Raw genomic sequence first — 56760 nt, 5'->3', positions numbered from 1 at the left:
GGGGCGAAGGCGAGCCGAAGGCCGACATCTTTGGCAGCACACGCGATCGCTTGCGCTTCCTCGACCATGCTCAATTTGCCGCTGGGGCGAGTGTAGTGAATCATCATGCCCCCGCAGCCCGCCCTCGCAGAACGGCCCAGAGCGGACACGGCGACTAGATATGGATCGGGTGGCGTCGCCAAGGCTGAACGCAGAATCCAGCTTTCGAGCGGCATGTCGATCGCGCCGAACGACGAGAGCCGCGGACGAGCGTGGTCGTGAGCATTGATCAGAGCGGGAATGATGAGCGAACGCCCGGCGGGAGACGACTCTCCATTGTCGATTCGATTGATCTTACCGTCGCGGATCGCGAGCGATGCATTTTCCAGAACACGCGCGTTCTCTCCGAACAGATAGCTCGCGGGAATCTGTTCCATGGGTTAGCTGCCTATTCTCTAGAAAGCCAATGCCTTCCTGAAGGTCGCTATCATGCGGCGGGGCGCGGCTCTCGATCAAGATCAACGGGAAGGCAATAGCTGCTCCGGCAATACACCAGGGGACTGTGCTTCCGATCCTCCCGGAATCCCAAGACTTCACCCAGCACGATCATGTGATCGGCTGCATCAACCATTTCTTTTTTGCGGCAACTAAAGGTCGCAGCTGAACCGGGGAATATCGCGTTTCCAAATTCGTCCTCGGCGTATTCGATCCCACGCCACTTTTCCTTTCCGGATGACGCGAAGCGGTCGGAGAGATGTTTCTGGGTGGCGCTGAGCACGTTGACGGAGAATGTCTCCGATCTTCTAAAAACCTCGAACGAGGCTCGCGCGCGGCCGATACAAAACAACAGCAGCGGTGGGCTGAGGGACACGGATGTGAAAGAGTTCGCTGTGAGGCCGCAGAGACCATCGCCGTCACGTGCGGTGATCACCGTCACGCCCGTCGCATAGTTGCTAAGAGCGCTTCTGATCCCGGTCGCACTGCTCAAGGATTTGTCTCCTGAATTTTATTCAAGTGACTTGAATATGGCAGACCTCTCGCTGCTGGACAAGTTCACTTTTTAGGCATGCTGGCGGCGGACGGCTACCGCTCTCCTCTCCTGAACGGCACCATCAACGATTGCGGGCCTGAGACCCTGCGAGCGACAGCGATGAGAGCGACGATGCTCAGGAGGTAAGGCAGCATCAGGAAGAATTGGTAGGGCAATCCGCCAGAGCCCTGCTGGAGCCGGATCTGCAGTGCTTCAAGCGATGCAAAGAACAGCGATGCAACGATCGCCCTGGCTGGCTTCCATGAGGAGAAGACGACGAGGGCAATGCAGATCCACCCTCTCCCGTTAACGAGATTCACGAAGAAGGCGTTGAATGCCGATAACGTCAGGAAGGCCCCTCCGATTGCCATGATTGCCGAGCCGACGACGACCGCTGCCATACGGATGCCAACCACACTCACGCCTTGCGCGTCGGCCGCCATCGCATTTTCACCGACCATCCTGACCGCAAGCCCAAGCGGTGTCCTGTACAAGATGTAGGAAACGGCTATGGCCAGCGAGAAAGCGAGGTAGACGAGTGGCGATTGCTCGAAGAGCACCGGTCCGACGAGAGGAATGTCGGCCAGGAGCGGCACCCGAACGGCGCTGAATGGCTTGATGGTCGGCGTTGCGGTTGAAGCAATCAGCAATCTGAAGCTGAAATAGCTCAACGATGCTCCCAGCAGGGATATTCCGATACCGGTCACATGCTGGGAAAGCCCCAGGGGCACGGTGAGGAAGCCGTGCAAGAGGCCGAAGATTGCGCCTACAAGTGCGGCCACGCAGACTCCGGTCCAAAGATCCGCTCCGTAGTAGACGGTCAACCAGCCGCTCAGTGCTCCGGCCGTCATGATGCCCTCGATCCCGAGGTTGAGCACGCCGGCACGCTCGCATATCAACTCGCCGAGGGTCCCAAACAGCAGCGGCGCACAAATCCGCAGCGTCGCAGCCCAGAAGCTCGCCGTGAGGACGACATCGAGCGTGCTACTCATGGCGGATCATGTACCGCGTTAGCATCATAGCGACCAGCATCGTGAGCAGACTGACCGACACGATCACGTCGGCAATGTAGTTCGGAACCGCGACTGCGCGGCTCATGGCATCGGCTCCGACGAAAATCGCCGCGACAAACACCGCGGAGATCACGACGCCTACGGGATGCAACTGGGCCAGCATCGCAACGACGATGCCGCTATAGCCAAAGCCCGGCGACATATCGAGCGTCAGGTAGCCCTTAACCCCTGCGATTTCATTGAAGCCGGCGATTCCGGCGATGCCGCCGGACAATACGGCTACCCGAAGCAGCACAGAGGTTACGGGCATGCCGGCGAAACGCGCGCCGTTTAGGCTGAGTCCGACCGCGCGCATCTCATATCCCCAAACACTGCGCACGTTGAAAAGCCAGAGCAATGCCGCCCCGAGCAACGCGAACAAAAAGCCCGCGTGCAGCCTGGCGGTCCCGCCAAGCAGATGACGCAAGCTGACGGTCGCATCAACCGGCGGCGTCTGCGGCCATCCCATCGACATTGGATCCTTGAAAGGCCCGTCGAGCAGGTAGGACACAAAGAGCAGCATCACGAAATTCGATAGGAGGGTCGTTACTACCTCGTCGACCCCGAGCTTGACTTTCAAGACGACCGGACCGAGCAGAAGCGCCGCACCGAGCGCGAAGGCAGCGCCAGCGGCCACGATGGGGAGCGCCCAATGGGGCACAACCGCTGCAATCCGCCCGCCTTCCTCGGCCACGAGGACCGTTGCAAGGGCGCCTGCGTATAATTGGCCTTCGGCGCCGATATTCCATATCCGCGCACGAAACGCGACGGCGACCGACAGGCCCGTGAAGATCAAGGGTGTTGCGCGGGTTAACGTCTCGGAGACAGAGTTCAGGCTTCCCACCGCGCCCACAAGCATGGTCCAATAAGCCCAGAGCACGGGAGCGCCGGCCGCCTTGATGAGTGAGGAGCAGATCAACAGGCTTGCAAGCACCGCCACCCCGGGGGCCGCGAGCCTGACGGCAAGGGGGCTGAAATCGCGCCTTTCTACTCGCACTATCGCCCTCCCGTAGAGTTTTGGCCGGCCATCCTCAATCCCAGCTCCTGCAGACTGAGCGTCTCAGTGCGCACCGGACTGCTGAGCGAGCCGCGGAACATCACCGCGATTCGATCGGAGAGCGAGAACAGCTCATCGATATCTTCGCTGATCAAGAGAATGCCGGCACCACGATCTCGCGCCTCCAGGAGCTTGCGATGCACATAAGCGACCGCACCGATGTCCAGGCCGCGTGTCGGCTGAGTCGCCACGATCACGCCGGGATCTTGCAGCAGGGTACGTCCAAGGATCAGCTTCTGCATGTTCCCGCCTGAGAGCTGCTTGGCGGAGGTGTTGGGAGCTGCACCGCGCACATCGAACTGGGCGATGACCAGCTCGGCGTATTTCCGCGCAGCTCCGACGCGCTGCAGCCCGGCCACCGCAAAGGCTTCCGAGCGGTACCGCTCGGCCACGACATTCTCCCACACAGACATATCAGGGATCAGACCCGTGGCGTGTCGGTCTTCCGGGATTCGGGCAACGCCGCGCTTGACGAACTCTGACGGGTCGGACCGGACAGGGTCACCGGAAAGATGGATCAACCCTTCGGAGGGTGCGAGAACTCCGCATGCAATATCGGCCAACGCTGCCTGACCGTTACCGGCGATGCCAGCGATTCCCAGAATCTCGTGCTGCCTCACTTCGAGGTTCACGCCGTCGAGGACATGGGGGCGATTGCCGCCTTGACGGAGAACGATACCGTCGAGCCGTAGCACGGCAGGACCAACGCTGACCGGCTTTCGATCCGGAAAGGCAACCTTGCGGCCCACCATCAGCTCCGCGAGCTCTTCCCGGCTGGTTTCTGACGCGCGACGCTCTGCCACTACTTTCCCCTGTCGCATGACGATAATTTTGTCGGCGACTGACAGGACTTCGCGAAGCTTATGACTGATGAAAATTACCGCAACGCCGTTGGAGACCAGGATGCGCAACGTCGCGAACAGTGCCTCGGCTTCCTGTGGCGTCAGGACAGCCGTCGGCTCGTCCAGGACCAGGATGCGTGCATCGCGATAGAGCGCTTTGACGATTTCAACGCGCTGGCGTTCGCCGACCGAAATATCCCGCACCAGCGCATCGGGATCCAAAGCAAGGCCGTACCGACGCGCGATATCAAGGATCTTCTCCTTCGCCTTCGCACGATGCCAGGGCAGGAGGAGAGATTCGGTCCCGATGATGATGTTCTCGGCAACGCTCAGGTTGTCCGCCAGTGCGAAGTGCTGATGCACCATTCCGATCCCGGCTCGTAGCGCCGCCTGCGGTGAGCCCGGCGACAGAGACGCACCCCCGATCTCAATTGCGCCGCTGTCTGCTACGTAGTGGCCGAACAGGATGTTCATCAGGGTCGTCTTGCCGGCGCCGTTCTCGCCGAGCAACGCGAGAACCTGCCCTGCCTCCAGGGTAAAGCTCACATCATCGTTCGCAATTAACGAACCAAATCGCTTGCAAACACTGGAGATACGCAGAGCAGGTCTGCGGATGCCGACTGATCCTTCCACCGGAGCGACCTGGACGTTCACACCGTCGACTTCGGCTCGGTATCGTTGACCTTCACTACGAAGCTTCCATCGCGAATGGCCTTTTCCCGATCGGCAACTTTCGCCATGATCTCGCTTGGCACCTTGCCTTCGAAAGTGCCGAGCGGGGAGACCGAAGCACCGCCAAATTTCATCATGCTGAATGAGCCGTAATCCTCAGCTTTGTAGGATCCTTCCTTCAGCTTGGCGATGACCTTGTCTATCGTCGGCTCCATGTGCCACAGCGCCGATACCACGACTGTATTCGGATATTGCGGCTGCGTATTGACGAGGTTTCCGATGGTCAACACGCCTTTCTCCTTGGCGGCATCCGAGACGCCGAAACGTTCCGCATAGAGCAGGTCCGCGCCGCGCTCGATCTGGGCGTAGGCCGCTTCCTTGGCCTTGGGGGGATCAAACCAGCTCCCGATGAAGCTTATGAAGAACTTCGCCTTTGGATTGACCTCGCGAACGCCTTCCATGAACGCGTTCATCAGGCGGTTGACTTCCGGAATGGGATAGCCGCCGACCATGCCGATCACTCCCGATTTCGACATTCCGCCAGCGATGATGCCGGTCAGATAAGACGCATCCTGAATGAAATTGTCGAAGACTGAGTAGTTCGGATCGGTTGGGCCGAAGCTGGATCCCATCAGGAAGGCCGTTTTGGGATAGTCGGCGGCGACTTTCCTAGCGTTGCGCTCTATTGCGAACGCATCGGCGATGACGAGTTGCGGCTTCTTCTCCGCCCAGTCGCGGATCGTCCGCTCCATGTCGGTGTTCGCTACGCTCTCCGACCAGCTGTATACGATATCGCCCCTCGCCTCCGCTGCCTTTAGAGCAATGTGCAGCCGACTTGCCCATTGTTGATCCACGGGAACCGAATAGACGCCTGCGACCTTCAGCTTGTCGGCCGCATATGAGGAACGATTGAGTAACGCAGATCCCGCGATGGAGCCGAGCGTCACGAGAGCACTGCGGCGCGTTAATGAGATCGAACGTCTGTCACCTGCCATTTCCGCCTCCGGATGTTGCGCGATCGATGACATCGCAAAAACGATGCCACGACCGACCGTGTTGATATTTCGAATGATTTTGAGTCCCAGCAGTCGAATTTCGTTCGACCGCTGATTTTCAAGTCACTTTCCAGCCCAGAAAGTCGCTTTATCAGGCAACCTTCTCCTCAGCCGGCTTGACGTTCCTCGCGGCCTGGTTCTTCCCGCGCCAATGCGCACCCGACGTGGTCGCGGGATACTTGGCCGGGTTCTCGGCCGACGCACAGGTGGGTAGGCACGCGACTTCGGCGTCGTAGTTCGGCTGATGAAAGAACACCAAAGAGATGCGACGGCTCGTTGCTGCGTCCAGCGGCGGGTTCATCACCCTGTGCAGGGTGGAAATCCAGCGATCATTGGTCCATTGCATCATGAGATCGCCGATGTTGACGACAAAGGTGCCCGGCAGGTAGCCGATATCGATCCAATTTCCCGCTCGGTCGCGCACTTGCAGCCCACCCGGCGCGTCCTCGACCTTCAGGATGGTGAGAGCGCCGTAATCGGTGTGCTCGCCGGCGCGCTTCTGGCCTTCGGCTGGGGGCAACGGCTGATCGGGATAGTTGATGAAGCGCAGGCTGCTGACGTGCTTGTCGATCTTCCCATCGAAAAAGCTCTCCTCAAGCCCGAGCGAGAGCGCGAAGATCCGCATCAATTGCCACGACACCTTTTCCATCGCACTGTAGTACTCGGTCGCGTTCGCGCGGAAGTCGCTCGGACGCTTGGGCCATTGATTGGGCGCGAAGTGGACCACTCCAAAGCCCTCGGTAAAGTAGGGATCAGAGCCGGCATTCAGCGGCCCAATATTGAAGCTTTCCTGTAGATCGGGCGGCGAGAGAATACCCATGCTTCGCGACAGGCTCTGGTCTGCGAGCGAGTTGTAGCCCCGGCTGACTTCCGGCCTGATTCGCTTTACCTCAAGCTTTTCCTCCTTGGGGAGGTCGAAGAACGAGCGTGCGGAGGCATATGTCCGAGCGATGAGATCGTCGGGAACGCCGTGCCCTTTGATGAGAAAGAAACCGATACGCTCGCAGGTTTCGGCAACCTGGCGGACGACCGCGTCGCGTTCTGATGGGCTCCCGTGGACGAATCGCGAAACGTCGATGGTGGGTACGGAATCGCTCATGCTCATCATTGTCCTCATTCAATTCACTATTGAAGATTGCCGAACTGTCTGCGACACAGCTCGATGCCGGTCGAAAACCCCTGCTTCATCACGAACGCGTCGGATCCGTAGGCGATCACATCGAAGCCGTCTTCCGCATAGCGCGACAGCTCGGCCGCCGAGGTAACCATCACGCATGCTCTCTTGCTGTGATCGCGACATGCCGCGGCTATTTGCTTACGGGCCGCCGTGACTAATTCATGCTCAAGTTGGCCCGGAACGGATGCTGCGATGCTGAAATCAATGTATCCGAACCACAAACCGTCCACGCCTTCGATCGACGCGATCCGATTGGCCTGCGCCATTCCGAGCGGGCTCTCGATCATGCACAAGATCAGGGTACGAGCGTTCGCCTCGACAATCTTGCTCGCGACGTTGCCGCCGGCGTAGCCGTCCTGAGCGCTACCGAAAGCAGCCCCGCGCTTTCCGGCAGGAGGAAATTTGGCGCGTGCGACGGCGAGCTGCGCCTCTTCCGCAGACTGCACGTTCGGGATGAGGATCCCGCGCGCACCCGCGTCCAGACCCTGTGAGAGCAATTCGCTATCAACAGCGGGGACGCGAACCACAGCATCGATTGAAAGCGCATTGCACATAGCAATTGCATTGCGCAGCGATGCGGACTCCATGCATCCATGTTCGCCGTCAAAGATAAGGAAATCTGCATCAGCGCTTGCGGCGATGCGGACGGTCGAAACACTCGCATGCTCGACAATGAAGGAACCGAAAGCAGGCCTTTTGTAATCGATAGTCATAACGGCTCCGTTCGATCAAATGAAGCGGCAAGCATCTTCGACGCGGAGCCGTGGCTTCCGCGGCTCGCGTACAGGCTCGGCGGCAAATCCCAGGCCGATCAGCAGCTTTGCGTCCCAGCTCTGATCGGGGAAAAAGATCTTATTGATTGCATCCCGGTCAAAGCCGGACATCGGGCCGCAATCGATACCGAGCGCACGCGCAGCCATGATGAGATAGGCCGCCTGCAGCATGGTGTTGCGCTCCCCATGGCCCGCGACCGCATCCGGGGACGTATTGAACCAGGAGCGGGCGTCGTAACCCACGGGGTAAAGCTCCGGCAGGCGGTCCAGATAATTGCGGTCCTGAGCAACAATGGCGATCGCCGGGGCCGACGCCGCCTTCTTTACGTTTCCTCTCGACAACGCCAGCAGCAGTTGTTCTTTGGCTGCAGAAGTCGTGACGAAAGCGAGCCGCATCGGCTGGCAGTTTGCGCTGGTCGGGCCCAGCTTTGCGAGCTCGTAGAGTTGCTTGAGAGTCGCCATTTCGATCGGTGTCGAACTCCAGGCGGAAGGCGTCCGAGCGCGTGTGAAGAGCTGAGCGATTGCTTCGCCCTCGATCGATCGCGAGATCATGGCACAAGCGCCAGCGAAGGCTGTTCGGCAGGGCGCTTATGCTTCATGAGCGGGAGGACGTTGTCGATCAGACGTTTCAGATCGTGCTCGTAGTCGGGGAATATGAAGCAGACGCCCGCCAAGCCGTTTTCCGCGAGCCCATCCAGATAGCGCGCAACGGTCGAATACGATCCGGCGACATAGGGGATGGCCATGAAGGTCTGGACCGCAAGGTCCTTATAGGTCGCGCGCGAAAAATCCATGCCGGCGACACGCGCCCACTCGGCCATTGCAGCCTTATCGCTAGTCTGGATGTAATGATCGCGCTTGGCGAAGGCCGCTTCGTCGGTCTCCTCCGCGATGACCGTGAGCAAGACGTATGCTCCCACTTTGCGTCCGAAACGCGCGGCCGACGCCTGTAACTTGTCGTTCAGCCGGCCAAGATCCGCGAGCGAATCGTCCTGCCCGCCGAGGAAGCCAAAATCCGCATGTTGCGCCGTAAAGGAGATGCCGCGCTCCGACTGACCTGCGCAGATGACCGGAATCTCGCGCGACGGTTTCGGATAGGACTTGCAGTCGTCGAAATGGAAAAAGTCGCTGCGATGGGTGACCCGGTCCTGTGTCCAAAGCCTACGCAGCAACTCAAGATACTCAGCAGCATATTCGTATCGTCGTTTGAAGTAGTCGTCACCCTGCCAGAGCCCCATCTGGGAATACTCGAGCTTGTTCCAGCCGCTAACGATGTTCACGCCGAAGCGGCCCTTGCTGATGTCGTCTATGGTCGAGGCCATCTTCGCGATGACACCAGGGTGAATCGTCGGGATTGCCACCGAGGCGTAAAGTTGGATGCGTGAGGTGACCGCAGCGCATGCCGCCATCAGGGAAAACGACTCGAGGGAGTAGTCCCAATGGTTGGTCTCACCTCCGAAGCCGCGCCACTTCACCATGGAGAGCAGAAATTCGAACCCGGCCTCCTCGGCCAGTAGAGCGTTTTTGCGGTTCAGCTCCCAGTTAGGCGAGTATTGAGGAGGCGATCCCGTGGCCATGATTGCTCCACCTTTGGCGTTGGGAAGAAAAATGCCCAGATCGAGTGGACGCACCATGTGGACCTCCGTCGTTAGCGTCGGAAGCATATTGCATGCTATTCAAGTTACTTTCATGCAGATAAATTAGGCAGCAATGACGATAAAGTGGGCGTTGCCCCTGACCGCCCGCTTGGCTAATGCTGCTGACGTGGAGAATCGATTTTGAAACCAAAACGGACAGCCGCTTCGAAACTCTCTGTCGAGCAGCCCAGGTCAGACGCCCCGCGGATCGGCGCACGACTCAAGCACGCGCGCCTTGTCAATCACATGCGTCTGAAGGACGTAGCGGACGCGGCCGGTTGTTCGGAAAGCATGCTTTCGAAGATCGAAAACGAGCGCGCAATCCCTTCGCTCACCACGCTGCACCGCCTGTGCAAGGCTCTTGATCTCAGCGTATCGACGCTTCTCAGCAGCGAAGCGGCGGAGCCCTGGACGATCATGCGTCCGGAGCAGCGCAAAGTCATCGGCCATAAGAAGGCTGCCGGCAGCGAGGGTGTGATGGCCGAAATCCTCGTGCCTTCGGCAGAGGGACGATTGCTAGAGGGGTTTCTCGTTGTCATTGAGCCCGGAGGGCATACGAACGGGACTCTTCAGCACAAAGGGGAAGAGGTAGGCTTCGTGGTGGAAGGGCAACTTGAGCTGACCATCAACAACGAGAAGCATCTTCTACGCGCAGGTGACTCCTTCTATTTTCCTTCGGACCTTCCCCATGCTTATCGCAACCCCGGAAAATCCCAAATGCGCGCTGTCTGGATCAACACGCCGCCGACGTTCTGAGAACGTTATTGGACCATCGTAAGGTCCGCCTGCGAGCAGACCGAGTTGCCTGGACACAAACCTCTAATGCAAGTTGACCAGTCGGCTCCTGCGACAATGGCCGACCCATCTACCTCGATGACATCGAAGGCTTGGCCATCAAAGGTTTGCGCCAACATCTCGCGCATCCGCAGACGATTGCCAAGTATGTCGATGCCTACAACGCTGAGCGCAAACGGCTGAAGCAGGAGGCGAACGCCGAGCGTGCCCGGATAGAACGGCGGCTCGGAGAGATCGACCGCGAGATCAGACGCGCTGTCGATGCGATCACCAAGGAAGGGGTGCCGGCCGGGCCGTTAGCTCCTCGAATGCGCGAGTTGGAAGCTGAGCGCACAATCCTTGCCGGCCGACTTGAGGCGGCTAAGGAAGTCGACGACGTGATCGCCCTACACCCGAAGGCGCTCGACCGCTACAAGCGTGCCGTCCTGGAGTTGGCTGACCAATTCAAGCACGGCACCCCGACCGAGTTTGCGACCATCCGCGAGTTGGTGACGGCGATCATCGTGCATGCCAGCCCGAGCCGACCGGGAGGGGCTGGAACCAAGGCCAATAGCGAAGATGACCGGAGCGTGCAGACCGACATCAAGGGGCGGCTCGCCGCGCTGTGCGGCAATCCGGCCCTGTTTCCGAACATGGCTATGTCGGGGGGATCGTTGGTAGCGGGGGAGGGACTCGAACCCCCGACCCCAGGATTATGATTCCTGCGCTCGGTTACCTGGTACGCTCGTTGCCTCGTGCTTTGGCGCCCCCTTCTACCTCGATTCTGTGCTCCGCGCTGCGTCCCCGCGTATTGGCAAGCTCCGAAAGCGCGTTCTTCAGCCCATGCCGACGAGTTTCAACGGCGGGCATTTCGTTGACGAATTGCCGTATCTGTCGCGCTAGCGCCTCATCTGCTGCCACTCCAGAGCGCTGCAGCTCGGCTGCATACTCGAGATATCGCCTCCTGATCGCGTCCTGACGCGACTTAATCTGCTCGTCCCAAGGACGTTTGGCAGTCCTTCCGCCCCTCACCTCCGAAAGCACCTCCTTACGGGCGAGCCGATCGACATCGGGCGTGATCTTTCGCTTGCGCAAAGCGAGGACCGCTCCCCGATCGGCCTTTCGTACCCGTCCTCGGGTCCGCCGCGGCGTTGCCTCCGCCGCGATCCCGCGAAGCCGGAGTTCGCCAGCAAACCGCTCTCGCCAAGCCTGAAGATCCGCCTTGCGCGGATTGAGGCGCTTGCCGTCATGGCCCAGCGACCGAACGGTCAGGTGCACGTGGGGGTGTTTGTCATCGAGGTGCTGAACGAAGACGTAGTCATGGTTGTAGCCGAACGTGTCGATGGCAAATGCCCGGGCTGAATCCTTGACGGCGGCGGCATCGGTGCCAGCCGGCATCGACAGAATGATGTTGACCGAGAGCGATCCATCGCGACGGCGCTTGTCGTCGAGACCGGCATCATCCTCCCAGCGTTGCTGCAGATCTTTCAATCCCGAACGACCTGCCAGCGTCGCATCCGCGTTGCCGTGCAGCGCACTACGCAATTGCGCGAGCTCTCTTTCGATGACCAATTTCGCCTCTTGAATTGCGGATAGATCGGGCTCAACCGCCCTGCCCTGCAGCACACTGGTGTTTGCGGCACGCGCGATCTGATTGATGTTGCCGCCAATCCGGTTGAGCTCGCGAACGATCGCGCGAAGCGCGTCATGCTCGTTCGGGGAATGCTGCACGGGTGACCCCAATCGTGAGCGCACCAGTGCAACAATCCAGCCGGTTCGCGTCATGCCCCGCTGATGTGAGACTTCTGCGAGCTGCCGCATCTCGCTCTCGCGAAATCGCACCGTCACCTTTTTCTGCCGTCCGACGGGCAACGCCAAGATGCGCGGCGTTGGTGCAGCCAGTGCATCGGCAATGAGACGACGCAGCAGCGCTGACTTGCCGCCCTGAGTAGCAGCAAAAGCTGAGAACTCCGCCGCAACTTCGTCGGAGACGCGAAGCGAGATCAGAGCCATGCACTCCAATCCTAATTGAGGTGTAATACATCGCTGGCGCGAAGCCTATCCTGCACTAGAAAGTGCGAATCCTTCCGCCCCTCCATGTTGGTTCGCACCAACAGGCTCGGCATTCAAAGCTCGGGAGTTGCCGCAGGTGAGATCCAACCGCGCCGGCGATCGATGCGGAGAATTCCTCCGGGAGTGACGCAGCCGTCGCCCCTAATCCTTCTACTCCAGGGAAGCTGGGCGTCCAGATCGGCAATATGGGCACCGAGCATGTGGACCGCGGCTTTCCAGCAGCCTCCGGCCTCTCTACAGCGCTGTGGGGGGCGCGTTCGGCCTCCGGCTGCTGCGCTAACGCGGCATCCTTCGGATGGGAAATCCGCTCCGCCGGCACATCGACCGCAGCAATTTTTCTGAGGAGACTGTCTAAGACCAAGTTCATGCGAAAAGGATCTCTTCGATTGTGACGGTCGATGCTTGAACCTCTTCCGCTTCGTCTGCGCCATCGACCAACAGCACTGCGTGTCGTGAGCCTTGAGACGCGAGCCGATCGACCAAAAGACAGCCCGTACGATCTTGGTGGCGCACTCTGATCGTCAGCGATGCGCTCATTCGCTCGTTCCGATTGACCGAAGAGTTCCGGGGTTTTCCCGCAGCCGCCGCAACACGATCTCTATGGGTCGCGATGTCGGTTGCTGTTCGACCTGGCGTGCTGGCTGAGCTCCAGCAGCCCCTTCGCTATCAGCAGCGGAGCCGCGGACTTCCGTGCGAATCTTGCGAGCTAGCTGACGGGCGTGTGCGTCTGTGAAGCTTTCCTGTGCTGCGCATAAAGTCTCAATCGCATTGGGCTGCTCACGCCAAGCCTGGTAGAGCTCATACACAGCGCGGATTGATGAACCGGCAAGCTTCGAGCGAAGGAACTTCGGCATATTCTGAACCGATGCGTAGCGAGACACCCAGTCCCTGGGCTTGCCGAGCTTGCGCGAGATGTCAGCTTGGTTATCACCCTGCTCCAAGCGCTCCGCGATGAACGCCGCGATTTCGGGGGCATTGAGGTCATCACGCTGAATATTCTCGATCATCTGAACATAACGATCCGCAGAACCAGCCGCATGAATGAAAGCCGGGATGTCACGGAGCCCGGCGCGCTTAGCAGCACGATACCGCCTCGCACCCATGACGATCACGTACCGGCCTTCCTCGGTCGCGTGCCGCAGCACGATCGGTTGCAGCACTCCATGCTGAAGGATTGATTGCGTAAGCTCGTCGAGCTTGTGTTTTTCGAAGCTGCGACGGGGCTGGTCCGGATCTTCGTCGATACGGTCGATCGAGATGCAAGTCGGTTGCCCGATTGTGGCGGCACCATCTTCCGCAGCGTCGATGAGCTGCTTGAAGCTGAGATCAAGCGCCATGTGCCGTCTCGTCCATCTGCGCGACGATCTTGGCGAGAACATCCCGGATTTCCCGACCAGCCTCCTGCGCAGAGCGACGCTTCAGCTTCCAGACTGGCAGGCGTTCCGCGACGGCCTCAGCGTAGCCATCCCTTGCAACGATCTGCCCCGGGAACACATATTTGCCAGCCTCGCGCAACAGCTGCTCAAGATGCGTCCTTTGACGGGGCGATTTCGTATTGAAGTTCGAAGGCAGCAACCCGAGGAACTTCGTATCCTGACGGCCGTAGCGCCTCTGCACGCCGATAAAGGTTTGCATCAGACCCTTGACGCCCTTGATCGAATAGTCCTCCAGATAGATGGGGGCCAGCACATGCGACGCCGCAACCAAACAGCCGACACTGCGAAGTCCAAGTGATGGCGGCGTATCGATGACGCAGGCATCGAACTGATCCGACGCGATAGCGAGGTTCTCTTGCAGAGTCGTTATGGCGGCTGCATTGCTGCGATCGAGGTCAGTCAGTGAGCTATCGGCCGGCGCAAGCGTTAGGCCCTCGCCTTCCCGAGGTGCGATCCGTATCCCGGGCTTGAACAAATCCGCGGCTAACGTTGAACCGGCGTACTGCCTCAGCGTGTCTGACGCATTGCTCTGTGCATCAACGTCGATCACGAGAACGCGGAGATTGGTTTCCGCCATGAACCAAGCCAAATGCACAGCAAGGGTCGTCTTGCCGACCCCGCCCTTTTGATTGTTGATGACAATGGTCTTCATATTGGGGTCCGAAGTGGGTCTGACGACGCCGGGGGCATATCCATCGTCCATCATGACGTGGGGGATGTTGGTTTGAACCAACAGCGATTGCGAATCCGATCGCGGGAACGATCCCCAAATTCATCCAGCGAATCCCCTGCCAGAAGAGTCAGGTCAGTCCATAGCTATCGGGGGGAGCAATCTGGAAAGTGAGTCGGGAATCGTGCTCGTTGCCGGGGCTGCGACAGTCGCGAGAGGATCGTCACGCGAATGCGCGGAGACCGCTTGTGGGCTCCGGGAGCGTCGCCGCGCCGGCGCGAGTAGAGCCGTCCCCGCAGGGGCTCGCCCAAGCGGACACTGCTGCAAGAGTGGACCCGCTGGATACGAATTCTCTTATGCGACGGCTATCTGCATCGATGGGAATACGATCTACCTATCGCGAGAAAGACGCGTGTCGCCCCTCTCGAGGCTGCTTGCTGTAGCGACAAAGTGCCGACACTACCCATACTGGCCGCAGGAAGCTTTGCATCAAGGGGCGATCTCTTACGGCCGGCTGTTGCGATAAAGAAAGGCGCAATTGCAAGCTAGGCATTGCGACGCGCGCGTCCGATAGCAAAGTCTCCGCTGACGAAAGGTTTAGTCCGGCGATGGGTCCCGGCGTTTTCGGCGCAATTGACCTATCGATAAAATGAATCGATCTGCCCGGTCGATTCATAAAACTCATTGGACGGCGCTTGCGGAGGAAGCGAGAAACCGTCCGTGCCGAAAGCCGAACCAGAACCGCTTCATCTGCGCCACATCGATGCCGCTCGCAATATGCGACGGTTTTATGCGCTATCTACGCAGCCGACGTTGGTCGGAGAAATGTCGCTGGTCCGCGATTGGGGCCGGATCGGCACGAATGGCCAGACTATGGTGCAGACCTTCGATGGCGGTGCAGAGGCGGTCGAGGCCTTCGCACGGCTGGAGCGCGCCAAGTGGAGGCGCGGTTACGCTGCAGCGGACGGAAACCTGTCATAGTCTGACAATTTTTCGGGGACTGCGGCTCCGCCTGTGATGTCGGCTCTATCTGTTCCACTGCTTTGATGTCAGACGAGCAAAATCGAAACAAGACAGAGCTCGTCTCATGACGACTGCCAATGAGATCGCCGAAAAGATTGCAACCGCGAACGACCTGACAAAAGCTCAGGCGAAAACCATGTCGAAAGCGTGTTCAAGGCCATCGCTGAATGCGGCCGTAGGCGGAGCCGAGACAAGCCTTCCAGGGTTCGGCAAGTTCAAGGTCAAGGACAGCCCCGCCCGTGAGGGCCGCAATCCGTCGACCGGCGCGACGATTGCGATCGCAGCTTCCAAGAAGCTGACCTTTACACCCGCCAAAGCCATCAAGGATGTTCTGAACGGAGCAGCGGTCCCTAGCGAAGGTGCGACGTAAGACGCAAGACAAGGGGGCTTATGCCCCCTCCTCGGCTGCGAGCGCTTCGTTGCGCTGGCGGATGAGTTCGGCCAGCTCGCGTTCCAGCGCCTTGCGTTCCGCCGGCGTGAATACGCATTCGCGCAGCTCGGCACGCAATTCTTCAATGGTGTCGATGGTCATGATCGCATCTCCTGTCGAAGGGAAGCGGGCCCCGCCTTGCGGCGGAGCCCGCTAGCTGAGCCTCAGTCCCGGTTCGGCCGGGACCAGATCAGTTGGAGGCCCTCGGCACCCTCGACCTCGGTCAGGGTGGCGTAGATCGGAGCGGGGAAGCTCGGATCGTCCAGCTTGACCGAGAGGTAGTCGCGCTCGGTGTCCTTGGCGGTCTTCTGCCAGGCCGCACCCAACTCGACGTTGCCCGAGTAGATGCGGAAGTGCGGTCCCTTGTCGGAAGGATTTTCGACGCGGATCAGCTTGGCCTTGACGTTGAGGTTGAGCGTCTTGATCGCGCCGGAGAAGCCATTGCCCATGGAGGTGAAGGTGCCGATGGTAGCCATTGTCTCATTCCCTTTGTTTTCTCGGGCCGCGCCTATCGCGTCCTGGATGGCGGTCGTGAGACCGGAGGCGATCGACCTGCACCCAAAGGGCCGAAATGAAATGGAGGGCGGCCGGCAGCGACTTTCTTGAACCGCGAGGAATGGTGCGCAGCGCCAGGGGAAGAAAGTCGAGGACGGACGTTGCGGGGACAAGATCGAGAGCCCGCGAAGCGGGATCGGCCTTCGGTCAGACCAGCCTCTATCGAGGACGCAGATCGGTGCGCCCGTCGCAAAAACACATGGAATGAAGACCGGCGGTTCTAATCGGTTCAGCCATTCGGCTCTCAAGGCAACGGGCGTAGCAGCAAAACGCAGTTCACCTTAAGCAGGCCACCTAGGCGCCGCGTCATCACCGGCAATGGAGATCGTCGCTGTCAGCAATATCGGCAGGTCGAGGTCGCCATCGCAAGATCAATGACGAGACTGGCGACGTACTCGACATGTGGATGCAGCCTCGCCTTTCGCATCCAAGCGGGCCACCGCCCTGCGAGGTGCCAAGCAAAAGCTCGCAGCGGTGGACATGCCGGCCGCCCACCCCGCGGCGGCTCCGCCGGCACGCGCGATAGAACCAAGCTCAAAGTAGGGGTTGCAACGCCACAGCATTGGAGTTGGCTTGTGAGCACAATCGGTCCTCGGCAGCAGTTCCGCGAGCCGGGCTCGATCTCGATTGGACGCTATTTAGCCGGCGGCCGCAGCGGGCTATCCGCCCACTTCCGGGCGGCAGGGTCGTGCAGCGGATCGTCCTCGCAGGCAAGGCAAACATAGCGGCCGCCCATCGGCGACATCGTCGGGAATGGCCGTCATTGCCTTTCCGCACGACGGGCACAGCTTGCGGCCGCGCATTTAGCGCGGTCATCAATTTTTTCCTGCCGAGCGCAGCCTTAGTTTCATGTGGCCCGCAGGCACAAGCGGTAAGCGCCGAAATCTGTCCGGGTGTGTTCCGCTCGCTTGACGCAGCAGCCCGTCAAGAGTGAAATTGAGCCTTTCAGTGAAGTTGCGGGGGTGGCGTCGTGGAAGATTTCTACAGAGGCTTCGCGCAGCGGGCGCGCGATTTGGCCGAGAATGCGGACCCGTTCACCAGGCGGCGGCTGCTCGCCCTGGCCCAACGATACGACTTGAAGAGCAAACCAGGATCCGGAGGCGGTCGGTCCATCCCGCCGCCGCGTGCGACACCGCCGACCATCCTGTTTTCCGGCTCCGGCGAAGCTTGACCAATCCCATCCCGGTAACTTGCTCCGATCACGGCCGGATCGTCGGTTTTCCGTGTCTTCCATCGACCGAGGCGACCATTCACTGACTGTCTTAATTTTAGTCGGTCCAGAAGCCACCTCGTCCCCCACGCTTTGCATTCTGCTGGGAGGCTGATTGTTCGCAGCGTCGGCCTGACGTTTCTTGAGGCGCCGCAGCCATCCCCGCAGGTCCCGGTCAGTCGGCAGAGCGGCGTGCTCGGTAAAACAACCTCGCGATCCGCCCCCGCCCCCGCCGCCGGCGCATGATCCGGGGGGCGCAATCGCCGCACGGACGATCTCGGGGCCGCCGGTCTTCTGCCCGGCGCTGCCCAGACTCCATTCGACCTTAACCGCAAGCTCAGACCACGACGCGTCAGCCCGAGCCGAGGCGATAGCGCACAGAGACGCTTACCCATCCGTCAGGCCGTCCGTTTTTCATGGAGCCGGGAGTTAATCTGCGACATGAGAATTGGACCAAGAGAAAACTCTCCGACCTCCGCCTTCCGCGTCAATCCGCGCAAGTAGCCGCCAGCCGATCTAATCGCTGTGCCACGCTGCAAGATGCAGGCGACAACCACCGCGGCCTGCATTTCACCCAGGACGGTTTGTGCCTCCTCCCAGGCGCTTGGGCTGATCCCCAGCGACGACCGCACGACGGCCGCCGTGGCGAAGAAATCGCGCCAGTTCGAAATTCCACCCTTCGCATAGTCGACGATATCCGGACATGCACTCAGGACCATACCCAACGGATACGTCCCTTCCCTGACTCGCGATGGTTGAGGCTTTGGCTCAGCTCCCGCCGCCCTGCCTTCTCGAAGGCGAGGTTCAAGATCAGTAAAGGGATCGGTATTTGAATTCTGTATGTGGCGCTCAGAATGGGACTCATTGGCGCTCGGATTCTTCGATTTGATGTGTGCTTCCAGAAGATTGAGTACATCGTCAGCCAGTTGCGACAACTCGTCGGCGATCGGCTCAAGCTCCTGGCGCGTCGCGGTGCGCGGAATCTGAGCGACCATTGCGCGGAAGGCGGCATGCACCTCCTGCCAATCGGCGGGCCCCTGCCCTGCCCTGCGCGTTGGGACGCCTTCCTCGATGCCAGTTGCAATCATCTTCGCGATGTCGCGCCGGCACAACGTGATCCGTTCACGCACGAGTTTGAGTGCGCGGGCTTCCGCTTCGATATCGGCCGCCAGGCTCTCGAACTCTTCCGAGCGCACGACAAGCGGTGACAGATCGAAGCCGAAGGCGAGCTCGATTTCGCCGGCATCGTCCTTCCGCGCGTAGCGCTTACCATTTGGACTATCGCGCCGAATGATCAGTCCCGCGTCGACCAGGACAGCCAGGTGACGCCGCAGCGTCGATGCCGGCATGCCGTGCGCCCGCCGGCTGAGCTGATGGTTCGACGGGAAGACGATCAGATCATCCTCTCCTGTGAGCGCGGTCTCAGGATGGAAAGTCAGGAGCGCGTTTAAGACCGACAGCGAACGTTCCGACACACCAAGGCGCGGCCGTGCCGTGCAGATGGCATGGAAGATCTTCCATTTGTGCACGATCTTTTCGGGAGGGCGTTCTGTTGCGACCATTTGGCTTGCCACATGGGCAAGCGTCAACGATCGCCGCCCAAAGGGCGTCGTTGGAGAGTGTGACTGCATGTCTTTGCCTCATGCGGGCAAAGAAAATCTGCTCGCCAAAACGGCGCCGTCGTTAAAGACGCTTGACTGCGATTCGCGAAAGTGATTCTCTGTCAGTCGCCAAACGTGACGAGAGAAGGCTTTCGGACGGAGACGTTCCGGGGGCCTTTTCTTTTTCCGCTATGCTCCTGTGGTTAGAGGACGGAAACGCAGGTACGCATCGCGCCGCCCGACCATGAGAGGTCCCGGCAGCGCCATATCCAAAGCGGCAAGACGCACGATGTCAGTCATCGGTGCGCCCCTCCCGAAAAGATCGGTAGAGTTCCGGCAGCCGCGAAATCACGAAATCTCCGAATGCTGGTGCGGCCTTTTCATCGAGCGCTAGCGTGACGCGATCTGCGCGACGTTCGATCTTGACGATCTTCTTGCCATCGTCATCAGCCCAAGTGGTCGGCCGTGGGGTTTTGGACTTGCGAGGCGCGAGCGCGGCGAACACGATTGCGAAACGATCATCGGAGGTCGCACGCACGAAACGATCACTGGCCATTGCGTCAGCTAATGACTTTTGATCGTGGCGCCCCGCCATCCGCTCTGCGAGTTCCATCCAGCGCCGACGCCCGGTTTTCGGCGCCGGCCCGATCGCGTCAATCAAGCTGCGTGGCAAAGCTCGACAGACGGAAATGAGGCGCGAGAGCTCTGTCTTGTCGACGCTGAGCGCCGCCATGATGATCTCACGCTTGAACCCACGATCCTCAAGCGCGGCGCCATAGCTTGCCCGCTCAATGAAGGACAGATCCTCACGCTCGCCATTCTCTTTTCCCTGTGCGACCACCAGGTCTTCGTCGCTGAGGTCACGGACCACAGCTCGCGCCGGATGGCCAAGCTCAGCAAGCGCACGGACCCGGCGATGGCCATAGGCGATCTGAAACCGTCCTGGGCTGGTCGGATGTGGGCGAAGAAGGATCGGAACCAATTGCCCGTTGGTACGAATTGATTCAACGAGAGCAGCGTGCTTCTCATTCACGCCGGTCATGCGATCCGGGACGATCGAGGCGTCGATTAATCCTGGATCGATTTCAACAACGGCCTGTCCAGTGCTGAGTTGTTCGGTCAGGGCCTTGGCGGCATCGCGCTCCGCGGACAACATCTCGAGCGAACGGCTCATAGCGCCGACTGCCCCGCGCGATCCGAGTGTTGGTTGTGATGGTCTCCGATTGTCGCTGGGCTCACCTGACAGCGGTTCGTTGACCGCGGTCAACTTATCGTCCAAGAGGTCAGCAAGCAGGTTTTTGCGACCCATCAGGTCCTCCCCCATGCAGCCTGGATGAGGCTTTGAATTTCACCATTGACGCTGTCTAGCGATTCCATCGCGCGGTCGTAGGTAGCGCGTGTGAACTGATCGCGGCTGACCTCATAGAGCGTTTGTTTCGTGATGCCGGCGTCCGAGATCGCCGTACTTTTCAGCATCATGTTGGTGACCATGCGATCACCGAATAGCGAGCGCATGAAGCCGACCATTTGGGCCTGCGGTCCATCACCGGGCTCGTAGCGGGTGACGAGATAGCGCATCCAGTCGTAGTTCATATTGCCGCCCGCCTTGGCGACGACGGCAAGGAGGTCGGATGTCATGATCAGAAATTGGCACATCGACATGACATCGAGCATCTGTGGATGCACGGGAATCAGAATTGCGGTTGCTGCACAGAGCGCGGAGAGCGTGAGAAATCCAAGCTGAGGCGGACAATCGATCACGACGACGTCGTATCGGTCTTGGACAGTGGCGAGGGCACGGGCTACGCGGGCAAAGAAGAGCGGATCACCCGACTGGCGCATAGCTAACGCTTTCGGGGTTTCATGTTCGAATTCCATCAATTCGATATTCCCGGGGATGATGTCGAGCCCGAGAAAGTAGGTCTGCCGAATGATCTCACTGAGCTCGCGACGTGCGCCGTCATAGCGGATGGCCCCGTATAGAGTTCCGTTCTCCTCGACATCAAACTCTGGCTGGTAGCCGTGCAGCGCGGAAAGGGAGGCCTGCGGATCGAGATCGATCGCGAGCACCCGATAGCCTTGCAGCGTGAGATGTTGAGCTAGGTGCGCTGCGGTCGTTGTCTTGCCTGAGCCGCCCTTGAAGTTAACGACGCCGATGACTTGCAACTGTTCGCCAGCGACGCGATGCGGTCGGTATCGGCGCGCACCCTTGCCTGATTCATCGAGATAAGCTCGAAGGCTCTGAATGTCCTCGAAAGTGTACGACCTTCGACCCGATGGACTGGTGTCGGGCTGGGGGCCCCTCCCCTCCAGCGACAATTGGCGAAGATAGCCGTCATTGATACCGACGAGTTTAGCGACTTCGCCAGACGTGAACCGGCGGAGATTCTTTCGGGCTTGTGGCGGGAACAGCTTCGTTCGGTGTGCATGAAGCTTCGCGGAGAGTTCCCGCGCGTCGGCAGCGATCGTATCATGAATCGCTGGGGGGGCGGCCGACGGGATTGGCGCCATCGCTTGTTGATCGTTCAGGGCCACGGCTTTCTCGCGTAGTTACGAATTTCGGATGCGCGACGCGCGCAAAGCGTGGCTAGTACGCCCGATTCTGAGCGATAGCGCAACAATTAAAGGGTAAACGGATCGTTAACGGCCATTCCGGGTTGCCCCGCACGAATGCAAAAGTTGACCGCGGTCAACTAGGACGCCGCCCGCTTCCATATTGCTGCAAGCACCTCGCGCCGAGCGGATCAAGTTGACCGCGGTCAACTTTCTCAATTTGGGCCGAATCGACGTGCCGCGCAGTCTATTCCTACTTCGCTGCTAGCGGAACCGCAGGCGTGCCGTGCCGAGCGCGGGTCGGGCTGGGCGACCACGGCTTCCTGCCCTTCCGCCGGTGCAAGGTCCCATTCGCGCAGGCAAAATATTTGTGGACCTGCACGTACCGTCGATGAAGCCGATCGCGCCGCTTCATCGGGAGGAGCAGCGTTGAGAACGCATCAAGCTGCAGTAGGACCGGCTTTTGGTTAAGCCAGCGAGCACGACGTAAGATCGCCCACGGACAGCGCCGTCAAAAGCCGTAGCTTCGATCCGCCCAGCGCAGCAGCACGCGAGCGTCGAATCGGCCAGACGAACGCGCTGTGCCTTCAGACCTTGTGCTATCGCCAGGCCGATGTCGGGATCAACCCAATGGCCATGGGTCATCAGAAAGAACCAACCGAAGGAAAGGTCGACCTCGTCGTCCACGGCCTCAATCCGATCCATCAGCAGATGTACCGAAACATCCGGTGCCATGAGCAGCCGCTCCTTCGGATGCTTCAGCGGCCGGGGGATGAAACCGACTTCGCGCTCGCCCTTGTGGGTATAATCACGAACATCAAGTGCCCAATGCTCAAACACACGCTGCGGCATGGCGGTCGATTCCTCCCAATCTTGAAAGAAGCGCACCTCCCGTGGCACGTGATCGAACCACTCGGGGACCGCCTCGAGGAATGGCCTCTCGCGCGTTCCCTGAGCCCTACTTCGCGGATCCTGCGCCGGTCCATCTCGGGCCGCTTGGCCTCTCGCTTGTCACGCTCCACGCGGCTGCAGCGGTCGAGAAAACTGCGGATATGAACGAAGGCGCCACCGGCGCGATCGAGCAGCCGGTCGATCGGGCCGGCGAGGCGGTCTGTCTCGGGCAGGGGATCGCGGCGGGGCCAGCTGGGATCGAGCAGCTCCTCTTCACCCCATGGCCGATAGTCCGGATTGACGACCGGGCCGGCTCACCATTCGATTTCTCGGCCAAGCGCGATCTGGATATAGTCAGCGGCCGCGGGTCCGGTCGGGGCGAAGACGAAGGCGCTGGTCCCGTGCCACCCTGTAATCTGCAGATCAGTGTCTTTCAGACGCGTCCAAAGTGCTTTGATATCCCCCCGATCTTTGGCGAGCTCCGCACTGCCGCAGCTCCCCAGCTCGGGTGCCGTCCGGCCGAATGACCGACCGGGTATCGCGCCAGTAATCATGTCGATCCGGGCGAGGCTGAAATCGAATCTCGGGAAAGCCGCGACGAGCGCGGGGATGAGATCCGCGTCGACCGAGGCAGGATCGAGCCCTGTCAGGACGGCTTCGATCGAGGCCGCATCGGGAGTCGAAGAGGGATGGCGCTCATAGAACGTTAACCATAAAAAATCCTGGTCCGCCATGCTTTTACGAGTTTTCCAGCGAACTTGGCGAGAGAATCCCGAGACCTTCACGCGGTGTATCCGGAATGTTATATAGGGATACACGACAAGCGCTAGAGGAGCGCCGGATGGCCTTCCATATCAAAAATCCCGAGACCGACGCGCTGGCCCGCAGGGTCGCAGCGTTAAAGAAAATCGGACTGACCGAGGCCGTACACACGGCGCTCGCCCATGAACTCGAACGCGAGCAGGGCAGGCCGTCCTTGGTCGACCTGGGCGTCCAGTTTTGTCGCGATTTGAAGGCAAAGGGCAATCCGCAGAGCGGTAAACCTGCGGACAAGGCGTTCCGCGACAGCCTGTACGAGAATTTCTGATGTTCATCGACGCCTCGGCGCTCACTGCGATGCTGACCGACGAAGACGAGGCGCGCGAGCTGCTGGCCCGCATGCAACAAAGCACAACCCGTCTGACCTCGCCGCTGGCCGTGTGGGAGGCGGCGATTGCCATCGCCCGCGTGCTCGATCTGCCGATCGCCGCGGCGGCCGAAGCGGTCGAGAGCTATCTCGCGCTGATGGAAATCAAAATGGTGAACGTGGCGCCCGAAACAGCCCGCATCGCGCTCGAAGCATACGACCGTTACGGTAAGGGTCGACACCCGGCACGGCTCAATTTTGGGGACTGTTTCGCCTACGCCTGCGCCCGCCATCTCGGTCAACCGTTGATGTTCAAGGGCGCCGATTTTCCGCAGACCGACATCGAGGCGGCCTGACAAGCGCTACTATCGAAGCGAGCCTGAGCGTGGCAGAAGTAGTGAACGTCGATTCGCGGCGAAGCCAGCAAACCTACGCCGGGAAGCGCGCCCGATAGCCGTGACGACAATCGACCTGACCGACGAGGACATCTGAGCGCGAACCGGCGGCCGACGGCGTCCGGAAGAGGGCAGGGGAGCTGACCAGCGGCGCATCTTCTCGGCGCCTGGTGCCGACCGGTGACTAGCTTAGCTTGGGGTTGTCAGAACCCGTTGATTTGCGAGGGGGACGATCCGGAACCGACGTCGCTATGACGGAAGCGAAAGCCATGTTAGCTTCCGTTTCGCTGGTTCCCGTTAAGGTTATCAGGACCTTGCTGCCCACATACAAAATCCCCGATCCGCTGCCCTGGGCCGAGCTCGCCGGGCCGCTCGCCGCCGCCGAGGATGCCGTGGCCCGCTTCGACGAGCGGCTGGCCAAAAGCCCAATCCGTGACGGCGCAATCAGCCGGACACACTTCACCGATGCCTGCGCCAGTTTGTGGCTGGACGGCGAACTTGTCCACCTCGATGACCTCGTGCTCCACGACGCAGGCATGGACGTTCGCGCTCCCACACATGAGCTGACTCGCGCCCACGCGGTGCTGCGCGCCCGTCGGCGCATCGCCGAGGCGAAGCCCGAATGGGCGCTGTCGGCTTCGGGGCTTTCCAGCCTCCGCGGGCGGGGGGAGCGAGAGCAGGAGGCGAGCAACCGGAAGGAAGGTGAGGGAGGTTTTGAGATCGACGAGGCCCCCGAGCGGGAGGAGGTGGGTCTCGAATTGCCCCTCGGTATCCTTGAGACCGATCCCCATCTGGCCGCCGCTTTCGACGCGGTCGACGCAGCGAATGCCAGGGCGGAGCGCAGGCTTGCCGACGAGACTCGGTTTCGGGCGGAGCGGGATTCTCTCATCTACGATCCCGACTGGGATGAGGAGGAACGCCTCGATCACTGGCGCGATGTGGTCGACCAGACTCGCGGCTTGCCGCCGACCTTGGCAGGGGCGATTGCCGCCGACGCCTGGGGTGAGATCGAACCGCTCGAGCATACGCCTTGGCTCGGCCGCCTGCTCGCTGCGGCATTATTGAGGGACCGCGGCAAAACGCGATCGCATCTACCGTGCCTGCATGCTGGGCTGAAAAGCATTCAGCGTGAGCGCCGGCGGCCACGCGAAGCCGCAGCGCGTTTGGTCGTGCAACTCGACGCCATGACAGCCGCCGCCGAGTCTGGCCGCAAGGATCACGACCGCTGGCTGATGACCAGAAACCTGCTCGCCCGAAAACTCGCCGGCCGTCGCACCACTTCAAGACTGCCAGCTCTCCTCGACTATGTGCTGACGAGGCCGATCGTCTCTGCGGGCATGATCGCGGCGGAACTCGGGATCACTCCCCGTGCTGCCCAAAACCTGGTCGCCGAGCTCGGGCTGCGCGAGGCGACCGGCCGGGGACGCTATCGGGCGTGGGGCGTCCTGTAGAGGCGAAAGCCCGTTCTGTGAACGCTCGGCAGAAAGGCCGTCTCGTCCAGATGAAAAAGGCACCACAAAAATGCCGCGCGGCTGAATCCAGCGCAGCGGCCGTTTTCAGCGCCCGAGGGTGTGACGAAAACTCCGGTCACGCTCGAGACGCTAACCAAGACCTCTATTCGTCCGGCACGCACGCGAGACCAAAATTTAGTTTGATCGTATTTATCGTAGCCAACCTACGATATGAGCAATAAATCGAAACTTGCCCGTCCAGCTGGTCGCACGATACTGTACGGAGCCGCCTCAATCGTCGTTGGTAAGTTCGTCGGGCCACATCTGCGCGCCATGGAGCACGCGCAAGATGCGAACGGTATCGCCGTCGACCAGGTACGCCGCGACAAAAGATGTACGCGGAATGACCAACTCGCGTGTCCCAGCGACACGCCCCGGCCGACCGCTATCCGGAAAGTCGAGCAGGCGCCGCGCGGCATTCGCAATCTGTTCGTCGACATGGACCGCGGCACGAGGATTCTCGGCCTCGATGTAGCTGAAAATGCCGTCGCGATCAGACAACGCGAAGCGCGACTAGGCTAGTTTCACCGTTCCTGCTCCGGTGCCTGTCGAAGCGCAGCGGCACGGCGTTGTGCGAAATGCGTTTCGACCTCGGAATCATCGATATCGGGCGGCGTGTCGGCCAACGCCTGGCGCACCTTCTCACGAAACCAGCTATCGTAAGCTTGGCTGTTGCTCACGAGTTCCAGAGGAAGCATCCCTTCATTGGCCGTGCGCGTCAGCAGGATCCGAACGGCGTCGGATACCGTGAGACCCATGTTTTCCAGAACCGCAGTGGCCTTTTCCTTCACGTCCGCATCGATGCGGGTTTGGACCAAGGCATTCGAAGCCATAGCGACCTCCCTATTCTCACGCATAGCGAGATGTAATACATTTGAATGACATGGAACAGTGGCTATCACGGCCCCGTGACCCGAGGCTCTGACAGCGGGCAAATGGCCCCGCCTTTCGGCGGGGCCGTTGCCGTGGGCCCTCAATCCCGATTCGGGCGGGACCAGATGAGCTGGAGGCCGTCCTGGCCCTCCACCTCGATCAGGGTGGCATAGATCGGAGCCGGGAAGCTCGGATCGTCCAGCTTGACCGAGAGGTAATCGCGCTCGGTATCCCTGGCGGTCTTCTGCCAGGCGGCTCCCAGCTCGACATTGCCGGCGAAGATGCGGAAGTGCGGTCCCTTGTCGGAGGGGTTCTCGACCCGAACCAGCTTGGCTTTGGCATTGAGAGCGAGGGTGCGAACCGTGGGTGACTATTCAAGGATTCAATTGCGCTTGATGGACGCTGGCGCGAGTGGTGGTACGAACCGCACCAATGTCTCTGTGATTCGGGGGGCGACCCAAGGTAGAGGTGCCAAGATTGGCATTCCGCGGAGCAGCTGACTCTTAATCAGCGGGTCCCAGGTTCGAGCCCTAGTGCGCCCACCAAGTCTTTCAATGACTTACCCTCGCGAACCGTTTGAGACGACCGAACTAAAACGGTTTTTCAAACGGTGTTTTTTTGAGCTGTTGAGGAACGCATCTCGACAATGTGATCAGGGTGCTTTCGGCACCGCCACTCGGTCTTGCTTAAACGTCTGCATCCGTTGCCAGCCCAGCGTAGCCGCTGCGCGAGATGCCCTGCCGGGAGGGGCTTCCAGGCATTCTCAACAGTCCAGCGAACCCTGTCGTCGGGGGCGAGTCGCTCCTCCGCTACCTCTTTCCCCCGACGAGTCGCCGCCTGGGGATCGACGGTAGCGCCTCCAAGAATCCGTACTGGAAGAGCGGCTGATGGCTGCCGTCAGGCCAGCAAGGGGCCGATGCACGTGATAAGCCGCCGGTACGGTCGGTGAGCGATAGAATTCGCGAGGGTGTCCAACGGCCCGGCTAGCTACCATCGCAGGGGTTTGCTCATAGATGGATCGAAGGCGTCTGCTAAGACTAAGTCGCCGTCGTAGTTCGGTCGGCCACGGTCAGCCTTCGAGATCGGCTGTTCGCGACGCTACAGTCGAACGCTATGTTGCTAGGAACCTCGACTTCCGTTCAATATGCAGAAATTCCAGCAGACACGCCCGATAAAGAGCAAACACTTGAGCAAGACCGAATACGCCGTCTTTTATGCATGGCAAAGTGATTCTCCTGCCGGCACCAACCGAAATGCTATCCGCCAGGCACTTGTTGCGGCCGCCGCCCGGATTGAGGAGGGGCAGCCGGAGCTCACGCTGAAACTCGACGAGGCGACCCGCGACATGATGGGTGCGGACAATGTGCCGCGCTCGATATTGGAGAAAATCGAGGCCGCGGACATCTTCGTTGGTGACATAACGACGGTCACGCCGCCAGCATCTACGGAAATTAAGGCGCGGCCTTGCCCCAACCCGAACGTGACTTTCGAGGTTGGCTATGCCGCAGCACATCTTGGCTGGAATCGAATGATCCTGCTCACGAACCTGTCGATTGCCAAATACGAAGACCTCCCATTCGATTTTGATCGCCAGCGGATCTCGCAATACCGGGTCAAGGAGGCGAACGATAAGAAGGGCATCGAGCGATTGACCGATCTGTTCGTCAGTGCGCTCACGGTAATACTGAACGGCAATCCGCCTCGTCCTGCCGAACTCAGGCTGATGGACCCGGCTCAGGTTCGCCGCCAACGCGATCTGCGCGCTGCGCGGTGGGCCCTCTCACAATTTGCCATTCCAGCATTGCAAGAGCACATCGAACGCCTGCCCCACTCCATCCTTAATCGCGACTTGTTTTACTATGAAAGCTATCACGGTGTAATCAGCAACTCTCTATTTCATATCAATGATCCTGCGCTCGATGCCGCCTTTCGTGGGCTCGATGCGGCTTGGAACGAAGCGACGTCCTACGGACGGAACTACACGGACACCCGCTCCGGCATGAACGTCTTCTCAAGTCCCGGCGATATGCTGGTTACTGAGGAGCAAGAGACCGACTGGCAGGCGATTCTTGTCGCGCGCAGCGAGATGCATCGGCAGCTGGAAGCCCTGCTGGCGATCATTCGCACGAGCTACGTCGAGATTGATCTTCACGAGACGAATCGGGAGGCGTTCGAGGAGTGGCGAAAATCCGGGGAGCACTTCAAGAAGCTATTGGCGGATGACTGACCACGTATCGGCCTGATACGCCCAATCCGCTGCATCTTACCGTAATGCGCAGCAAGAACGCAAAGCCCGACATCCGCGCAGTGCTTGGCGACATCATAGGACTGACTGATTGCGGGAATGATTGGAGATGTCCTTGTCATGGGATCCGCGAAGGGAGAGGAGCGGCAGCCTTTCTTTTATGTGTGAGGATGCGTCAACATCTTTGCGACCGGAGCCACAGGCGAGGCATTGGTAGTCCGTGATGATCGGCTTTGAAGAAGACAACCGAGGCCTAATTCTCGAATACAAGGTCGAGAACAACGATCCTGAGTGGGCCTCCAGAAGGCTGAAGGACGACGGCGAAGTCACCGTCAGCAGCGGCTTTACCTTTGAATCCGCCGACCTGCTGACGGCTCCTTCGAAGAGGGGCGCCGAGGAACCAGTATACCGATTCCGGTTTGCGACGAAGGAAGCGGGCTATTTTCGGATTCCGGGCCGGATTCTGGGATGCGATCAGGATGTTCTTATCGCCGATAGCGGCATCCGCCTTGAGCGCAAGACCTTCGTCGCTGAACGCAACATCCGCATTTTCCCGCGTATCGAGAAGGTGAAGCAACCCTTCGGCGAGATCGTCGTCGGAGGTTCGCGACAGGACAGGATACCGGTCGAGATTTTTCGCGAGCTTCTCGCGAAATTCCCGAACTCGTCCGAGCTCGATCGCTATGCCAGGGCACGCGTCGAGTCGATTGTGGGAGAGGTGCTCGATGGCAACGCGGCTGCGAGAGAGAAATACGAAGCCTATCTTGCCCGCCGAGGCTCCGCCGTGTCAGCCGCTCCGCTGGAGCAGCCCGCGCTCATCCAGGCCGAAATCGATAAGTACGTGATGTTGCGCGACACCATCTTGGCCTGGCTCGCCGAGGCGACATCTTACAGCGAAAAGGACTGGCAAAGGCTGATCATCAAGGTCATCCTCCTGCTCTTTCCAAAATACGTTGCCGTACTCGAAAGCGTCACTGTTGCAGATTTCTACTCCAAGCCCGGAACGCGGAAAAACAGGTTCATCGACATCTGCCTCATCGATGCCGGGGGAAGCATCGATGTTATCGAGATCAAGAAGCCTTTCGACGACGTACTGCTGAGCCGGGGCCTCTACCGAGGCAATAGCGTTCCGACCAAGGAGCTATCTGGAACGATCATGCAGGCCGAGAAATATCTCTTTCACCTTTCGAAATGGGGTGTTGAAGGCGAGCGGCAGCTCACGACACGGTACGCCGATTTTCTTCCACCCGGCATGCAGATCCGAGTGACTAACCCGAAGGCCATGATTTTGCTGGGTCGTGACAAACGTGCCGACGGAACGTCCGCACTCGCCGATGATCAACTATTCGATCTAGAGGTGATCAAGCGCAAGTATTCCAACATGATGGACATCCTTACGTACGACGACCTGCTGCGCCGTCTCGATAACGTTATCGCGTCCCTCTCCCGACGCGGAGGCCTGAATACTGCAGAGCGTAGTGTGTGATACCCTGAGTCTCGTTGCATTGCCTGTTTGTCTGGTGGAAAAAATCGACCTTCGCTACTTTGTTAATCTATTTCGTTTCTGTCTGGCTTGCCGTGCGAGTGTCGAGGTAGAACGGCTCGTCCGGAATTTGAGCCACCGACGTTAGTTTAGCTGGCGAACAGTGCCGAAATAGACTGATATGCTTCAATTCGACAAAAAAAGATGCTTGAGGGGGCATTGTGAAAATAGCTCGTGCTTTTATCGAGAATTTTCGAGGCATAAGACAGGCAGAAGTCCATTTTTCCGGCACATCCGTCCTCCTTGGCGACAACAACACTGGAAAATCAACCGTACTCGAAGCCATCGAGCTTGCCATTGGTCCAGATCGGCTCGCGCGTGCGCAGGCGATCGACGAACATGATTTCTATGGCGGGGATTATCTCCCGGCTGAGGGTGCGCCTGCAAAGCTGATCATCGTCGAAGTCGTCATCACCGGTCTCGACGAGCAGCATTGCACGAAATTTCGCAACAATCTCGAATTCTGGCGGCAAGCCGATCGGTCGCTCCTGGGGCCAGGGCAGGGGGCCGACTTGGCTCAGGAAGGCGTCGATCCCGCCGTCCGCATCCGGTTCGAGGGCGCTTACGACCCCGAGAACGACGACTTCACCGCGAAAACTTGGTTCGCGGTGCCACGTCTGGACGACGGCACCCTGATCAACGAATGCCGCTCGAGCGACAAGCGCGAATTCGGCTTTCTGCATCTGCGCGCGCTGCGCACCGGCAACAGGGCGCTCTCGATGGAGCGGGGTTCGCTCCTCGACATCATCCTCAAGACGTACGAGGTCCGTACTCGCATGTGGGAGGGGTTGTTGCGCCAGCTCCGCGATCTCGACGTCGTTGGCGACAACGATCCTGAATTCGGGCGCATCCTGACGGCCATTCGCGACGCCATGCGCGACATCGTTCCCGGTGAATGGGCCGACGCGCCGCATCTTCGTGTATCCGATCTCACCCGCGATGATCTCCGCCGTGTGCTGAAATCGTTCCTGGCCACCGGCGTCCCAGGCTACGCTGCCCCGTTCCAGCATCAAGGATCGGGAACGATCAATGCGCTGGTCCTGGCAATGCTTGGCCTCATCGCACAACGACGCAACGGCCGCGTCATCTTTGCGATGGAGGAGCCCGAGCTCTCACTTCCACCTCACGTGCAGAAGCGTGTTGTCGACAAGGTGAGGTCGATCGCCGCCCAAGCGCTCTTCACGTCGCATTCGCCTTACGTGATCGAACAGTTCCAACCCGAGCAGATGATGGTGCTGACGCGGAATACAGCCGGCGTGCTTAACGCCTCCAATATCGAGCTTCCCGCCAACCTGAAGCTCAAGACGTTCCGCGACGGGTTTCGCACCCGCTTCTGCGAAGCGCTACTCGCGCGTCGGGTCATTGTCGTCGAGGGCAAGACCGAGCTTGTGGCTTATAGCGCGGTTGCTCGTCGCGCGGCGGAGCTCGCGCCGGCGCACTATCAACGACTCGACGCCCTCGGATGGGTGCCCTTCGACGCCGGTGGCCAAACGTCTGTCGCCGCGTTCGCGGCCTTCTTCCGCAGTTTGGGCAAGACTGTCGCGACCATCTTCGATCAACAGGCTCAGCCGGCCGGCGCCGCGATCGTCGCGTCATGCGACGCCGCGTATGAACAGCCCTACGCGGGGTTCGAAGACCTCCTCGCTGCCGAAATATCGGTTCCGATGCAGGCGTGGTTTGTACAGTTCTTCGTGGCCGCCGGCGAATGGCCGCAGGCCCTCAACAACCTTTTGCCATTCCCCGGATCGCCTGAAGCTGCTTATCGGGAGGCTTTTCTCGCACTATTCAAGCACAAGAAGGGTGACGACTATCTCACCATTTTCTTCGAGCAATGCCAGTTGGGACATTTCCCCCCAACCATGCTGCAGATCATCACGGCGCTGAAAAACTTGGCTGCGCCGCTGCCGCCGCCACCGCCACCCGCCCCCTGGTGCAAGCGAATATCTTCGGATAATGGCGATGGCGTTGATCCTGTGTGATCAAAGGCAACGCCTCCTACGGACCGATGGTAACATTCTCGTTCGTGGAGGCGCAGGTTCGGGCAAAACGACGATTGCCCTCGCCAAAGCTTGCGCAGATCTCGATGCGCAGCGGCTCGGACCGCTCGGAAAGGCCTTATTCCTCAGCTTCGCGCGAGCGACCGTCGCGCGTGTCGCGGAACAGGCCACCGCCACCCTGCCGCGTGCGCTGATGCCGCGGATCGAAATCAACACCTACCATGGCTTTGCATGGACGATCCTCAAGAGTCACGGCTACCTTCTCTGCGCCAAGCGCGGGGTCGCCCTGCTTCTCCCTGCAAAGGCACGCGCGCATCTTGCCGGTCTCGTGGGCGCCGCTCGCGCAGCGCGCCAGCGACAGCTGTTCGAAAATGATGGGTTGGTCGCGTTCGATCTCTTTCCGACACTCCTGACCGAACTACTCCAAACCGCACCTGCTCTCGCGCTTGCCTATGCGCGGGCCTATCCGCTCATCATCGTCGACGAGTTCCAAGATACGAACGCCGAGGAATGGCAGATGGTCGCCCAGCTCGGCCGCCACAGCCGGCTCATCGCGCTGGGCGACCCCAAGCAGCGAATCTACGACTTCAAGGGCGCACATCCACGTCGCTTCGACGAATATATCGAAGCCTTCGATCCCACGCCCTTTGACTTTGCCGGCGAGAATAATCGAAGCCCAGGCACCGCGATCGCCCAATTTGCCAATGATATCATCGACGGCGAGTACCGGGCCGCGAATTATGATGGTGTCACCGTCACATGCTATCGCGGCCGCAGCCTGCGCCCGCTCAAGCAGGAAATCCTCAGGGCTGTTGCCCGCCTCCGCCGCAACGCCGAGTGGTCACTCGCGGTGCTCGTTCCCGCAAACACGCTGGCCATCAACGTCTTCGACTACATGGCCCAGGCTGTTCACGGCCTCCCGGCCTATCCGGTCGACATCCTCGTTGCCGCCGAGGGACCGATGCTTGCTGCCGACCTGATCGCATTGCTTATGGAGCCGCGCTCGCACCAGCATCTCGCCGCCGCGATCCTGGACGGACTTGCCGCGTTCGAACTCGGCAGAAGCGAAGAGGCATCGGGAGGTGCGCTCCGAAAGGCGGCCCGATATCGCGACCTAGCCACAGCTGTCCGAGGCCGTGGACTAGACGGCCTCGAAGCACGCGGTATCGGACCCGGCATTCGAAACCTTATGGACACCGTTGCAACCCTGGCTCTGTCGGGAGATCCTATGACGGACTGGCGGGCCATCCGGGCCTGCCTCAATGCAAGCGATCGTAAAGAGTTCCAGGCCGTGGCCAAGGAAGCGCGTCACATGCGCCTGTTGCGGCGCGGCGCCCAAATCGAATCCAGGCTGGCCGAGGCTTGGCGCACCCATGGCGCCTATCGCAACGCCCGTGCCTTGCTGGCCGCGGCCGTCGTGGACGATCAATTTGCAGCCACCACCCGCCCGCAGCACGGTGTCACCGTCATGACGATTCACAAAGCAAAGGGAAAGGAATTCGACGAGGTCATCGCCTTCGAAGGCCAGTTTCAGCGCTACCTCCAGCGCACCGGCGCCGATGACGAACGCTCCGCCCGCTTCAACCTTCACGTTGCTGCAACCCGCGCGCGTCGCGCAGTGATGATCATGACGCCCGAGGATCGCCCGTGCCACCTCCTTCCATTACGAACGAGCCATGACCAATAAGCCGCGCAGACATCATTTCATACCGCAGTTCTGGATTCGCCGCTTCCAGAGTCCGGACGGCAAGCTCTGGTCGTATGACAAGAACACAGACCGCATCGGTGATCGCTCGTCCAGACAATTGATGCAGATCATGAATCTCTACACGGTACAGCCGAATGGCGCGGACGACACGACGCTCGAGACGGTCGACCTCAATAAAATCGATGCGCAGGGCAGCGCGACATTCGACCGCATCATCAACGGCGGTGACCGGAGCCAGGCCGCGAAAGAAGCGCTAGCCTCGTACCTCGCGGTCCAGATCTTGCGAGATCCGGACGTCGTCGCATCTTTCGCACCGAGAGCGCAGGAACTGACGATGAGCCTCCTGGAGACGTTCGACGCTCCCGATTTCGCTTCGTTCCGTGGGCGCTGGGAAGAGAGCTTTCCTGGGGCGTCCATTACCGAAGCCGAATTCAACCACATCAAGTCCTTGGGATTGCAGGACGCGGAAGACGCGCTGGAGCAAATCATCCTGGCGCTCGTATCGCAGGGCGGCGTACCCGAGCTGCCATTCACGGATGTCGTCAAAAATCCCGACGGACGCAATATCGTGCGCGACAGGCTTTTGACCTTCAACTGGACCGTAAAAACCGATGCCGCAGGGCGCTTCATTCTGGGCGACGCGGGCGTGCTCTACAACAAGGGCGATATGTCGGATCTGCGAGCCGCTCTTTCGCGGGACGTCGCGCTCTATCTGACCCCAACCGACGCTCCGGCGCTGGGCATTTCATCGACGATTGCCCCTGAGCACGATATTCAGAATCTGAATTTAGAGAACGCCGCGCGCGCCCGTCGGTGGATCGTCGGGGACAAACAGGAACTCGATCGTCTCAAGTCCCAGGTCGGGAGCCAGTCGCTTCCCGATCCCAACAACTCATGACATGCCTATGGAATTGCGCCCGATCGACGTTTGGAATGCAGCAACGTTCGACCAAGACCTCATGGTCGTCCTTGATGAACATGCGAACCTGATCCAGAATTACATGACGACGGACCATGAGATTTTCCTCGCATACGATTGCGGCAAAGGACCCGGTCGCCGGCTGATCCGGCCAGACAACCCGTACGCTGGCGGCTTCTACGCGCTCCGGGATGCAATTGGTGAGATGATGCAGGAGCGTACGATCCGGGCCTATCACTACACGCGCATGACGGACTCAGAGATCGCTATCCTTCACCGCGATGGCGTCCACCTCTCGACGCCCACAACTCTACGCGCCAGGCTTGATGCCCTGGTTGCCGCGGGCAACCTCTCGGCCGAGGCGTCGAGCATCCTTTACGACGCCAGCCCCTTTCACAGCGAGCAACTGCAATCCCGGTCGAACAAGTTCTGGATGGTCTCCCATCCGATCGCGACCGACGATTCCGGCGTGATACCGCTGATGTCCCATTGGGGCGGCGAGGTCGCCTCGATGCGGATGCGAGATCGCGTGCGGCTCGCCGAGCTTGCAAAGATCGGAACGGCACGCGTCCTCGAGCTTGCGGTGCCGTTGTCGCTCACCAACCACAGCCATGCGGCGGGCAAAGCCGTTGTCGCCACCTATGGCCGGATCCGCGGCTGCATCCCGGACAAGAGCGCATTCGATCTCTACGCCCAGCAGCGGTTGCAGCCCGACGCCATCTTGGCCGTGCACAGCGAAACTGATCCAAGCTTCACCCAGATTGGGCGCGGATATCCGACGGACTTCGTCGATGTCGACATCGGACGATGGAAAGAGCTGACAGGCGAGGACGACTAGGCCAGGCGCATCAGAAGGCCACTGGGATCTACGAACGCATGGTGGTCAAACCTTCGTTATCAATTGTAGACGTCCGTCGGCAAGCCTAGCCGCAAAATCAGACCTTGACGCACGGTTCGGGACTTTCGCCATTTTCGTGTCGATGCTGTCCCGGATCGAATGTGACGTGTATTGACATTGTAGATACAGGCCGGCATAATGCCGTATGCCAAAAACGCGCGGAACTTCAACGGATAAAGATTTCGCTGCGGCCGTAACGGTCGCAGAGAGGCCGGCTGTTGCGGATACCAAGGGCAGCATCAATCTGCGGATCGAAGCCAGCACCCGTCAGATGATTGATGATGCGGCGGCGATCCTAGGCAAGACACGCACCGAATTCATGATCGAGAGCGCGCGCCGCGAGGCGATCGACGTCCTGCTCGATCAGCGCCTTTTCGTGCTCGATGCGAAGCGTTACGACGCCTTTATGCATGCACTCGACAACCCGCCTGCGCCGGGACCGAAATTGCGGTCGCTTCTGCGCCGAGTGCCGGCATGGCAGAAATAGATCGCGCAAAGGGGCGGCCTGAAGCGCGATTGAAGGCTCCGGTTCCACTGACCGCCGAGCATAATCTCTCTGCCTTCGACTGCGGCGAGGCCGCCCTGAACGACTGGTTGCGCCAGCGTGCATTGAAGAACGAGAGCCGGTTCTCCCGCACCTATGTTGTATGCGAGGGTGCATCGGTCGTTGCCTATTTCTGCATATCCGCGGGTGCCGTGGAGCGTGCGGCTGCACCTGGCAAGGTGCGGCGCAACGCGCCCGACTCGATTCCGGTGTCGATCATCGGGCGGTTGGCTGTAAGCCGCAGCCATGCCGGCAAGGGGCTTGGCGCCGACCTTTTAGCTGACGCGTTGCGCCGTATCGCCGTTGCTTCGCAGAGCATCGGCATCGGCGCCGTGGTTGTCCATGCGAAGGACGACGCGGCAAAGCAATTCTATCTGCGATGCGCAGAGTTCGTGGAATATCCGCAGGACAGCCGGACGCTCTATCTACCCATCGAAACTGTAGTCGCGGCTTTCAGTTAGGGTATTGGAGGCAAACGGATTGGGTGAAGCCAAACGAAAGAAGCAGCGCAAGCAAGCCTCATGGCCGTCCGGTGACGGTTTCCGCGGCATGATCGAGCTGCACATGCTGCCTTCGGTCGCCGAAATCAATGGCGCACGTATTCGCGAATTGACCGGCGAGACGACGATCCCGGAGGATGCCCGGATCTCACTACAAACCTACCGAGCTATCGTAGGCGAGCGCGCCTTCCAGGTGGGGTTCTGCCTTGGCGATGGAGAGCGCTTCAGCGCCATCGGTCTCGCCGTCGTCGAGCGCTTGAAGATAGCGGCGCCGGGCGCTGCGCTCCATGTCGTTCGTGTCCTCGATTCAGATATCGCATGGGACATCGTGCTGCGACATCTGCGCAGTTTCATCGGAAATGTGCTGCTGTTCGTGTTTCCGAATTCGGACGTTTTCGATGCCGGGACGGCGCCGAAATTCTCCTCACCCCATATTCAGATGTTCGACGAAGATGGCCAAAAGCTCGCTCGCCTGACGTCAGCCCAGCGTCGCGAAATCCGGGAACGGAAAGCTGCGACACTCAATCGCCCGTCGCCGCCGGCGTTCTACCCCGCCTCAACGGTCGATCAGGAGGACTGCCCCTGGATATTCCGGTTCGTGACCCCGGTTGGAAAGGAGATCCGCACAGCGGTTTGGGACGGTCGTCGCGACTACGCGCATGCGTTTTCGGAAGATATCGTGCGATGGGTCGGTGGAGAACGGATCGCGATCGTCCAAGTTGACAGCCCAGTTGGCATCAATCGACGCTCATCGCTGGATCTGACGAACAAGCTGTCGACGGAGTTCGACGGCATCATCCATTGGGCGCGTGATACGCAAACATTCGAGTCGATCCTGGCGTCGTTCGTCCGACTTGATTTGGAATCAGTCAGTCCGCCGACACTACCTGAGGGCTGGGAGCCAGAAGTCACCATCCTCGCCGCAAATGGCGATCGGCGGTGAGCGATTCTTAATAGGATGCAATCACGGGACAACTGACTCACATTACACTAGTTGCTGGTCGATCCATCGGCTCTTCAAATGTATCCCTGCGATGAAGTCGTTGCGGACGAGCCATCTCTACAGATGGCGTGCCACGACGGGTGATTCCATATTCGATAAGCCTGCGGGATTGGTTGATCGAAGCAGTTGGCGTTGGCTTCGGCAGCTTGCTGCGGCCATTGCTGCCGCTGCTTGTGGTCGTCGGGGGTGTGCAGGCGGCGTCTGCTGGTTGGAACGCCGGCGCCGTCGTCACCATGCGGCTGTTGGCGATGCTTCTGCTCGCCGATCTCGTCAGCATGACAACCACGATGAGCGCTTTGATGGAAGTGCTGGCGCCGGTGCTCCACCTGCTACGCCCGCTTGGGGTCAATCCGCGCAAGATGGCGCTTGCCGTGGCACTTGTTCTGCGTTTCGTGCCCGTCGTGATGACGCGGTGGCGTGCGCGCGAGGAGGCCTGGAAGGCACGCACGCACCGGCGCATTCCGCTGCGACTGGTGGCCGCTTTCGTCGCCGACATTCTGCAACTTGCCGATCGCGTCGCGGAAGCGCTCGATGCACGCGGTTTCGACCGGTCCGCCGCCGATCGTCGCTTACCCCCGCTGTAGGAGAAAAATCCCGTGGAGTCCCGCGCAATCGTTCGTATCGCTTTGCTTGCCGCTGTCATCGCAACGCTTGGCATGGTGCCCAGCATCGTCTTACCCATCGCCATGGGTGTGCCGATCACGGCCCAGACGCTCGGCGTCATGCTGGCTGGGATCGTCCTCGGCCCTCGCCATGGCGCGCTGGCGGTGCTGTTGTTTCTGTTCGTGGTGCTGCTCGGAGCGCCGCTTCTGTCGGGCGGACGCGGCGGGCTCGGCGTGCTTTTTGGACCGTCGGTGGGCTTCCTGCTCGGCTTTGCTCCCGCCGCCTTTGTATCAGGTCTCGTGATGGCGCAGCTGAAGACCCGGCCGGTATTCGCCGCGGCGCTCGTTGCCGCGATCGCGGGCGGCATCCTGGTGGAATATGCCTGTGGCATTCTCGGCCTGATGGCGATGGCAAGGATGAGTTTGCCGCAAGCCTTGGCTGCAATCGCGGTGTTCGTGCCGGGCGATCTCTTGAAGGCGCTGGCCACCGCCTTTGTCGCGGAGGCGTCGCACCGGAGCTACCCGGCCGCAATCGTCAGCCGTTCATGACAACGACCTCCACAATCGCTGCAGCCCTGTCGTGGCATGCCCGGGAGACGCCGGACCGGCTGGCCGTCGTTTGCGACGACCATGCGGTGAGTTGGAAAGATCTCGATCAGGCCGTGAACCGTCTTGCCGGGCATTTGGCGAAGGTGGTGCCAGTGGGCCGCGGCGTTGCGTTGCATCTGCCGAACGGGCCGGCGCTCGTGTTGCTGTTTCTCGCCGCCTGCCGCGCAGGGCGGAAAGCGCAAATTCTGGATCCGTCCTGGCCGACGGAGACCGCGCGGCTTGCGCTTACGCCGCTGGCGCCGGGTACGATCGTCCTCCGTTCGCGCCTTGGCCGGAGCGGGACCCTGACATGATCGCTGCCGCCGCGACGCTGGCTGAAAGGTTTGGCATTTCGCGTGCACGGCAGGATGAATTCGCCGTCGCAAGCCATCGCAAGGCGCTGCAAATTCCGCCCGGCGCGGCGGAGATCACGCCGCTCGCGGGCCTGTCGCACGATGCCTTTCCTCGCGGCCTAACGGAGGCGACCTGCTTACGCCTTGCACCACTTGCAGGCGATACTGCGTTTGGCGTGACGCGCGCGACGGTGGCGGTTGAAGCCGACGCCGCAGCAGCCCTGCTGGTCGTCTCCGAGCCGATGGCCCGGCGGCTCAAAGTGAGGCGGCCCTTGCGGATCATATCGGCGACCCGCCGCGGCGGCGACCCGGCCATACCCGGAGCGGCGCCGATTGCGGCGGCAAAGAGCCTCCTTGCAGCGCAACGGATCGCGCCGACGCAGATTGCGGTGGCCGAGGTTATGGAGGCATTTGCCGCCCAAGCCATTGCCTGCGTCGACGGCATCGGGGTGCAGGAATCGGCGCTCAACCGTGGCGGCGGTGGCCTGGCACGGGGACATCCGATCGGTGCATCGGGCGCGACCTTGGCCGTGCGCCTCTGGCATGAAATGCAATCGGAATCGACCGGTGCGATCGGGCTAGCGGCGATCGCAGCCGCGGGCGGGCTCGGCAGCGCCCTGCTTGCGACGATATGAGGAGAAGGACGGGACGCAATGATTCAAATGCCGCCAGACCCCGAAGCTCCGACGCAGGCAACCGCACTTCATGTCGCGCGGGCGATCGATCTTGCTGACTTCGTGGACAACGAACTCGCTCCCGGGCGCTGGCGATCGGTGACGCAGGATGAGGTCGACCGTTTCGTCGCGCTGACGGGTGATCGGAACTGGGTTCATACCGATATGGAGCGTGCCCGTTGCGAACTCGCCGGAGGTGCGACAATCGTGCCCGGCCAATTGCTTCTGGCGCTCGTGCCGGCTCTTTTGCAGGAAGCATATGTCGTCATAGGTGCCGCGCAAAGCCGAGCGGCGGCTCTCCGCTCGGTTCGGTTTCGTTTCGCGGTACGTTGCGGCGATGTGTTCCGGCTACGGGCGCGGCTGACGCTGGTGAAGGCCCGACCGCGCTTCGTGCAGGTAGACGCATCATGCGATCTCGAGTTGAACTCGGGGGACCGAGCGCTGAGATCACGCCGCACAGACATTTTCTTCAACTGAAACCTGCCCACTGTGCCACAAGCTGTCATTGGTGTAACGCCGACTGATCGAGTGCACGTTGAACACGTGCGAGACATTTGGCGTCTTATCCTTGCGTCCCTCGCTTCGATTCCTTTCAAGGAGTGGCAAGCCTATGTCAGGATTCCAGAAGTTCAGCCCGCTCGCCTGAGAGGCCTGGCCGGATATGAGCCTCCAGCTTCCGCTCAGGAATTGATCGGCATGATTAGTACATGCCACACGCCAATTGTCGCGGCGTCGAACGTGTCAACGATCCTGGCGTTTTGTCCGACCGATTAGGGACGAACCTTCGACGGTGCGCACCCAAACTCGTCGCTAAATCTCCGAGAGAAGTGCGCAAGATTCGTAAATCCCCAATAATAAGCAATCTCCGAAACCGATGCCTTCAGGCGATCGCGCCTGAGAAGATCCTCCTTGCACCTCTCGAGCCGCAAACGCATGATCGTTTCAGACAGGGACTCTGGTTCGTCTCCAAAAAGCCGGTGGAGTTGGCGTGCGCCGAGTCCCATCTCGTCAGCTATGAATTTCGGCCCCAGCTTGGGATTGCGAAGATTAGTCACGATAAGCTGCTTGATCCGCTCGATCGTTAACAACTGATAGTTGGTGCGGCTGCCTCTGATCGTCTCATAGGCAAGTTCCAGTCCTTTCCAAACCTCCTCCTCTATCGTCTGATCAAGATCGCAGTTCTCACTAAACGGATGATGCCGCCGCAGAATCTTCCGCAGACTGTCTGATACATATCGGCCGGCGCCAAGCGCACCATCGAAACAGAATGTCTTGCTGAGATTCCAGGCAGGGAAGCGTTGTCGAAAGTCTTCGCCGCGAAGCTCGAATATGACGTGCCGCATCTCCCCCGGGAAGCCATGCATGTAGGGTTGATTGGTGTCGTAGAGAACGCAGTCGCCCTCCTTGAGCACCAGACAGTCGTTGGCCCTGTTGACGAACGCCTTGCCGCGGCTCAGCAGAGTAAGGAAAACCGCATCTTTCTCGATCCTGCGGACCAGGTCAGGAGTGCGCTCGACGACATGCTGTCCACCCGCGATATCGATCAGTTTCATTGCGCCAAAATCGACGTACTGAAACTGAGCCTGAAGCCCGGTTGGCTCAAGTGACGTGCACCGAAGCCCGACGACCCTATCAGCGCATTTTTCTTCCCAAAAGCTGATGCGCCGGAGCGGGGGAACCGCCGCGGTGTCGAATTTTATGGGCCGTCCCGCACGGCCGCGTTCGGCAAGGCAAGCTGCTTGCATGTCCCCTCCCGGTACTACGTGCATATTTTTGCAATATGCTAACCGGTCGGCTCAACTGCTTCAACGGCAATAAGGCCGTCCGCTTGCCTTCGGAACAGGCACAAAAAACCGAACGTCTGCGCCAGGACCGTAAAATTACGTGGTCCGTTCTGCTGAATCCAAGTTGATATCACTCGGGATTTACGACGATCTTCACATCTGCCGGGTTGGACAGCAAACGCTCGAAGCCGTCTTGGACGACTTCCGCCAGCCGGATCTCTCGGGTTACGATGCGTGACGGATCGAACAGACCCGCAGCGACCAGGGCGATGAGGTCCGGGTAGACGTGCCGGTAGCCGACACTTGAGATCAGATCGATCTCCCGATTCACCAGCCCGAAAGCGTCCAGACTAGGTGGCTTCCCGAAAAGGCCGACGAGGACCAGGCGCCCGCCCTTTCGCAGCACATTGAATGCACTTGTGAGGGCTGACTGAACGCCGACGGCTTCGAAAGAGATGTCGACGTCCTGGACATGGTCGGAAAGAGAATCGCGACCGGTGTTCACCGCGATCGTGGCGCCGAGCCGAGTGGCCATTTGCAGGCGCGCGTCAGAGAGGTCGCTGACTGCGATCTCCCGCGCACCGGCGAGTCTGGCCAGTTGAACGATCAACAGCCCAATGGGGCCCGCGCCCACCACTGCACAACGCATCCCCGCACCCAAGCCGCTCCGCCGTATGGCATGCAGGGCGACGGCTGCAGGTTCGAGAACCGCAGCCTGGGCAAAGGACACCTCATCGGGAAGCGCGTGGGCCATATAGGCCGGAATCGTGGCCTCGTCAGCCATACCGCCATCGCCCATGAGGCCGGCAAAGCCCATCGACTCGCAAAGATTGTACTCCCCGCGTTGGCAAGCGCTGCAGCTTCCGCATCGGTACTCCGGCTCGATGACGACCCGTTGCCCCTCTCGGAAGCCGATCACGCCGCTGCCCACCTCGCTTACGGTCCCGCAGAACTCGTGTCCCAAGACGATGGGCGCCTTGCGCCGCGACAGCGGGTGCTCCTGTAACACCGGAATCGCGTGAGGGCCGTTGACGTATTCGTGGAGATCGCTCCCACAAATCCCGCATCTCGCAACTTTGATGCGCAGTTCATTGGCGGAGAGCGGGGCGGTCCGCCGAAGCTCCACCCTGATATCTCGCGCGCCATACCAAACGGCGGCGGTAAACTGACGGTCTTCCACAGCAAACCTCAGCGGAACAGCTTGTCGATGTAGGCCGCGCCGATACCGACCTTGTCGTAATGTTTGCGCGCCAGGTCGATGTACATATGCACGTCGAAATATCCGTCCGGATCGCCTTTCTCGTTCAGCCAGATGAGGGGCCCGGTCACGTTGAACTGAACACGCATCGGCTCGTCACTCTCGTACGCGACCAGCGTATGGCCTTCGCCGGGGGTCTCGTAGACGAAATCACCTGCGGTCGCCGTCCAATCGTGCTCGAGATACCCCCATTTGCCAGAGATCGTGTAGGCGAAAACCTGATGAGGATGGTAGTGACGATTTACCAGCCCGGCCTTCTTGGCCATCAGGATATCGCACCATCTGTTTTGCGACGGCGAGATCCAGAGCGGACGCGTTGAAACCGTCTCCGTGAGTGGGACGTAATAGCGCTCGTCATCGATGGGCGCGTTCGGGATGTAAACTTCTGGCTGCGCGTCTGGCTGGAAAATCTTCTCAATCGGCTTGATGTTCTTCCAGAACTCGTTTGTGGCCGCCTCGGGCATCGGAATCCTCCGCTTGAAGTGAGGCGGGCACTGTTACACGAACGTCGCGGAGGCTGTTGCAGGGCGGCTTGATCCAGCGCGGCCGATCGTTTCGCTCACAGCGACATAGCTGGTTCTGGCTCGGGACAACGCGGGGAGCCTCGGCTATGAAACCAAGCCGCTGCTTATACGAGCCAGCTCATACCCGAGTGCGTCGCGGGTGCGGGATTCGGCGGGCAATGCAGCTTGAAGAAGCAGCGCGAGGAAACAGAGGAGGGGAAATATGGACAGCAGGCGTCTCAATGGTATGACGCGTCGGTCGATCTTGGCAGCGGGTGTGGCGGCGCTTGCAGCCCCCGCAGTCCTACGAGCGAAATCATCCAGCACGATCAAGATCGGATTTGTGAGTCCGCGTACCGGGCAACTTAGTCAGTTCGGCGAGACGGACGAGTACGCTCTGAACTGGATCCGCAAATTCCTCGCAGACGGTCTCGAAATCCGCGGCAAGAAATACTCGATCGAGATACTCGACCGTGACGCTCAGTCGAATCCCAATCGCGCCTCCGAGCTCGCCGGCGAATTGATCCAGAATGGCGAGGTCCACCTGATGGTGCCGGCCTCGACCACCGACGTGACGCTGCCGGTCTCCGAGCAATCCGAGCTCTACGGCGTTCCCTGTGTGTCATCGACGGCGCCGTGGCAAGCCGTGATCATGCCGCGTGGCGGCGGCCAGTTTCATTGGACTTACCATTTCTTCTGGGGCCTTGAGGACATCATTGCGACCTATGTCAACATTTGGCGATCCACTGAAAGCAATCACAAAGTCGGCTTGCTTCTTCCCAGGAATACGGACGGCGAGGTGTGGGGGGACGAGAAGATCGGACTGCCGCCATCGATGCGTAAGGCCGGCTTCGATGTCACGGCGCCAAGCAAGTTTCAACCTCGCACCAATGACTTCTCGGCGCAAATCGCGGAGTTCAAGAAGGCCGGCTGCGATATACTCGGGGGCCTCGTCTATCCGGGCGATCTGAAAACCTATGTGCTTCAATCCGCCCAGCAAAACTGCAAGCCGCGCGTCGTCACCGCTGCAGCGGGGCTGCTCTTCCCGTCTGCGGTCGAAGCGATCGGTCCACTGGGAACGGGAATGAGCACAGAGGTGTGGTGGACACCCTCTTTCCCGTACAAATCATCGCTGACCGGCGAGACATCCGCGGAACTTGCGGCAAAATGGGAAAGCTCAACCGGCAAGCAATGGACGCAGCCGCTCGGATACTCGCATGCCATTTGGGAGGTCATCATCGATACGCTGCGGCGGAGCCAAGATCCGCTGGATCGCGGGGCGATTCGGGACGCGCTTAAGACTACGGATCTGCACACATTGATTGGTCAGGTGAAGTTCGGTGGCGTGCACCCGAACGTCTCCAAGACGCCGATCCTCGGGGGGCAGTGGGTCAAAGGCATGAAGCGCCCCTTCGATCTCAAGATCGTGGAGACCTCGCTTTATCCGATCATGGAGCCCGAGGGTAAGCTTCAGCCGATGGCGTGGTGAACACCATGGCCGTTGAACCAAGGGATCGCGCCTCGGGCGCGGTCCTGCTGTCCGCTCGTGGCGTGTCAAAATCGTTTGCTGGCTTGCATGTGATCAAGAACGTCGACTTCGACGTCGGAGTAGGCGAGGTATTGGGCGTGCTTGGTCCCAATGGAGCAGGGAAAACCACGCTCTTCAATCTGATCAGCGGCGATCTGGGATTAAGCTCTGGCCAGATAGCACTCGCCGGCCGGCCACTCTCAAAGCTGCCCGCCCATCGACGAGCCGCGCTCGGTATCGGGAGAACCTATCAGATCCCGCGTCCGTACGGGGCCATGACAGCTTTCGAGAATCTTCTGGTCTCGGCGATGTTCTCGGCCGGGAAATCGGAGCGCGACTCGTATCGAACCTGCTTGGCAGTCCTTGAGGATTGTGGTCTGTCTTCCCGGGCGAACCGCCCGGCGGGCGCGCTGACCCTTCTCGACCGCAAGAGACTTGAACTGGCGCGGGCCTTGGCAGGTGAGCCGAAGCTGCTTCTGCTCGACGAAATCGCCGGCGGATTGACCGATGAAGAAGCTGCCGATCTGGTCTCGTTGATTCGGAAGATCCAACATAGCGGCGTGACGATCATCTGGATCGAGCACGTCGTCCACGCGTTGATGGCAGTCGCAGACCGCATGATGGTTCTCGATTTCGGCTCCAAGATTGCGGATGGCAAGCCAGGTGATGTTATGGCCGACCCGGAGGTTCGCCGGGCGTACATGGGGATCGAGGCATGAGGGCGATCCTCAAGGTAAGGAATCTGTGCGCGGCCTACGGCGACTTTCAAGCGCTCTTCAATGTCGAGTTCGAAATCGCAGCCGGTGAAGTTGTTGCGCTGATCGGGGCAAATGGCGCGGGCAAGAGCACGCTCTTGAAGGCGGTCACAGGTCTCATATCTCCCAGCGCCGGTGAGATCGCATTTGCAGGCGAATCGACGTCGAGAACTCCGGCGCATGCCCTGGTGCGCAAAGGGCTCGCGATGGTTCCTGAGGGGCGCAGATTGTTCAGGGGAATGACGGTGGAGGACAATCTTCGCGTCTGCCTCGACCGATCACGAACGGATGTCGAGCAAGCATTGCGATGGACAATCCCGCGAATCCACGAACTATTCCCGGTCTTGAAGGAGCGCCGTCGCGAATTGGTCGAAAGGCTGTCGGGCGGGCAACAGCAGATGGTTGCAGTAGGCCGCGCCCTGCTGGCACAGCCTCGCTTGCTTCTTTGTGACGAGATCTCACTGGGTCTCGCTCCCAAGGTCGTCAAAGAGATTTACCAGAAGCTTCCCGAGATCCGCGCGGGCGGCACGTCCATCGTGATTGTTGAGCAGGACGTGTCTCTCGCAAAGTCCTCAAGTGATCGCCTGTACTGTTTGCTGGAAGGACGCGTGACTCTTTCCGGCCCGTCCTGCGAGATCGGTCTGGAGGCAATTTCCCGCGCATACTTTGGAGCACATTCATGAAGTGGCTGGACGCGCTCGTTCAGGGTGTTCTTCTGGGCGGGCTCTATGCCCAGTATGCTCTGGGAATGGCGTTGATGTTCGGTGTAATGCGAATCGTCAACATCGCGCACGGCGATCTCGTCATTCTGCTGGCGCTTCTCGGAATAACTCTTGTCGGCGTCCTCGGAGTTTCGCCGCTTGTTGCTCCCTTTCTTCTGGTGCCGATGGGCGTTATCATCGGGTGGGCTCTTCAGCGGGGAGTCCTGAATAGAGTCGTCAAGGCCGACCCACTGCCCTCTCTTGTCGCTACTTTTGGCCTGTCGATCGCGTTGCAGAACCTCATGCTGCAGATCTGGTCGGCCGACACGAGATCGCTCTCGCTTGGTGCACTCTCATCCATGTCGATTGAGTTGGGTCCCCTCTATGTGGGAGTTCTCCCGCTCGGCGTATTTGCCTTCGCGGTCGCACTGACCGCCTGCCTTCATCTGGCACTCCGATACACGAAGTTCGGACGTGCCTTGCGGGCTGCGGCGGCCGATGGAGAGGCCGCAACTCTATCGGGGGTCGACGCCAAAGGCGTCTATGCACTCGCCACCGCCATAGCGGTTGGCATTCTCGGCGCAGCAGCCTTTTGCCAAGCGACCCGCACGACGGTGGCCCCCGCGGATGGTGGCGCTCAGCTCATCTACGCGTTCGAAGCCGTCATCATCGGGGGAATGGGGCATATCAGCGGCGCATTTCTTGGCGCGATGATCGTGGGCATCGCGCAAGTGGTCGGCTCTCGTGCCGATCCGGGATGGGGCATCCTCTCCGGTCATATCGTCTTTCTACTCGTGCTTGCCTTGCGTCCGCAGGGCTTGATGTCCCGCACCTGAGCAGCCGGCAGATCAATGTCTTATTCCAACGTAATTGTGCGGCGACAGACGACCTCGAGCGTTATTGCGCTCGCAGTCAGTGTGCTGATCGTCACGGCCATCCCGACGATGCCGTACTGGGCCAGCAATGGTCACATTCGATGGGTCATCGAACTGAGCTGCCTTATTGCGATCGCGCAAATGTGGAACTTGCTTGCGGGATATGCAGGCCTCGTTTCTGTAGGCCAGCAGGCATTTATCGGCGTCGGCGGCTATGTTCTTTTTGTATTTGCGAACAACATGGGCTTCAATCCGTTTTGGACGGTACCGCTTAGCGCGTTCGCGGCAGCCGCAGTTTCGATCCCGGCCTATATTTTGCTGCGTCGGCTCGAGGGCCCTTACTTCGCCATCGGGACCTGGGTCTTTGCGGAAGCTCTTAGGCTCCTGACGGCAAATATCTCCTATGTGAATGGCGGATCGGGAATGTCACTGCGCGTGATGGCGCAGTACACGCCCGGTCAACGGGCCTTGGGGCTCACGATGATGAGTTCGCTCCTGCTGTTGTTGACGGTCGGAGGCTCGTATGTGCTTCTTCGCTCGCGCTTCGGGCTCGCTCTCACGGCGAATCGCGATGAGCCAGTCGCGGCCGCGAGCCAAGGCGTGAACGTCAAGAGAATCCGCTTGATGATCTGGATGCTGGCGGCGGCCGGAACGGGAATGGCCGGGGCATTGTACTACATGGCCCAGCTGCGGATCACGCCCGACGCAGGCTTCGATCCCTACTGGTCCTCGATTTGCATTTTCAGTGTGATGGTCGGAGGCGTCGGCAGGCTGGAAGGGCCGATCATTGGTGCGCTGCTGTACTTCTTCGCCACACGCTTTTTCGGACAGTTCGGGGCAACTTACCTTGTCGCCCTCGGCCTCCTGACCCTCGTTATGGCCTTGTTTTCGCCAGGCGGTATCTGGAGTTTACTCTCAAGATTGGTGAATTGGCCCTGGTTTCCCGTGACTCGCGTCGTGGTCAATCAGTCCCAACGGGCGGGAGAAGATCAAGAGTGCAGAAGCGGGGCAGATCGAAAGCGCGGCTTCGGCGATGCCAACGGGGTGAACGGCACGAAACACGTGGATGCAGCAAGCATCAAACCGGGGAGAGAAACTTACCAGCTATAGCTCCGCCTAGGGCGTCGCGCGCGTCCGATGTGGTGAGCCGGACCTTCGAAACGGCAAGAGACAGCTAGAAGGCCGAAAAGCGGAGCGGGCAAAGCACCCGCGCGGCCTAAGCTCATGATGATCGACCGGCCATCATCCGTCGAAAGGTTCGGTTCCGGTAATTTCGATGCCGAAGCCCGATAGTCCCTTATAGTCGTGGACGGATGAGGACAGGTTGCAGATCGAGGAAACGCCAAGGTCTCGCAATATCTGTGCGCCCACGCCCACCTCGCGCCACTGCTTGTTTCGTTCTGCATCGGCGGAATTCTGTTCGGTGATGGGGGCCACGGGCACACCAGCAGCACCATCCCGAAGGTACACAAGCACGCCGGACTTGCGCTTCTTGAAGTGCTCCAGAGCCTGCAACACCTTTTGCGGACCCCCAAAGAGGTCCTTCACGATGTTTGGCTTGTAGAAGCGCGTCAGGACGTTCGTACCGTCGCCGATGTTTCCGTAAACGAGCGCCAAGTGATAGATCTCATCGAATGGAGACCGGTATGCGTGCGCTTGAAGCGGGCCAATCGGGCTATCGATAGTGAAGGAAGAAACCCGCTCGATCAACTTTTCCCGCGCCTGGCGATACGCAATCATGTCGGCGATCGTGACATGCTTGAGATTGTGCCTCTCTGCGAACGCCGAAACCTGAGGACCTTTCATGACGGTGCCGTCGTCGTTCATCAGCTCGCTGAGAACGGCGACCAACGGCAGACCCGACAGCCGGCAAAGATCTATCCCGGCTTCGGTGTGGCCGGAGCGCATCAGGACCCCGCCGTCACGGGCGATCAGAGGGAAGATGTGCCCGGGGCGCGCGAGGTCGTTCGGGCCGACGTTCGAATTGACGAGAGCGCGGCAAGTCGCGGTGCGCTCTTCCGCCGAGATGCCTGTCGTCATGCCAGGCTTGTAGTCGATCGAGACCGTGAATGCCGTCGAATAGTTGGAGTCGTTGTGTGCGACCATCGGATCAAGCCGGAGCCGACGGGCGTCTTCAGTCGTGACGGGTGCGCATACGATCCCGGAGGTGTGGCGGACAATGAACGCCATCTTCTCGGGCGTGCAGAGGGACGCGGCCACGATCAAATCGCCTTCGCCTTCGCGATTGTCATCGTCGGTAACGACGACGAGCTCGCCAGCGGCAAAAGCCTTCAGAACTTCCGGAATGGAGTGTGCCATCGTCATAGAGTCCGTTCGTTGCGATAGGAGCGTGCCGTATGACCCAGATCGCCGGGGGGTGCAATGGGCAAGCTCCCCCAGAGCCGATCGCCGGCCCGGACCATGGATTCCGTTCGCATTTCGATGAATTGGGAGCAGAGATTTTCCGCGGGACGGCAGTTCGGAGCAACATTTTATCCGTCAGGACATGATGAGGCCGCCGTCGACATTGATAGTTTGGCCCGTGATGTAGGCGGCGTCGTCGCTCGCGAGAAACGTCACCAAACCGGCGACGTCCTCTCCGGAGCCCGCGCGAGCCATGGGAATGTTGCGAACCCACTCGGCCATCAGTTCACCGGGCTTGTAGTCTCCCAACAGCTTTCCCCACGCCTCGTCATTGTAAGCCCACATGTCGGTCTCGATGATGCCTGGGCAGAAGGCGTTGACGGTGATCCCTTCTTTGGCGACCTCCTTGGCAAGACTTTGCGTGATGCCAACAACGCCGAACTTCGAGGCCGCGTAGTGCGGTGTGAAGACGAAGCCCTGCCGCGCCTGGCCCGAAGCCGTATTGATCAGTCTTCCGCCATGCCCGTGTTGGCGCATGCGAGCTATCGCTTCCTGGCAGCAAAGAAAAACGCCTTTGGTGTTGACCTCCATCACCTTGTCTCATTCGCCCTCGGTCATGGTCTCGATGCGAGCGATTGTGATGACGCCGGCGTTCTGTACTGAAACGTCGACGCCCCCGAATGCGCGCTCGGCCGCATCGTAGAGCGCGACGACATCGGGCTTCTTGGTCACGTCCGCGACCTGCGCGATCGCCTTGCCGCCTGCCGCGGTGATTGCGGCGGCGACACGTTCGCAGGCCGGTTCGTTTGCCGAGACGACGACCGCACCGCCCTCACGAGCAAAGCGACGGGCGAGGGCCGCGCCTATACCGCGGCTGGCCCCAGTGATCACGACGGTCTTGCCAGCAAAGCGATTCATTTCCGTCCCTTCCTAGTCGGGCTTCAGAAGCCTTTCGGCGGTAAACTTGTCGGTTATCAGCACGTTGATGAGGCCGCCCTTCAGGCAGGCGCGGATCGCTTCGACTTTGCGTTGCGTTTGCATATCGCCCTTCCTCTGAAAGACCAAAAAGATCACCAGGATATAAAAACGAAAGGACGTATTCCGTGTCTTGCACTACCCGGTAGGCGGTGACTACTCCATTGATGATGTTGAATGCCGCCTCTGCGGTTTCCCCTTCCCTGTAAATCTTTTGACCCTTTTCGAAGCGAACGACGGTTGCGATCCTCGTGAGCTGAGCCCGCTCCTCGTCGCTGAGCAATTGGTGACGTTCACCCGATACGGGATTGCCAGGAACCCAGGGGTCCACCGCGTGAATAGCCGGTCCTGCTGTGTATTTCGTCATCGGGCAGCTCCAGCCCGTATCTCTACTCTTTTCATCGAATAGTATTTTGATCGCGATCAACTTTGAAGCTCTCGGGAAGGTAGCTAGATGCGGCGCTGCGAGGTTACCTTTCACTCGGTTCGAGAGGGGAGGACGCTTCGTGGACAGGTTTGTCGAATGCGCCAACATCGATCATTTTCTCAACATCTTGACCAGCCAGGACATTAGCGACCGCAATCGAGAAACCATCAGCAAGCTGATGATTGCCGAAGAAGACAAGCTCGGCCGCAACTTGGAGTATCTGGAGTTCGCGGAAAAGAGAGCCAGCAAATGTCGAGATCGCTTGAATTATCTTCGCAGGCTGCGTGACGCGTTTGCTGACGGAACAGAAGATCGGCTACGGGCCGAGAAGGTCCTGGCGAACTTTCAGGTTACGCATGACCTCGTGGAAGAGTTCTGTTGTCGATTGCGCGTGATGGTAAGTTCGAGCCCTTTATAAGGCGTCAGTCTCGCGTGATGCGATTACCCACGAATTGACCAGATCACTATCGATCCTCGCGGATCGGGCATTGACGGCTGCCCCCTCCGACCATGACTTAGAGCTGTCCGACATGCCGCGCACGCCTTGATGTTCCCGTCTACGATATTCGACCGGCAGTCGAAAAGGCGAGAATTCGTGGCCCAGGCTGTGTGAGAACCTCTTTTGGGGCAGGTCGAAAGTCCGGCATCGGCTTCGCGGCTCGATTTGCGCAGCCCGATGAACAGCCAGAAGCTTCTGAACTTGAATGCCGCCGAACTGGCGACAAAATTCCCTTACGTTTGCATCGCCTCCAACAAGTTCTGCAACCCAGAATCACTATGACACGTTTCATACTGTACCTAAGAGGGCTTAAGCTTCCCATTCACTGCAGGTGAGCTCAGGCATCTCTGAAGAATTTTGGCGTCCGATTCAAAAAGCGCTTCGTCTTGGCACGGCGCCGGCGCATGATTCTCGTCATCCCTGAGCGAACGAACCAGGGCAGAGCGGCGATATTAGCGTGATGGCCTGCGGGACCCGCACCGCGGTTCAAGTATGGTTTGACGCCTTCACCTCGTTGCAGGCAGGCTTCTAGATAGGCATTCTTCTTCGTCTCGCCGGTTGATCTTGCTCAAACAGCTAAGCTGGTCTCGGAAGTAGGTGACGTTCGTTTAGCTGTGGAACGAAGCCATGTTGTTTGAGCGGGTCCTGAGGTGGGGTCTGGTTGCGATCGCAATTGCGGGACTGACCGTGGGTATTCTCGCGCGAGCGGCGGGCAAGCCTGATCTGGCCGACCTTGCCTGGGAACTCGGCACGGCGCCCGTGATCGGAGGGCTGGCGGTCTCGATCGTAAGGGATCTTCTGAGCGGTCGCTTCGGCGTGGACGCGATTGCGCTGCTGTCGATGAGCGCGGCGTTGGCGCTTGGCCAGCCACTTGCCGGGGCCGTCGTTGCGCTGATGTATTCCGGCGGCAACGTGCTGGAGGATATCGCGATCGCGCGGGCGGAGCGTGACCTGCGCTCCCTGGTCGATCGGGCACCGCGGCAGGGACACCGCAAGCGCGACGAGGGCATCGAAGAGGTCCCGATCGAGGCAATCTCGATCGGCGACGAGCTTCTCGTAAGGGCCGGTGAGGTCGCGCCGGTTGATGGTATTGTTGGCTCGGCCTCGGCCATCATCGACGAATCCGCGGTTACCGGCGAACCCATTCCGGTCGAGAAGACCCGTGGCAGCGCGGTTCTTTCCGGCTCGTTGAACGCGGGTGAGACCTTCGAGTTGACAGTGACTGCGCTGGCCGGGGAGAGCACCTACGCCGGCATCGTGCGCATGGTGACGGCGGCCCAAACGGCGAAGGCTCCCTTTGTGCGAATGGCCGACCGTTTTGCGCTGATCCTTCTCCCGGTGACGCTTGTCGTCGCCTTTCTGGCATGGCGGATTTCCGGTGATTTGACGCGCAGCCTTGCTGTGCTTGTGGCGGCGACGCCTTGCCCGCTGATCCTGGCCGCACCGGTCGCCTTCATCGCCGGGGTGGCGCGAGCGGCCCGGCGCGGCATTCTCGTCAAGGGTGGAGGAGCGCTGGAAGCGCTGGCTCGCGCGCATACGGTGCTATTTGACAAGACCGGCACCCTGACCGTCGGAGGGGCACGGTTGCTCTCGATCGAGGTCGCTCCCGGGGAGAATCCGGACGAGGTTCTCAGGCTTGCGGCATCGCTCGAGCAGGCCTCACATCACGTGCTTGCCAAGACCATCGTGGCCGCGGCTCTCAATCGTGGCCTCAAACTCAAAGCGCCCGAACATGTCAAGGAGACCATAGGCACCGGCTTGAGCGGCGTGATTGACGGGCGAAGTGTCACTGCGGGCTCGCGGCAGCTGGTTCGCTCGCATGCCGAACTGTCGCCTTGGGAGCTGCGTGCGATCCGGCGCGCCTCATGGCGCTCGGCCCTCATCGTCTTCGTCGCTGTAGATGGCCGCTCGATCGGCGCGCTGCTACTGGCCGACGAGCTGCGGGCCGATACGCCCCGAGCGATCCGGCTGCTGCGCGATGCCGGCATCGCGCGCATGGTAATGGTCACGGGCGATCGCGCCGCTGCAGCGCAGGCCATGGGTGCAGCGCTCGACCTCGATGCCGTGCTGGCCGACCGCGTTCCTTCGGACAAGGTCGAGGCGGTGCGCAGCGAACAGCGGCTGCATCCGACCGTCATGGTCGGCGATGGCATCAATGATGCCCCGGCGCTGGCCGTCGCCGATATCGGGGTCGCGCTCGGCGCGCGCGGAGCGACCGCGTCGTCCGAGGCCGCCGATGTGGTGATCCTGGCCGACCGGCTCGATCGCGTTGGCGAAGCGATCATGATTGCGCAGCGGGCACGACGCATCGCTCTGCAAAGCATTGTGGTCGGCATGGGGTTGTCGTTAGTGGCAATGGTCGCTGCTGCCGTCGGCTGGCTTGATCCTGTGCCCGCAGCCATCGTCCAGGAGGTCATCGACATTGCGGTCATCCTGAACGCATTGCGGGCGCTCACTCCGGGACTCGGCAGTGGCGGTGCACGCATCACCGTGGAGCAGGGGCTGGCATTGCATCACGATCATCAGGTCCTCTTCAAGGACCTCGACCGCCTGCGCAAGATCGTCGATGCGTTGGACGATGCGACGCCGGCGTCCGCCGCAGTGCTCATCGGGGATGCTCAGCGCATCGTCCAGGGCAGCGTTGCCACGCATGAGCGCGCCGATGAGGACAGCGTCTATCCGAAGCTTGCGGAGGTGCTACGCGAACGCTACGGCCTTTCTGCCATGAGCCGCGCTCATCGGGAGATCCTGCACCTGACCCGGCTGCTCGATCGGATCGTGGAGGATCTGCCGTCAGAGAAAGTCGACCGCTACCTTGTCCGAGACGCCCAGCGGGTCATCGAGGCGATCGAAACGCTGGTGCGCATGCACACAGCCCAGGAGGAGGATATTTACGAAGCCGTGGCGTCCCAGGCGGCGGCTTAGCTGACGTTCACGCCGTTCCTACCTTGAAACGGCACTATCCGTGTTGGCTGGCTGCTATACCGGCATCGCTCTGAACGATGGGCCGAGTTTCAATAACTGCCTTAGAAAGGCGTCGGTAAAGATCACGCCGACGAACGAGCGGCCACCAGTCATACAGAAAGATCTCCAACGGGCGCCAGTTCGCAACCCACCCCAAGATCAAGAGGCTCTCCTCCAGGAGACGCCGCAAGGGCTCGCCGAACAGCGAGCCAACGACTACGTGCGCCAAGAGCAGACACGTGATCAGAATGGCGAGTCCGATGGCCAGCGACCAGCGGCCTATTTTGAACAGCTCGTTGATATCTCTTTGAGTTGCGTTCGCTCGATCCGCAAAATAGTGACCAAAGGCTTCGCGGAGCACCAGCGCGGCTTTCGCTTGCGTATCAGTATCAGGATGATGAACTCGAATCCGGATCGCTGGCTGGCCCGAGAGCTCCCGCGCCCAGCCGACAATGTATTCCTCCGCTTCTCTATCGAGATCACGCTCGCGAAACGGGAAAGGGTCAAGCGTGTGAAAGAGCTGGGCGATGTCGTCGACCCGAAGCTCGATCGTCTCTTCGGATGTTTGGGCAATCATCGGCTTCACTGCTCCGGATTTCGTTGCCCTCGCTTGCTTCAAGTCAATACCGTGTATCGAGGCTCGAGTATCTTAAGTGCCCGTTTCTCGGCGTAAAGGAGGTTCGCTATAGAAAGGCACGTCGTCGCTGAACACTTAGTCCTGCCGGGAAACCCGCATGCTCTGCCGGTCGCTGAGTTGCTGCGGCAATTGCGCGTGTCCGTTTCCGAGGGGCTCTCCAATGCTGAGGTCAACGCGCGACGAAAGCGCTTCGGTGCGAACACGATTACCTCGCGGCAGCCCACCCGCGTGACGAGCCTGTTGTTGCACCAGTTCAAGAGTTCGGTCGTCTATCTCTTGAGCTTTGCAGCCGGGCTGGCGTTCTATTTCGGCGAACTGGAGGAAGGCAGTGCCATTATTGCGGTCCTTGCCATCAACGCGCTGATCGGCTTCCTAACCGAGTTGAAAGCGGCGCGCTCGATCGAGGCCTTGCGTGCGCTTGGATCGCGCACCGTCCGCGTCCGACGCGAGGGTCGCGTTCATGTCGTGCCGGCCGAGGAGCTCGTTCCGGGCGATATTGTCGTTCTGGACGCTGGCGACGCGGTGTCGGCCGACCTGCGCCTCATCGAGACTTCCCGTCTCTCCGCAGACGAGTCGACGTTGACCGGCGAATCGGTCGCCATCGACAAGCAGACGTGCCCGGTCGGCGCAGACACCCGTCTCGGCGATCGCGCCTCGATGGCGTTCAAGGGCACCGCGATTACGCGCGGCACCGGCGTTGGTGTCGTGGTCGCGACCGGAATCATCACAGAACTAGGCCGGGTGACGCGGCTAGTTCTCGAAGCCGATCCGGGTCATTCGCCCCTTGAGCGCAAGCTCGAGCGCCTGTCGGTGCAACTCGTCTGGGCGACGATTGTCGTCGCCGCCATCATCGGTGCCGTTGGTCTATTGAGTGGTAAAAACGCTCTCCTGATGATCGAGGCGGCCATCGCGCTCGCCGTCGCCGCAATTCCCGAAGGTCTCCCCATCGTCGCGACGCTTGCGCTTGCGCGTGGCATGTGGCGCATGGCGCAGCAAAATGCACTGATCGAACGTCTCTCGGCGGTCGAGACGCTCGGGGCGACCACGGTCATTCTCACCGACAAGACCGGTACCCTAACCGAAAATCGGATGACGGTGCGACGGCTCTGCACGTCGTCAGGCGAGATCGAGCTCGAGACCGGCGCTCCAGAAAGAAGCGGGCGCTCGAAGATTGCCAACGATCCGCAGGCTTCCGAATTGCTCCGGATCGCGGTCCTCTGCAACGATGCGCATCTCAATGGTCTCGACGAGCGCGGCAGCGGCGATCCCATGGAGATCGCGCTTCTGCGTGCCGGGCTGCGCGCCGGCTTCAAGCGGACAGCTTTGCTGGAAGGCCATGGCGTCGTGCGCAAGCATGCTTTTGATCCGGTCGCCAAGATGATGGCGACCGTTCATGAGCATGGGCAGGATGTACTGATCGCCGTGAAGGGGGCGCCCGAGGCGGTCCTTGCGGCGACGACGCGCGTAGCCGTCGGTAACGGCGCAGGCGCGCTTGATGACGCCATGCGAGCGGAGTGGCTC

Annotated in this window: 55 protein-coding genes and 5 pseudogenes (1 of these 60 only partly in view); 30 read left to right on the top strand and 30 right to left on the bottom strand. The window is 60.3% G+C overall.

The annotated features are described in order from the left end of the window. From AOQ71_RS07870 to AOQ71_RS07825, 10 genes are all read right to left on the bottom strand, one after another. Positions 1-416 carry the 5' portion of an amidohydrolase family protein gene (locus AOQ71_RS07870; RefSeq protein WP_057744047.1) on the bottom strand. Its footprint begins 1018 nt before the window's first position, so the window shows 416 of its 1434 coding nt (coding positions 1-416); it begins with the start codon at positions 414-416; the stop codon falls past the left edge of the window. 50 nt (positions 417-466) lie between these two features. Then, positions 467-967 (bottom strand): flavin reductase family protein, encoded by a 501-nt coding sequence (locus tag AOQ71_RS07865; RefSeq protein WP_057744043.1) that lies wholly within the window; start codon positions 965-967, stop codon positions 467-469. A gap of 95 nt (positions 968-1062) precedes the next feature. Further along, positions 1063-2001 carry an ABC transporter permease gene (locus AOQ71_RS07860; protein WP_057744039.1) on the bottom strand — a complete coding sequence of 313 codons (939 nt, stop codon included), beginning with the start codon at positions 1999-2001 and terminating at the stop codon, positions 1063-1065. Next, complete coding sequence (locus tag AOQ71_RS07855) at positions 1994-3058, bottom strand: ABC transporter permease (protein ID WP_057744036.1); 1065 nt, start codon at positions 3056-3058, stop codon at positions 1994-1996. Before AOQ71_RS07855 ends, AOQ71_RS07860 begins: the two co-directional genes overlap by 8 nt. Next, on the bottom strand, positions 3058-4614 hold the full coding sequence (locus tag AOQ71_RS07850; RefSeq protein WP_245316790.1) for an ABC transporter ATP-binding protein: 1557 nt from the start codon (positions 4612-4614) through the stop codon (positions 3058-3060). The genes AOQ71_RS07855 and AOQ71_RS07850 overlap by 1 nt, the downstream gene beginning before the upstream one ends. After that, positions 4611-5627, bottom strand: coding sequence for a BMP family protein (locus AOQ71_RS07845; protein WP_057744209.1), 1017 nt, complete (start codon positions 5625-5627; stop codon positions 4611-4613). Before AOQ71_RS07845 ends, AOQ71_RS07850 begins: the two co-directional genes overlap by 4 nt. A gap of 151 nt (positions 5628-5778) precedes the next feature. Further along, complete coding sequence (locus tag AOQ71_RS07840; protein WP_157083428.1) at positions 5779-6786, bottom strand: isopenicillin N synthase family dioxygenase; 1008 nt, start codon at positions 6784-6786, stop codon at positions 5779-5781. Between the two features lie 26 nt (positions 6787-6812). After that, the gene (locus tag AOQ71_RS07835) at positions 6813-7577 is read right to left on the bottom strand and encodes an HpcH/HpaI aldolase family protein (protein ID WP_057744033.1); all 765 of its coding nucleotides are present in this window, start codon (positions 7575-7577) and stop codon (positions 6813-6815) included. Positions 7578-7592: 15 nt separating this feature from the next. Then, positions 7593-8189, bottom strand: a complete 597-nt coding sequence (locus AOQ71_RS07830) for a malonic semialdehyde reductase (RefSeq protein ID WP_205668207.1) — start codon at positions 8187-8189, stop codon at positions 7593-7595. Then, on the bottom strand, positions 8186-9271 hold the full coding sequence (locus AOQ71_RS07825) for an LLM class flavin-dependent oxidoreductase (protein ID WP_063958209.1): 1086 nt from the start codon (positions 9269-9271) through the stop codon (positions 8186-8188). Before AOQ71_RS07825 ends, AOQ71_RS07830 begins: the two co-directional genes overlap by 4 nt. 144 nt (positions 9272-9415) lie before the next feature. On the opposite strand from AOQ71_RS07825, the gene AOQ71_RS07820 reads away from it, so the two are divergent. Together AOQ71_RS07820 and AOQ71_RS07815 are read left to right on the top strand one after the other, a co-directional pair. Then, entirely contained in the window at positions 9416-10030 is a 615-nt protein-coding gene (locus AOQ71_RS07820; RefSeq protein WP_283809581.1) for a cupin domain-containing protein, read from the top strand. Positions 10031-10161: 131 nt separating this feature from the next. Further along, positions 10162-10767 carry a hypothetical protein gene (locus tag AOQ71_RS07815; RefSeq protein WP_205668206.1) on the top strand — a complete coding sequence of 202 codons (606 nt, stop codon included), beginning with the start codon at positions 10162-10164 and terminating at the stop codon, positions 10765-10767. A gap of 13 nt (positions 10768-10780) precedes the next feature. Here the strand turns inward: AOQ71_RS07815 and AOQ71_RS47440 are convergent, their stop codons facing one another. The 3 genes from AOQ71_RS47440 to AOQ71_RS07795 all read right to left on the bottom strand — a co-directional run bounded on the left by AOQ71_RS47440 (position 10781) and on the right by AOQ71_RS07795 (position 14209). Continuing rightward, on the bottom strand, positions 10781-12061 hold the full coding sequence (locus AOQ71_RS47440) for a relaxase/mobilization nuclease domain-containing protein (protein ID WP_083514035.1): 1281 nt from the start codon (positions 12059-12061) through the stop codon (positions 10781-10783). 593 nt (positions 12062-12654) lie between these two features. Continuing rightward, a complete protein-coding gene (locus AOQ71_RS07800) occupies positions 12655-13458 on the bottom strand; it encodes a ParB/RepB/Spo0J family partition protein (protein WP_245316789.1) in 804 nt (267 codons plus the stop codon). Next, the gene (locus tag AOQ71_RS07795; RefSeq protein ID WP_057744196.1) at positions 13448-14209 is read right to left on the bottom strand and encodes a ParA family protein; all 762 of its coding nucleotides are present in this window, start codon (positions 14207-14209) and stop codon (positions 13448-13450) included. The genes AOQ71_RS07800 and AOQ71_RS07795 overlap by 11 nt, the downstream gene beginning before the upstream one ends. 738 nt (positions 14210-14947) lie before the next feature. Between AOQ71_RS07795 and AOQ71_RS07790 the strand changes: the two genes are divergently transcribed. After that, a complete protein-coding gene (locus AOQ71_RS07790; RefSeq protein WP_057744024.1) occupies positions 14948-15208 on the top strand; it encodes a WGR domain-containing protein in 261 nt (86 codons plus the stop codon). 106 nt (positions 15209-15314) lie between these two features. Next, complete coding sequence (locus AOQ71_RS07785; protein WP_057744021.1) at positions 15315-15620, top strand: HU family DNA-binding protein; 306 nt, start codon at positions 15315-15317, stop codon at positions 15618-15620. An 18-nt stretch (positions 15621-15638) separates the two neighbouring features. Here AOQ71_RS07785 and AOQ71_RS46250 read toward each other — a convergent pair whose 3' ends face one another. Beyond that, positions 15639-15782 carry a hypothetical protein gene (locus AOQ71_RS46250; protein ID WP_167353968.1) on the bottom strand — a complete coding sequence of 48 codons (144 nt, stop codon included), beginning with the start codon at positions 15780-15782 and terminating at the stop codon, positions 15639-15641. Between the two features lie 62 nt (positions 15783-15844). Beyond that, on the bottom strand, positions 15845-16156 hold the full coding sequence (locus tag AOQ71_RS07780) for a DUF736 domain-containing protein (protein WP_057744017.1): 312 nt from the start codon (positions 16154-16156) through the stop codon (positions 15845-15847). Between the two features lie 1049 nt (positions 16157-17205). On the opposite strand from AOQ71_RS07780, the gene AOQ71_RS47435 reads away from it, so the two are divergent. Next, positions 17206-17406 (top strand): hypothetical protein, encoded by a 201-nt coding sequence (locus AOQ71_RS47435; RefSeq protein WP_057744014.1) that lies wholly within the window; start codon positions 17206-17208, stop codon positions 17404-17406. A gap of 437 nt (positions 17407-17843) precedes the next feature. On the opposite strand, the gene repC is transcribed toward AOQ71_RS47435, so the two are convergent. The 4 genes and pseudogenes from repC to AOQ71_RS07755 all read right to left on the bottom strand — a co-directional run bounded on the left by repC (position 17844) and on the right by AOQ71_RS07755 (position 23224). Further along, on the bottom strand, positions 17844-19076 hold the full coding sequence (gene repC / locus AOQ71_RS07770) for a plasmid replication protein RepC (protein ID WP_057744011.1): 1233 nt from the start codon (positions 19074-19076) through the stop codon (positions 17844-17846). A gap of 262 nt (positions 19077-19338) precedes the next feature. Further along, the gene (repB, locus tag AOQ71_RS07765) at positions 19339-20355 is read right to left on the bottom strand and encodes a plasmid partitioning protein RepB (protein WP_245316788.1); all 1017 of its coding nucleotides are present in this window, start codon (positions 20353-20355) and stop codon (positions 19339-19341) included. Then, the gene (repA, locus tag AOQ71_RS07760; protein ID WP_057744192.1) at positions 20355-21557 is read right to left on the bottom strand and encodes a plasmid partitioning protein RepA; all 1203 of its coding nucleotides are present in this window, start codon (positions 21555-21557) and stop codon (positions 20355-20357) included. Before repA ends, repB begins: the two co-directional genes overlap by 1 nt. Positions 21558-22110: 553 nt before the next feature. After that, a pseudogene (locus tag AOQ71_RS07755) lies at positions 22111-23224 on the bottom strand (hypothetical protein). A gap of 107 nt (positions 23225-23331) precedes the next feature. Here AOQ71_RS07755 and AOQ71_RS07750 point away from each other — a divergent pair. From AOQ71_RS07750 to AOQ71_RS07740, 3 genes are all read left to right on the top strand, one after another. After that, entirely contained in the window at positions 23332-23577 is a 246-nt protein-coding gene (locus tag AOQ71_RS07750; RefSeq protein WP_057744190.1) for a type II toxin-antitoxin system VapB family antitoxin, read from the top strand. Next, positions 23577-23972, top strand: coding sequence for a type II toxin-antitoxin system VapC family toxin (locus tag AOQ71_RS07745; protein ID WP_057744005.1), 396 nt, complete (start codon positions 23577-23579; stop codon positions 23970-23972). Before AOQ71_RS07750 ends, AOQ71_RS07745 begins: the two co-directional genes overlap by 1 nt. Positions 23973-24262: 290 nt before the next feature. Beyond that, positions 24263-25462 carry an RHE_PE00001 family protein gene (locus tag AOQ71_RS07740; protein WP_245316787.1) on the top strand — a complete coding sequence of 400 codons (1200 nt, stop codon included), beginning with the start codon at positions 24263-24265 and terminating at the stop codon, positions 25460-25462. Between the two features lie 291 nt (positions 25463-25753). Here AOQ71_RS07740 and AOQ71_RS07735 read toward each other — a convergent pair whose 3' ends face one another. From AOQ71_RS07735 to AOQ71_RS42865, 3 genes and pseudogenes are all read right to left on the bottom strand, one after another. After that, positions 25754-26023 carry a type II toxin-antitoxin system RelE/ParE family toxin gene (locus AOQ71_RS07735; RefSeq protein WP_245316786.1) on the bottom strand — a complete coding sequence of 90 codons (270 nt, stop codon included), beginning with the start codon at positions 26021-26023 and terminating at the stop codon, positions 25754-25756. Positions 26024-26046: 23 nt separating this feature from the next. Beyond that, the gene (locus AOQ71_RS07730; protein ID WP_057744002.1) at positions 26047-26355 is read right to left on the bottom strand and encodes a type II toxin-antitoxin system RelB/DinJ family antitoxin; all 309 of its coding nucleotides are present in this window, start codon (positions 26353-26355) and stop codon (positions 26047-26049) included. A gap of 140 nt (positions 26356-26495) precedes the next feature. Further along, a pseudogene (locus tag AOQ71_RS42865) lies at positions 26496-26759 on the bottom strand (DUF736 domain-containing protein); the annotation flags it as partial. A gap of 822 nt (positions 26760-27581) precedes the next feature. On the opposite strand from AOQ71_RS42865, the gene AOQ71_RS07720 reads away from it, so the two are divergent. The 14 genes from AOQ71_RS07720 (at position 27582) to AOQ71_RS07655 (ending at position 40446) form a co-directional block, all read left to right on the top strand. Continuing rightward, positions 27582-28622: a hypothetical protein gene (locus AOQ71_RS07720; protein WP_157083426.1), complete on the top strand. Its 1041-nt coding sequence runs from the start codon at positions 27582-27584 to the stop codon at positions 28620-28622. A 241-nt stretch (positions 28623-28863) separates the two neighbouring features. After that, on the top strand, positions 28864-30126 hold the full coding sequence (locus AOQ71_RS07715; RefSeq protein ID WP_057743996.1) for a Shedu immune nuclease family protein: 1263 nt from the start codon (positions 28864-28866) through the stop codon (positions 30124-30126). 218 nt (positions 30127-30344) lie between these two features. After that, positions 30345-32162 (top strand): ATP-dependent nuclease, encoded by a 1818-nt coding sequence (locus AOQ71_RS07710; protein WP_057743993.1) that lies wholly within the window; start codon positions 30345-30347, stop codon positions 32160-32162. Further along, positions 32143-33867, top strand: a complete 1725-nt coding sequence (locus tag AOQ71_RS07705; RefSeq protein WP_057744184.1) for a UvrD-helicase domain-containing protein — start codon at positions 32143-32145, stop codon at positions 33865-33867. Before AOQ71_RS07710 ends, AOQ71_RS07705 begins: the two co-directional genes overlap by 20 nt. Further along, positions 33857-34786: a DUF4238 domain-containing protein gene (locus tag AOQ71_RS07700; protein ID WP_057743988.1), complete on the top strand. Its 930-nt coding sequence runs from the start codon at positions 33857-33859 to the stop codon at positions 34784-34786. The genes AOQ71_RS07705 and AOQ71_RS07700 overlap by 11 nt, the downstream gene beginning before the upstream one ends. A gap of 61 nt (positions 34787-34847) precedes the next feature. Further along, positions 34848-35645, top strand: a complete 798-nt coding sequence (locus AOQ71_RS07695; protein ID WP_157083425.1) for a hypothetical protein — start codon at positions 34848-34850, stop codon at positions 35643-35645. Between the two features lie 205 nt (positions 35646-35850). Beyond that, positions 35851-36192 carry a type II toxin-antitoxin system TacA family antitoxin gene (locus AOQ71_RS07690; RefSeq protein ID WP_057743981.1) on the top strand — a complete coding sequence of 114 codons (342 nt, stop codon included), beginning with the start codon at positions 35851-35853 and terminating at the stop codon, positions 36190-36192. After that, positions 36180-36710: a GNAT family N-acetyltransferase gene (locus AOQ71_RS07685; RefSeq protein ID WP_057743978.1), complete on the top strand. Its 531-nt coding sequence runs from the start codon at positions 36180-36182 to the stop codon at positions 36708-36710. Before AOQ71_RS07690 ends, AOQ71_RS07685 begins: the two co-directional genes overlap by 13 nt. Before the next feature lie 19 nt (positions 36711-36729). Then, positions 36730-37692, top strand: a complete 963-nt coding sequence (locus AOQ71_RS07680; protein ID WP_057743974.1) for a hypothetical protein — start codon at positions 36730-36732, stop codon at positions 37690-37692. Positions 37693-37910: 218 nt separating this feature from the next. Beyond that, entirely contained in the window at positions 37911-38336 is a 426-nt protein-coding gene (locus AOQ71_RS07675) for a CbiQ family ECF transporter T component (RefSeq protein ID WP_162268332.1), read from the top strand. Positions 38337-38348: 12 nt separating this feature from the next. Then, a complete protein-coding gene (locus AOQ71_RS07670; RefSeq protein ID WP_057743966.1) occupies positions 38349-38903 on the top strand; it encodes a biotin transporter BioY in 555 nt (184 codons plus the stop codon). Next, complete coding sequence (locus AOQ71_RS42855) at positions 38900-39256, top strand: AMP-binding protein (protein ID WP_057743962.1); 357 nt, start codon at positions 38900-38902, stop codon at positions 39254-39256. The genes AOQ71_RS07670 and AOQ71_RS42855 overlap by 4 nt, the downstream gene beginning before the upstream one ends. Beyond that, positions 39253-39930 carry a thiolase family protein gene (locus AOQ71_RS42850; RefSeq protein WP_057743959.1) on the top strand — a complete coding sequence of 226 codons (678 nt, stop codon included), beginning with the start codon at positions 39253-39255 and terminating at the stop codon, positions 39928-39930. Before AOQ71_RS42855 ends, AOQ71_RS42850 begins: the two co-directional genes overlap by 4 nt. A gap of 18 nt (positions 39931-39948) precedes the next feature. Further along, positions 39949-40446, top strand: a complete 498-nt coding sequence (locus AOQ71_RS07655; protein ID WP_057743956.1) for a MaoC/PaaZ C-terminal domain-containing protein — start codon at positions 39949-39951, stop codon at positions 40444-40446. A gap of 293 nt (positions 40447-40739) precedes the next feature. Here the strand turns inward: AOQ71_RS07655 and AOQ71_RS07650 are convergent, their stop codons facing one another. The 3 genes from AOQ71_RS07650 to AOQ71_RS07640 all read right to left on the bottom strand — a co-directional run bounded on the left by AOQ71_RS07650 (position 40740) and on the right by AOQ71_RS07640 (position 43475). Continuing rightward, positions 40740-41714 (bottom strand): helix-turn-helix domain-containing protein, encoded by a 975-nt coding sequence (locus AOQ71_RS07650; RefSeq protein ID WP_057743953.1) that lies wholly within the window; start codon positions 41712-41714, stop codon positions 40740-40742. 169 nt (positions 41715-41883) lie between these two features. Next, a complete protein-coding gene (locus tag AOQ71_RS07645; protein ID WP_057743950.1) occupies positions 41884-42933 on the bottom strand; it encodes a 2,3-butanediol dehydrogenase in 1050 nt (349 codons plus the stop codon). Positions 42934-42941: 8 nt separating this feature from the next. Continuing rightward, positions 42942-43475 carry a 2,4'-dihydroxyacetophenone dioxygenase family protein gene (locus tag AOQ71_RS07640; protein WP_057743946.1) on the bottom strand — a complete coding sequence of 178 codons (534 nt, stop codon included), beginning with the start codon at positions 43473-43475 and terminating at the stop codon, positions 42942-42944. A gap of 262 nt (positions 43476-43737) precedes the next feature. On the opposite strand from AOQ71_RS07640, the gene AOQ71_RS07635 reads away from it, so the two are divergent. The 5 genes from AOQ71_RS07635 to AOQ71_RS07615 are packed head-to-tail and all read left to right on the top strand — an operon-like array spanning position 43738 to position 48483. Beyond that, on the top strand, positions 43738-45003 hold the full coding sequence (locus tag AOQ71_RS07635) for an ABC transporter substrate-binding protein (RefSeq protein ID WP_057743943.1): 1266 nt from the start codon (positions 43738-43740) through the stop codon (positions 45001-45003). Positions 45004-45008: 5 nt separating this feature from the next. Beyond that, positions 45009-45761 (top strand): ABC transporter ATP-binding protein, encoded by a 753-nt coding sequence (locus AOQ71_RS07630; protein ID WP_057744181.1) that lies wholly within the window; start codon positions 45009-45011, stop codon positions 45759-45761. Next, on the top strand, positions 45758-46480 hold the full coding sequence (locus AOQ71_RS07625) for an ABC transporter ATP-binding protein (RefSeq protein WP_057743940.1): 723 nt from the start codon (positions 45758-45760) through the stop codon (positions 46478-46480). The genes AOQ71_RS07630 and AOQ71_RS07625 overlap by 4 nt, the downstream gene beginning before the upstream one ends. Further along, complete coding sequence (locus tag AOQ71_RS07620; protein WP_057743935.1) at positions 46477-47334, top strand: branched-chain amino acid ABC transporter permease; 858 nt, start codon at positions 46477-46479, stop codon at positions 47332-47334. Before AOQ71_RS07625 ends, AOQ71_RS07620 begins: the two co-directional genes overlap by 4 nt. 15 nt (positions 47335-47349) lie before the next feature. Further along, complete coding sequence (locus tag AOQ71_RS07615) at positions 47350-48483, top strand: branched-chain amino acid ABC transporter permease (RefSeq protein WP_063958206.1); 1134 nt, start codon at positions 47350-47352, stop codon at positions 48481-48483. Positions 48484-48615: 132 nt separating this feature from the next. Here the strand turns inward: AOQ71_RS07615 and ribB are convergent, their stop codons facing one another. The 4 genes and pseudogenes from ribB to AOQ71_RS50180 all read right to left on the bottom strand — a co-directional run. Next, entirely contained in the window at positions 48616-49692 is a 1077-nt protein-coding gene (gene ribB, locus AOQ71_RS07610; RefSeq protein WP_057744178.1) for a 3,4-dihydroxy-2-butanone-4-phosphate synthase, read from the bottom strand. A 180-nt stretch (positions 49693-49872) separates the two neighbouring features. Beyond that, positions 49873-50655, bottom strand: a pseudogene (locus tag AOQ71_RS07605) (SDR family oxidoreductase). A 12-nt stretch (positions 50656-50667) separates the two neighbouring features. Next, positions 50668-50778 (bottom strand): sugar-binding domain-containing protein, encoded by a 111-nt coding sequence (locus AOQ71_RS42845; protein ID WP_083514032.1) that lies wholly within the window; start codon positions 50776-50778, stop codon positions 50668-50670. A gap of 28 nt (positions 50779-50806) precedes the next feature. Further along, positions 50807-51079 (bottom strand): annotated as a pseudogene (locus AOQ71_RS50180) (Crp/Fnr family transcriptional regulator); the annotation flags it as partial. A gap of 139 nt (positions 51080-51218) precedes the next feature. Between AOQ71_RS50180 and AOQ71_RS07600 the strand changes: the two are divergent. Next, entirely contained in the window at positions 51219-51557 is a 339-nt protein-coding gene (locus AOQ71_RS07600) for a hypothetical protein (protein WP_057744174.1), read from the top strand. A 708-nt stretch (positions 51558-52265) separates the two neighbouring features. After that, positions 52266-54563, top strand: a complete 2298-nt coding sequence (locus AOQ71_RS07595; protein WP_245316785.1) for a heavy metal translocating P-type ATPase — start codon at positions 52266-52268, stop codon at positions 54561-54563. A gap of 34 nt (positions 54564-54597) precedes the next feature. Here AOQ71_RS07595 and AOQ71_RS07590 read toward each other — a convergent pair whose 3' ends face one another. Beyond that, complete coding sequence (locus tag AOQ71_RS07590) at positions 54598-55179, bottom strand: hypothetical protein (protein WP_057743932.1); 582 nt, start codon at positions 55177-55179, stop codon at positions 54598-54600. Positions 55180-55374: 195 nt separating this feature from the next. Between AOQ71_RS07590 and AOQ71_RS47430 the strand changes: the two are divergent. Beyond that, a pseudogene (locus AOQ71_RS47430) lies at positions 55375-56760 on the top strand (cation-translocating P-type ATPase); the annotation flags it as partial.

Origin of the sequence: Bradyrhizobium manausense (assembly GCF_001440035.1) — a bacterium.
In the GTDB taxonomy this organism is placed as follows: domain Bacteria; phylum Pseudomonadota; class Alphaproteobacteria; order Rhizobiales; family Xanthobacteraceae; genus Bradyrhizobium; species Bradyrhizobium manausense.
This window is presented reverse-complemented; position numbering and strand designations above follow the sequence as displayed.

Excerpts from the sequence above, each read along its gene's own strand:
- AOQ71_RS07860 (WP_057744039.1), bottom strand. The coding sequence starts at position 2,001 with ATGAGTAGCACGCTCGATGTCGTCCTCACGGCGAGCTTCTGGGCTGCG.
- AOQ71_RS07845 (WP_057744209.1), bottom strand. The coding sequence starts at position 5,627 with ATGGCAGGTGACAGACGTTCGATCTCATTAACGCGCCGCAGTGCTCTC.
- AOQ71_RS07840 (WP_157083428.1), bottom strand. The coding sequence starts at position 6,786 with ATGAGCGATTCCGTACCCACCATCGACGTTTCGCGATTCGTCCACGGG.
- AOQ71_RS07835 (WP_057744033.1), bottom strand. The coding sequence starts at position 7,577 with ATGACTATCGATTACAAAAGGCCTGCTTTCGGTTCCTTCATTGTCGAG.
- AOQ71_RS07830 (WP_205668207.1), bottom strand. The coding sequence starts at position 8,189 with ATGATCTCGCGATCGATCGAGGGCGAAGCAATCGCTCAGCTCTTCACA.
- AOQ71_RS07825 (WP_063958209.1), bottom strand. The coding sequence starts at position 9,271 with ATGGTGCGTCCACTCGATCTGGGCATTTTTCTTCCCAACGCCAAAGGT.
- AOQ71_RS47440 (WP_083514035.1), bottom strand. The coding sequence starts at position 12,061 with ATGGCTCTGATCTCGCTTCGCGTCTCCGACGAAGTTGCGGCGGAGTTC.
- AOQ71_RS07800 (WP_245316789.1), bottom strand. The coding sequence starts at position 13,458 with ATGGCGCTTGATCTCAGCTTCAAGCAGCTCATCGACGCTGCGGAAGAT.
- AOQ71_RS07795 (WP_057744196.1), bottom strand. The coding sequence starts at position 14,209 with ATGAAGACCATTGTCATCAACAATCAAAAGGGCGGGGTCGGCAAGACG.
- AOQ71_RS07785 (WP_057744021.1), top strand. The coding sequence starts at position 15,315 with ATGACGACTGCCAATGAGATCGCCGAAAAGATTGCAACCGCGAACGAC.
- AOQ71_RS46250 (WP_167353968.1), bottom strand. The coding sequence starts at position 15,782 with ATGACCATCGACACCATTGAAGAATTGCGTGCCGAGCTGCGCGAATGC.
- AOQ71_RS07780 (WP_057744017.1), bottom strand. The coding sequence starts at position 16,156 with ATGGCTACCATCGGCACCTTCACCTCCATGGGCAATGGCTTCTCCGGC.
- repC (WP_057744011.1), bottom strand. The coding sequence starts at position 19,076 with ATGCAGTCACACTCTCCAACGACGCCCTTTGGGCGGCGATCGTTGACG.
- repB (WP_245316788.1), bottom strand. The coding sequence starts at position 20,355 with ATGGGTCGCAAAAACCTGCTTGCTGACCTCTTGGACGATAAGTTGACC.
- repA (WP_057744192.1), bottom strand. The coding sequence starts at position 21,557 with ATGGCGCCAATCCCGTCGGCCGCCCCCCCAGCGATTCATGATACGATC.
- AOQ71_RS07750 (WP_057744190.1), top strand. The coding sequence starts at position 23,332 with ATGGCCTTCCATATCAAAAATCCCGAGACCGACGCGCTGGCCCGCAGG.
- AOQ71_RS07745 (WP_057744005.1), top strand. The coding sequence starts at position 23,577 with ATGTTCATCGACGCCTCGGCGCTCACTGCGATGCTGACCGACGAAGAC.
- AOQ71_RS07740 (WP_245316787.1), top strand. The coding sequence starts at position 24,263 with ATGACGGAAGCGAAAGCCATGTTAGCTTCCGTTTCGCTGGTTCCCGTT.
- AOQ71_RS07730 (WP_057744002.1), bottom strand. The coding sequence starts at position 26,355 with ATGGCTTCGAATGCCTTGGTCCAAACCCGCATCGATGCGGACGTGAAG.
- AOQ71_RS07715 (WP_057743996.1), top strand. The coding sequence starts at position 28,864 with ATGATCGGCTTTGAAGAAGACAACCGAGGCCTAATTCTCGAATACAAG.
- AOQ71_RS07705 (WP_057744184.1), top strand. The coding sequence starts at position 32,143 with ATGGCGTTGATCCTGTGTGATCAAAGGCAACGCCTCCTACGGACCGAT.
- AOQ71_RS07700 (WP_057743988.1), top strand. The coding sequence starts at position 33,857 with ATGACCAATAAGCCGCGCAGACATCATTTCATACCGCAGTTCTGGATT.
- AOQ71_RS07695 (WP_157083425.1), top strand. The coding sequence starts at position 34,848 with ATGGTCGTCCTTGATGAACATGCGAACCTGATCCAGAATTACATGACG.
- AOQ71_RS07690 (WP_057743981.1), top strand. The coding sequence starts at position 35,851 with ATGCCAAAAACGCGCGGAACTTCAACGGATAAAGATTTCGCTGCGGCC.
- AOQ71_RS07685 (WP_057743978.1), top strand. The coding sequence starts at position 36,180 with ATGGCAGAAATAGATCGCGCAAAGGGGCGGCCTGAAGCGCGATTGAAG.
- AOQ71_RS42855 (WP_057743962.1), top strand. The coding sequence starts at position 38,900 with ATGACAACGACCTCCACAATCGCTGCAGCCCTGTCGTGGCATGCCCGG.
- AOQ71_RS42850 (WP_057743959.1), top strand. The coding sequence starts at position 39,253 with ATGATCGCTGCCGCCGCGACGCTGGCTGAAAGGTTTGGCATTTCGCGT.
- AOQ71_RS07655 (WP_057743956.1), top strand. The coding sequence starts at position 39,949 with ATGATTCAAATGCCGCCAGACCCCGAAGCTCCGACGCAGGCAACCGCA.
- AOQ71_RS07650 (WP_057743953.1), bottom strand. The coding sequence starts at position 41,714 with ATGCAAGCAGCTTGCCTTGCCGAACGCGGCCGTGCGGGACGGCCCATA.
- AOQ71_RS07640 (WP_057743946.1), bottom strand. The coding sequence starts at position 43,475 with ATGCCCGAGGCGGCCACAAACGAGTTCTGGAAGAACATCAAGCCGATT.
- AOQ71_RS07635 (WP_057743943.1), top strand. The coding sequence starts at position 43,738 with ATGGACAGCAGGCGTCTCAATGGTATGACGCGTCGGTCGATCTTGGCA.
- AOQ71_RS07630 (WP_057744181.1), top strand. The coding sequence starts at position 45,009 with ATGGCCGTTGAACCAAGGGATCGCGCCTCGGGCGCGGTCCTGCTGTCC.
- AOQ71_RS07625 (WP_057743940.1), top strand. The coding sequence starts at position 45,758 with ATGAGGGCGATCCTCAAGGTAAGGAATCTGTGCGCGGCCTACGGCGAC.
- AOQ71_RS07620 (WP_057743935.1), top strand. The coding sequence starts at position 46,477 with ATGAAGTGGCTGGACGCGCTCGTTCAGGGTGTTCTTCTGGGCGGGCTC.
- AOQ71_RS07615 (WP_063958206.1), top strand. The coding sequence starts at position 47,350 with ATGTCTTATTCCAACGTAATTGTGCGGCGACAGACGACCTCGAGCGTT.
- ribB (WP_057744178.1), bottom strand. The coding sequence starts at position 49,692 with ATGGCACACTCCATTCCGGAAGTTCTGAAGGCTTTTGCCGCTGGCGAG.
- AOQ71_RS42845 (WP_083514032.1), bottom strand. The coding sequence starts at position 50,778 with ATGCAAACGCAACGCAAAGTCGAAGCGATCCGCGCCTGCCTGAAGGGC.
- AOQ71_RS07595 (WP_245316785.1), top strand. The coding sequence starts at position 52,266 with ATGTTGTTTGAGCGGGTCCTGAGGTGGGGTCTGGTTGCGATCGCAATT.
- AOQ71_RS07590 (WP_057743932.1), bottom strand. The coding sequence starts at position 55,179 with ATGATTGCCCAAACATCCGAAGAGACGATCGAGCTTCGGGTCGACGAC.